Genomic DNA, 56,057 nt, shown 5'->3' with positions numbered 1-56,057 from the left:
TTATTACTAGAGCGTCCTAAAAAGTTGCTAGCTACAATATTAATAGCCAACAATTTTATTAATATCGCTATTGTTCTTTTATTCGCTTACGTAGGAGAATTCTTATTCAACAGTATAACCAATAGTTTTATTCGGTTTTTACTAGAAGTTGTCTCGGCAACATTTTTAATCTTGCTCTTTGGTGAGATTATACCAAAAATCTATGCGAGTAGAAATAGTATTAGGTTTTCGAGCTTTATGGCACATCCATTAAAACTCTTAGATGTTATTTTTACTCCAATTAGTTTACCAATGCGTTTTGTAACATTACAAATTCAAAATAGTTTTGAAAAACAACACTCCAACCTTAGCGTAGATCAATTATCACAGGCGTTAGAGTTAACTGATGACAATGAAACAACACAAGAGGAGCAAAAACTATTACAAGGTATTGTCTCATTTGGAAACACAGATACCAAGCAGGTCATGCGACCAAGAATGGATCTTTTTGCTTTAGACATAAACACACCTTTTGAGGGTATTATTAAGAATATTGTTGAACACGGTTACTCTAGGATTCCTGTTTTTAAAGAAAATATCGATAATGTTAAAGGTGTTCTTTATGTAAAAGATCTTTTACCTCATTTACATAAAACAACTTTTAATTGGACACAACTACTGCGCGCACCCTTTTTTGTCCCAGAAAACAAAAAATTAGATGATTTAATGGTTGAGTTTCAAACAAAAAAAGTGCATTTAGCTGTGGTCGTTGATGAATATGGTGGCACATCTGGTTTAGTTTCTTTAGAGGATATTATTGAAGAAATTGTAGGTGATATTAGCGATGAATATGACGATGATGATTTAATCTACACAAAAATAGACGACCTTAATTATAGCTTTGAAGGAAAAACTCCTTTAAAAGACGTCTATAAAATTATAGGTATTGAAGCCGAAGCTGAAGATTTTGAAGCCAAAAAAGGGGAAGCCGAAACTTTAGCTGGGTTTGTTTTAGAAATATCTGGTGGATTTCCAAGAATTGGTAGTAAAATAAATTTTAAAAATTACGTTTTTACAATTGAAGCTTTAGAGCAAAAACGAATAAAGCAAATAAAACTAACTTTACTCAAACTAAAACAATGAAAAGAGTAGTATTAATATGGAGTATCTTATTATTTGGGTGTGGCGATGATCCATTGCCAAAGCCAAAAGCACACTTAAGATTAGATTACCCTATTGCTAAGTACAAAGAAGCACTAACACCGCTTCCTTTTACTTTTGACAAAAATGAACTTGCAAATCCAATATCTAAAGTAAAATCTCTAAGAAACTCAAAAGGTATTGACATTAATTATTCTGCTTTAAAGGCAACTATATACCTCACTTATAAACCTATAAACAATAATTTAGACAGCCTCATACGCGATGCACAAAACCTAACACAAAAGCATACGATGAAGGCTGATGAAATTTCGCAAAATATATTTGAAAACCCAAAAACTAAAGTCTACGGAATGCTGTACGAAATTGGTGGTGATGCCGCTTCACAATCTCAATTTTATGTTACCGATAGTACCAACCATTTTTTAAGTGGCTCATTATACTTTTATGCCACACCAAATTACGATTCTATATACCCAGCAGCAGAATATTTGAAAAATGATATAAAGCGAATTATGGAATCTGTAAGATGGAAAACTAAATAAAAATCCCTATGTTTTGCATCAATTTTTAATCTGCAATACCATAGAGATTTTTATAAAAAGTAATGATTAAACGACTAATTTATAATGACACGTTTCGTAATTTTTCTAACACCATCCTCTACTGTAACTAAGTAAACACCAGCATCATTACGCCGTAGATCAATAGATTTGCTGATTTGCGTTGATGCTTCAATAATTTCTTCATAAATACGACGCCCTCTAATATCATGTACAGATACTTTAACATCCTGAAGATTAAAATTGGTTAGATTAATATTAAAAACACCATTATTTGGATTAGGGCTGATGGAAAAATCAGTGGTATTGACCTCAAAATTTTCAATACCTAACGTTCCTTCTACACAAAATAGCATTGTAAACTCTAATATTTCTCCTCCATCTTCGGTTCCAAAGTCGTCATCCACACTAAGCGTCCAGTCTCCACCAGACGTTTCTCCATATAATATTGATAAATCTCCCTCTGGCACAAAGCTGCCTGTAAAAGGTGGACTACCGCTAGTAATAAGCTCTGTAGTTTCTTGATCAAAAACAGTATTTGTATAATTATCACCAGATCCTCCATTATCTGAAGATAATTCTACAACAGTACCTGCTGGGCTTATTAAACTTATATCGAGATCAGAATCCCATGCGTGCTGTATATTTATTCTAACATCAATATCTAATATTGGTAAATCTTCTGTGATAGTAATTACAGAGGTATAATTATCTACATTATTATCAGTTTCTAAAATTGAAATTGGTACATCCGTAGCGCTAAAATTATTACAAGAAATATTTAAGGTTGTAAACGTAGCTTCGGTATACAAACCTAGCCCACAATCATTAACACCTCTTACACGCCAATAATATTGCGTAAGTGGACTAAACGATGTGGCTATAAAATTTGTAGCATTAACACTACCTCCGTCAATAATATTATTAAATGCAGCGTCGGTAGCGATATCAATATCGTAGGATGTTGCATTAAATTCTGAATTCCAACTAAAAGTAGCTTCAATTGGATCTACGTCAGTAGCTCCATCAGCAGGTTGTATAAGATTTAAGTTAGGAATAGTAGCATCATAAACATTTAAGGCTACCTCTTCTGAGTTTGAAACAGTGCCAGAAGTTCCCTCAATGCTAAAAGGATAATTGCCCACAGACAATGTTCCTATACCAGAAATTGTTAGCGTTACTGAAGTCTCATCTGCACTTGCCGTAGCAGGAGAAAATATAGCATTAGCGCCAGTTGGTAAACCCGTAGTATTAAATGTTGTTGTCCCAGTAAATCCTAAAAATGTATTATATGTAAATGCAAACACAGCATTATCTGGAGCGCAAACCTCTACAACAGATTCGTCAATATTTAAAACAAATTCTGATTCTTGTATAGAAAAATTACTACTATTAATAGCATAGAAAATATTACCATTACCTTCAACCTTAACTCTAGCTGTTGAAGAATCCCCTCCTACAGCTGGCACAACAATTTCTTGCAACCCATCATTAGGTACATTGGTTGCTAAGGTAAAAGGATAGGTAAACCCTCCATCAATAGAAAGCAAAATATTAACAGTTGGTGTATTAACTTCACCTGTATCAGTACCAGCGACGTCCCATGCAATGGTTTGGTTAGATCCAACATCCCAAGTTTCGTCAGTTGTTTGCGAGGTAACGGAAAAAGGTCCTGCCGCATCATCAACCGTAACGGTCATTGTGTCAAAATCACTTTGTGGTGTCTGACCTACACCATTGGCTTCACTTCTATCTCTAACAATTAACGCAAATTCTAAAGTTCTACCAACATTAGACACCGTCTCCCAAGAGGAATTATCTAGTGTTTCAGTTGGGTTTATTTCTGTTAATTGCCCGCTTATTACGCGCTCAATAATTGGCATAAAACGATCTGGAGATGTGCTTGGTGGTCTAGATCTCCATACGGCACCAGTCGCTTTATTTGGCCCAAAGTTTCCTGAAGTTGTAACACCATTGTCTATTTGTTCCCAATTGTAAGTTAGTATGTCTGCACTATTTGCATCAGTTGCTGAACCTTTTAATACAAACGCAGTACCAGTAGGAATTGTAAAATCTGATCCTGCATCTGCTACAGGAGGACTATTTGAAATTACGGTACCCACCCAACAAGTTTGTGTCTGTAGATTATTTAATATTTGTAGAATACTGTAATAATGGAAATAAGGATCGGAGTGATCTTGCACATCATTTAGACCCGTAATCCCAGCATAGCCCATAATAGTTGTTCCACTTCCTGGTTCTGCATTTACTCCAGTACCTTCACTAGAAAAAGACCATGTATGATTAGCTCCCATTTGGTGACCTATTTCATGAGGCACGTAATCAATATCAAAAAAGTCTGACATGTAAGGGCCTCCGTCATTATCTAAAAATGAATGCTCAGAAAACGCACTTCCTTTATTGCCATCTACACATACGCAACCTATGCAGCCAGCATTACCATTGTTACTTCCAAACGCAAACAAATGTCCTATGTCATAATTGGCTTCGCCAACCTGAGCAGAAAGTTCAGCCTGTAATTGAGAATTAAAACCACCAGAAGTGTAAGGATCTGTTGTAGCATCTGGGAAAATAATTTCGGTACCAGTGACAAGCTTAAATGTTACTGCCATATCTACTTCATAAACCTCATTATTTCTATTTAAAGTAGAAACAACCTGTGCTAAAGCATCTTCTTGTGCATTGCCATTAGCTAGGTTACCATCATCCCAAAAATTAGTATACTCGCCTGTTGTAGAAATTGCAATTCTGAACGTTCTTAAAGTTTGATCGTTAGCATCTCTACTCGTGGATGTTCTTTTAGCTATTGGCATAGCAGTATCCTCTGTTAGACAATCAAAGTCTTTTATAGATTCTAATCTAGCTCGTCTGTCATAAACGACGTAATTTGTATTATCAGTTTTACTTAAAGGAACTGTAAAATCCATTAGATTATCTGCATAAGTCGTCATAGTTTGGAGACCCTGTGGAGTTACACTAAATCTCACTCTATTGCCTGCGTTTCTGGTACTAAAACCAAGGTAAGTCTTAATGTTAGGATATAACGCAGATAGCTCGTCTGATAACACAGGTGTTTCAACTATCATAAATTCTTGTAGTCCATTCTTAAGACTTGGTAAAAAGACTTTAACATTAGACCTATTTATATTTGAAGATCTTAGTGGTGCTCCTACTAATTGAGATTTAAACGCATTAAGGTCTAATTGATAGGTTTTATAAAACTTTTTATTGAGTATCTCGGAGCCCTTATTAAGGCTTAAGTTTTTATTTGTTTCTTGCCAATAATTCTGTTGGGCAAGTGCAGAAAAGCCAATCAAAAAAATGGTTAATGATAAAACATAACGTAGATTTGCTATCATAATAAGTTATTTGTATGGGGATTAGTAAATTACGAATTTATGCTTTTTCTACAACAATTAATTCAGGTATTATTTTTTTAACGTAAAATTACAAACGCAAGTCTTTGATTACTAATTCCGATAAAATCCTAACCATCGGCACTTATGATGGAGTCCATGTAGGGCATCAAAAGATATTAAAACGTGTTGTCTCATTAGCAGAAAAGCATGGCTTAACACCTTCTGTGCTTACTTTATTTCCGCATCCAAGAATGGTATTACAAAAAGACAAAACCATAAAACTTTTAAATACTATTGATGAGCGTGTTGAACTTTTAAAAAAGTCTGGTATAACCGATGTAATCATTAAAAAATTTGATTTAGACTTTGCCAATTTAGACGCTAAAGCGTACGTAAAAAAAATATTAGTTGATGAATTAAACACAAAATTTATCGTTATAGGTTATGATCATCATTTTGGAAAAAACAGATCTGCCAACATTATTGATCTCAAAAATTTTGCTGATAAATACAACTTTAAAATTGAAGAGATTTTAGCTCAAGATATCAAAGATGTTACCGTAAGCTCAACCAAAATTAGACATGCACTTAAAGAAGGTATAATTACTAAAGCTAATACTTTTTTGGGCTATCATTATTACATTACTGGCGAGGTAATTAAAGGTCGTGGTATTGGTAGAACATTAGATTTTCCTACAGCTAATGTTTATATTAAAGAACATTATAAGTTAATTCCTAAAGATGGCGTTTATGTTGTACAAACTAAAATTGAGGACACACTTTATTTTGGAATGATGAATATTGGAACCAACCCTACTGTTGATGGTAAAACAAAATCTTTAGAAGTTCATTTATTTAACTTCAACAAAACAATTTATGGCTCTTTTTTAAAAATAGAATTTTTAAAACGACTAAGAAGCGAGCAAAAATTTGAAAATTTAGAAGCCTTAAAATCTCAACTTAAAAAAGATGCTATTGAAGCCTTAGACTTCATTAACCGAATAAATGACTAAATTTCTCTTTAAACATATAGATAATTCTGGACTCATTGTATTTAGAATAGTATTTGGCTTATTGTGTTTTTTAGAATCTGTTGGTGCTATTTTTACAGGCTGGATTAGACGGACTCTAATAGAGCCAGAATTTACATTTTCCTTTATTGGTTTTGAATGGCTCCAACCCTTACCCGGAAATTGGATGTATGCCTACTATATGATTATGGGAATTTTTGGTCTTCTTGTTATGGTAGGTTATAAATACCGCGCAAGTATGTTTATGTTTGCTACCATGTGGACAGCCACATACCTAATGCAGAAATCTTCTTATAACAACCATTATTACCTTCTATTTATTTTAAGTTATTTAATGGTACTACTACCTGCTAACAGGTATGCCTCGTTAGACGTAAAAATAAATCCGTCGCTAAAACGCATATCTATGCCAGCTTGGTGTAAATGGGTGTTTGTTTTACAATTATTTATACTTTACTCATATGCATCAATTGCAAAACTATATCCAGATTGGCTCAACACTACCGCTATTGAAATTCTTATGAAAAATAGAGCTAATTATCCTATCATTGGAGAACTCCTACAACAAAAACCACTTCATTATATTATTGCTTATGGAGGTATATTGTTTGATGGTCTTATTATCCCTTTATTACTATTAAAGGCTACACGACGTTATGCTTTTTTTATTTCAATATTTTTCCATGTATTTAATTCTATAGTCTTTCAAATTGGCATATTTCCGTATTTATCTTTAGCCTTTAGTTTATTCTTTTTTGAACCTAAGATTATTCGTAATATATTCTTAAAACAAAAGGCATACTATAACTTAAATGAAATCATTATCCCAAATTACAAAAACCTAATAGTTACTGTTTTTGCATTCTATTTTCTAATTCATATTGCACTACCATTGCGGCATCACTTTTTTAAAGACAGCGTACTATGGACAGAAGAAGGACATCGGTTATCTTGGCGCATGATGCTAAGAGCTAAAAATGGAAAAACGACATTTAGAGTAATTGATGAGGCTACAAATCAACTCATCCCTATAAAACTCTCTAACTATCTTACAAAAAAGCAACAACGTAGCGCAAGCACTAAACCCGATGTCATTTGGCAATTTGCACAACATTTAAAAAAAGATTTTGCTAAAAAAGGAATAGCTGTTAAAGTATATGTTAGTTCCTATGTAAGTGTTAATGGTAAACGTTATCAGCAACTCATAGACCCTAAAGTCGACTTAGCAAACGAGGAATGGTATCATTTTAAACACCACGATTGGATATTGCCTTCAAAATAGTTTTTATCTGCTTAAATTCTTATTACTTTTGTGGCTTGTCTTTTCAACGCTAGTAAGCGTTTATTCAAAAATTTATATATGTTACAAGTTGCCTTTATTAGAGACCATAAAGAGGATGTTATAAAACGATTAGCAAAGCGAAATATTAACGCCGAGCAAATGATTAATGATGCTATTATGTTGGATGAGGAGCGAAGAGCGCTCCAAACAAAACTAGATAGTACAAAAGCAGAATCTAACACCTTATCTAAAGAAATTGGAAACTTATTTAAGTCTGGTGAAGCCCAAAAAGCTAATCTTTTAAAAGAAAAAACAATACAACTTAAGGAAACTGTAAAAACATTAGAACAAGAATTAAATGAAAAAGCTGATGCTTTAACTGATGTATTATATAAAATACCTAATGTCCCTCATAACTCTGTACCAGAAGGTAATTCTGACCAAGACAATGAAGAAATATACAAAGAAGGTGCTATTCCTAAACTATTTGATGGCGCATTACCACATTGGGAATTAGCAAAAAAATACGACATCATTGATTTTGAACTGGGTAATAAAATTACTGGTGCTGGTTTCCCTGTATATAAAGGTAAAGGCGCAAAGTTACAACGTGCTTTAATTACTTATTTCTTAGACAAAAATACGGAAGCTGGCTATACCGAATATCAATTACCTCATTTGGTAAATGAAGCTTCTGGCTTTGGCACTGGTCAATTACCAGATAAGGAGGGTCAGATGTATCATGTCACAGCAGACAACTTATACCTTATACCAACCGCAGAAGTGCCTGGTACAAATATATTTAGAAACACGCTTCTTAATGAAAGTGATTTACCAATATCAATCACTGGTTACACACCTTGTTTTAGACGTGAAGCAGGGAGTTATGGTGCGCACGTTAGAGGCTTAAATCGCTTACATCAATTTGATAAAGTAGAAATTATACGTGTAGAACATCCTGATAATTCTTATAAAGCATTTAACGGAATGATTGACCACGTTAAAACTATTCTTAAAGAATTAAAATTACCCTATAGAATTTTAAGACTTTGTGGTAGTGATGTTACATTTGCGTCAGCCTTAACCTATGATTTTGAGGTATTCTCCACAGCCCAAGATCGTTGGTTAGAAATTTCTTCTGTTTCTAATTTTGAAACTTTCCAAGCTAATCGTTTAAAACTTCGCTATAAGAATAATGATGGTAAAAATGAACTTTGCCACACATTAAATGGAAGTTCATTGGCTCTTCCAAGAGTTTTGGCCGGGATTTTAGAAAATTATCAAACCGAAAATAGTATTAAAATCCCAGAAGTATTAGTACCATATACAGGGTTTAATATGATCTCTTAAATCATTCAAATTTAAAGAATTAAGACTTTTTTGTTAAAAAAATCTGTTTTTAATCGATTCTTTGGGTCTTTCTTCGTTTTTTTTCATTATTTTTATCATGTTCGTAGTCCCAAATCTAAGAACTGACCGAGTTTATGAAAAATATAAAACGCATTGTATTGCTCATTGCACTTATTGTTGTGGTCGTCAAAGTTTTATTCTGATTTTAATCAGCAATAGTAAAAACCAAGACAGAATAATTGAATCATATTTTTTAAACAAATAATGGTTAATAGCACATTTATTTTGCTGGTAAAATGCCCAAACAATATGTCTGGGCATTTTTTTATAGACATGATTTAACTAAGCTTATACAATTTCTAGATATTCCTTTTGTTATATTTACATTTTACCTGTTATATGAAAAAACAGTTAGCATTTATATCCTTATTACTTTGTATTTATATTGGGTATTCTCAAAATAGCGAAATACTTGCAGATAGCTATTACAAAAAAGGAGAATTTAAAAAGGCCCTTGTTATCTATGAGAATCTTAATAAAGAAAAACCTTATAGCTATAAATACGTGTACAAGCTCGTAGACATACACCAACAATTAGAGCAGTATAATGAGGCCGAAAATATCCTAACCCAACGTTTGGCAAAGCGCAGAAACCCAACATTATTAGTAGAATTAGGTTACAATTTTCAGCTTAAGGACAGCCTCAATAGAGCTAATAGGCTTTATGAAGAGGCTATTGCTTATGTAGATGAAAAACCAAACTATATCTTTAGCATAGCTAAAAAATTTGAAGACCATTCCTTGTTAGAACAAGCTATAAAGGTTTATGATAAAGGAAAACTTTTAACACCAGATAAAAATTACAACATTCAACTAGCACGTATCTATGGCGATCAAGGAAGCGTTGAGAAAATGTTTAAAAATTACATAGATTACATAGCCTACAGACCTAATTATCTCAATAATATTAAACGCTCAATAAGTGATTTTATTTCAGAAAATAAGTCTAACGAAAACAACACTTACTTAAGACGACTTTTACTAAAGAAAATTCAGCAAGAACCGAGTCCGTATTGGTATGAGTTATTGAGCTGGCTCTACGTGCAAGAGAAAGCCTACAATAAATCTTTTATACAAGAAAAAGCGCTTTACAAACGTAACCCAGAGAGTTTAGAACGTATTTTTGAACTTGCGCTTACAGCACTAAATGATAATGATAACGAGACCTCTAAAACCATTTTTAATTATATTTTAGAAACTACCCAAGATCTTAGTACTGCACTAACTGCCCACCAATATATTTTAGAAATTGACACTAAAAATGCAGACTCTCAAAAGGAGCGCAACCGTATTAACGACGCTTATAACGCTTTGTTTAAACAATACGGAAAATCAGAACTTACCATTCCGCTTCAATTGGCTTACGGAGAATTTTTAGCCTTTCACTTTAAGGACACAGTAAGCGCAACAAAATTTTTAAGAAAAAGTTTAAAGCTTAATATTTCCGAATTTCAAGAAGCTAAAGTAAAATTATTGTTAGCAGATATTTTAGTCTTACAAGAGCGTTTTAATGAAGCGTTAATTTTTTATTCTCAAATTCAATTAAGCTTAAAGAATAGTAGTATTTCTCAAGAAGCACGTTTTAAAGTCGCAAAAACAAGTTACTACAAGGGGGATTTTGACTGGGCAGAATCTCAGCTTAAAATTTTAAAATCTTCAGCATCACAGCTTATAGCTAATGATGCTCTAGACTTAAAGCTTCTCATATCTGACAATAAGTTTGAAGACAGCCTACAAACCGCCTTAAAGCATTATGCAAAGGCAGATTTATTTGCCTTTCAGAACAGAACAGATGAAGCCATTTCATTATTAGATAAAATTCTGAATGAACACCAAGGAGAAAGCATTACCGACCAAGCCTTATTTAGACAAGCAGAACTTTTTGAGAAGAAAAAACAATATGATAAGGCGGAAATAAACTATCTTAAAATTATCTCGGACTGGAAAGAAGATATCCTTGCAGACGATGCACATTACCATTTAGCAGAGCTCTACAATACACATTTGGCAAAACCAGAAGATGCAAAGCAACTCTACGAAAAAATTATTTTTGAGTTTGAAGACAGTATTTACTTTATCGAAGCTAGGAAGAAGTTCCGAATGTTAAGAGGTGATAGTATCAATTAGTTGACTGATTTAGTGACTGAGGCTCTCGAAGTCATCACATTAATATAGAGCGGCTTCGAGAGCCTCAGCCGCCAAAAATAAATTTTAAGTTGAACTCAATAATATACAACGTCACCATAAACATAGATGATTCCGCTCATAAAGAATGGCTTGTTTGGATAAAAGAACACATACCACAAGTGTTAGCTACAGGTAAATTTGTAGACGCTAAACTCACTAAAGTTTTGGTTGAAGAAGATATGGGAGGCACCACCTACTCTGTGCAATATAAAGCACCGTCTAGAGAAGCACTAAATGCCTATTACGCAGAAGATGCAGATCGGTTAAGACAAGATGGGCTAAAGAAATTCGCTGATAAAATGTTAGCATTTAGAACAGAGCTCGAAGTTATTGATGAGTATTCTGTGAATTTCAATTAAGTTTGTCTGTCATTCCGACAGAGCATATCGATGAGGAATCTCATCACTTTACTTAATCATTAATGAGATTTCTCACTACGTTCGAAATGACACAAATGATAAATCATCAACTCGTAATTAAATAATTAATACTTCCTATTTCGTGTCAAACCATAATCAAGTCAAAGCAAAAAAACACTTAGGTCAGCATTTTCTAACGGACGAGACTATTGCTCAAGATATAGCAGATAGTTTATCGTTAGAAGGTTATAAAAATATCTTAGAAATTGGTCCAGGAATGGGTGTATTGACTAAGTACCTAATCAAAAAAGATACAACTACGCACGTTATAGAAATTGATACTGAATCTGTAGAATACCTAAAAAACAACTATCTCAATCTAGCTAACAGGATTTACGAGAAAGACTTCTTAAAATACGATTTAACTCAAATTTTCGGAGATAAGTCATTCGCCATTATTGGAAATTTTCCATATAATATTTCGTCTCAAATCCTTTTTAAAACTTTAGAAATGCGACATCAAGTGCCAGAATTCTCTGGGATGTTTCAAAAAGAAGTGGCGCAACGTATTTGTTCTAAAGAGGGCTCTAAAGTCTACGGCATTCTGTCCGTATTAACACAAGCGTTTTATGAAGCTGAGTATTTATTTACAGTACCACCATCCGTTTTTAATCCGCCACCAAAAGTAGATTCTGGAGTTTTATTACTAAAGCGAAAAGCTAATTACACCTTACCTTGTGATGAAAAACTATTCTTTAAAGTTGTAAAAACGGGCTTTCAACAACGCCGAAAAACCTTACGCAACAGTTTAAAAGTATTCAATCTCTCAGATAATTTAAAAGCAAATACTATCTTTGGGCAGCGACCAGAGCAATTAAATGTTTCACAATTTATTGAGCTGACGTCACTTATTGAAAAGGACGAAAACTAACTTATCGTCATTACGAGGACAAAGCACGTGGTAATCTCTAAAATCTAAATGTTTTAATTAGACAGATTGCTTCACTATGCTCGCAATGACCTAACAAATCAGGTGGAAGAACTTAAAGATAACATACAATTTCAGTTAACTGATGAACTCATCGAAAAGGTTGAGGTTCTTATCGAAGACCAAAGTCACAAGGAACTCAAAACCCTTTTAAACGACTATCACCATGCTGATATTGCCGACATTCTCGATGAACTCGATTTAGAGGATGCCATCTATGTTATTAAGCTACTAGATTCTGAAACGACTTCGGATATTCTCATGGAACTCGATGAGGATAATCGTGAAAAAGTCCTTCAAAATCTATCCATCAAAGAAATTGCAGAAGAAGTAGAAGAGCTCGATACTGATGATGCTGCCGATATTATTTCTGAATTACCAGAAGAACGCCAAGAAGCGGTAATCTCTCAGATTGAAGATGAAGAGCACAAAGCTGAAATTAAAGAATTATTAGCTTATGACGAAGATACTGCTGGTGGTTTAATGGCTAAAGAACTAGTTAAGGTTTATGCTACTTGGACGGTTGCTGGTTGTTTGCGTCGTATTAGAGGACAAGCAAAAGATGTTACACGTGTACATTCCATATACGTTGTAGATAAAGAAGAAAAGTTAATCGGAAGACTTTCTTTAAAGGATTTAATCATTGCTAAAAGCGATCATAAAATCGCAGATATTGCTAAAGAAAATGTAGATTATGTTAATGTAAAAGACGATGCAGAAGATGTAGCAAAGGTTATGGCAAAATATGATTTGGAAGCCATCCCAGTTGTAGATGACAATCAGATCTTATTAGGAAGAATTACAATTGATGATATTGTAGATGTATTAAAAGAAGAAGCGGATAAAGATTATCAATTAGCGGCAGGTATTACACAAGATGTAGAAGCAGATGATAGTATTTTACAACTTACTCGTGCCAGATTACCTTGGTTGTTTTTAGGGCTTATTGGTGGTGTTGGTGCCTTTATTATAATGGAGGGCTTTCAAGAATCATTTAGTCAATATGCAGTTTTATTTTTCTTTACACCACTTATTGCGGCAATGGCTGGTAATGTTGGTGTACAATCTAGTGCTATAATCGTGCAAGGTTTGGCAAATGATGATGTAAAAGGAAGTGTTAACAGTAGGTTGATAAAAGAAATGTTATTAGCAGCACTTAATGGAGTCATCTTAGCTGTTTTTCTTTTACTTTTTATTTGGATATATATTGGTGAATTAGACAAAGCCATAGCTATTTCTGTTTCACTTGTTGCGGTTATAATTATTGCAGGCTTAATAGGTACTTTTGTTCCTTTATTTTTAGACAAAAGAGGTATAGACCCAGCTATAGCTACTGGCCCTTTTATTACGACTAGTAATGATATTTTAGGGATTCTACTTTATTTCTGGATTGCTAAATTAATTCTAGGTATTTAATAGAAATCCTTTTGTCATTCCTGCGAAGGCAGGAATCCATTACAGGCAGAATCCCTTTTGCTCTATCGTAAAAAAACTTCGTAACTTTGATAACAGAGCTGGGCTTCAATTTATATAATATATTGTGATGCTGAGCCTGTCAAAGCATAATAAAACCCTTATGTTTAATTAAAAAGATACCTGCTTTCGCAGGCATAAATATGAAAGCAATAAATATTAAAGACAAACATGCTTTGTTTTCAAAACAATGGCATCCACATCGTATCGCAACCGTAGATGATATGCAAGTGATACTTGCGAAAATTAAAGGTGAATTTGTATGGCATAGCCATGAGCATGAAGATGAATTATTTCAGGTTATTAAGGGTACGCTGTACATGCAATTTAGAGATCGTACAGAGGTGGTAAAAGAAGGTGAAATGATTGTGGTCCCTAAAGGTGTTGAACACAACCCATCAACTAAAAATGGTGAAGAAGTGCATCTTCTTTTGTTCGAAAAACTAAATACAGCTCACACAGGAGATGTACAAGATGAAATGACCCAAACGGAATATCCTTGGATATAAACAAAATGGTATGTCATGCTGAATTTATTTCAGCATCCCATTTTTTAATACTACAAAAAGATTCTGAAACTAGTTCAGAATGACAAAACACAAATGAAAGTTCTTCACTTAGATAAAAACCACGAGTTACTCATTAACCAACTCAATGATTTAAGTTTCACCAATCATGAAGATTATACATCTTCAAAAGATGATATTGAAGCCAAAATTTTAGAATATGACGGCATCATCATTCGTAGTCGCTTTACCATTGATAAACAGTTTTTAGACGCTGCCAAAAACCTAAAATTTATAGGTCGTGTTGGAGCAGGACTAGAAAATATAGATGGTGATTACGCAAAACAAAAGGGAATCCTATTATTTAATGCACCAGAGGGTAATCGCAATGCTGTTGGTGAGCATACTTTAGGCATGCTGCTATCGCTATTCAATAAGCTAAATAAAGCAGACAAAGAAGTTAGGCAAGGCAAATGGTTGCGAGAAGCCAATCGTGGTTTAGAACTCGATGGCAAAACAGTTGGCCTAATCGGTTATGGCAATATGGGTAAAGCATTTGCCAAAAAACTACGCGGTTTCGATGTAGATGTACTTTGTTATGATATAAAACCTAATGTAGCTGATGAAAATGCCACCCAAGTCAGCTTACAAGAATTACAAAATAAAGCTGATGTGTTAAGTTTACATACACCACAAACCGACCTAACGCTTAATATGGTGAATTCTGAATTTATCAATAATTTTAAAAACCCATTTTGGTTAATTAATACCGCACGTGGTAAGAGCGTGGTAACCGAAGATTTAGTAAATGCCTTGGAATCTGGAAAAATTTTAGGTGCCGGACTCGATGTTTTAGAATACGAAAAATCGTCTTTTGAGAATGTTATGGCAAGCGCAGTAGAAACATCTCAACTCAAAAAACTAGTAAAAATGAACAATGTACTTCTTACACCTCACGTGGCAGGATGGACAATTGAAAGCAATATAAAATTAGCACAAACCATTGTAGATAAAATTAAGGCAGAATTTTACTAAATTTAGAATCTAGCTAAATCAATTTTATTATGCAATACAAAGCAGACTCACCAGAAGACTACATTAGTCAATTGCCAGAAGAACGAAAGGCACCAATGACAAAACTACATAACCTCATAAAGGACAACATGCCAAAAGGTTTAGAGTCTGGTATGGGTTATGGCATGCCAGCCTACTTTGTACCTAAATCCATCTATGCACCAGGATATCACTGTAAACCATTTCCGCCTTTACCATTTATGAATTTAGCTTCTCAAAAGAATTTTATTGCATTCTATCATATGGGATTGTACGCAAAAAAAGAGCTATACGATTGGTTTGTATCGGAATATCCAAAGCATGCCAAGTACAAATTAGACATGGGTAAAAGCTGCGTGCGCTTTAAAAAAGCAGACGATATTCCTTATAATCTCATTAAAGAGCTTTTAGGAAAAATGACGATTGAAGAGTGGATAGAAATTTATGAATCTACCATAAAGAAGTAGACATTTATGTCATTTGGAACCTAGTCGAGACATCTAATAAACTGTATATTACAGCAATAAAATAACATTAAGGGTTTCAATTAATGAAATCCAAAAAAAATAAGGAAAATTGAAAAAACGCGTTACCGGAATTGGAGGTTTATTCTTTAAAACCAAAGACCCTAAAGCATCTAAAGATTGGTATAAAAAGCACTTAGGCTTTAATACAGACGATTACGGCTGCACCTTTTGGTGGAAAGATAAGGATGGTAAAGATTGTAGCACACAGTGGAGTCCATTTGCCGAAGACACTAAATACTATCAGCCGTCAAAAAAAGACTTTATGTTTAACTACCGTGTTGAAAACTTAGAAGAATTATTAGTAACTTTAAAGCAAGAAGGTGTCACAATAATAGGAAAAATGGAAGAATACGACTACGGCAAGTTCGGCTGGATCTTAGATAACGATGGCAATAAAATTGAACTTTGGGAACCAATAGACCAAGCATTTAAATAAAACTGTAACTTACCCTTTGTTTCATCTACATATAAACACAATTTAAATTAAACACCATGATACAAGACAATAACAATTTAGAAGACCAAGTTAACGATGCTACAGATCACATTGAAGACACCACTAATGAAGCTACAGACACCATTAATGAGAAAGCAAGTGCTTTAAAAGACAACGCAAGTGAGGCGTTAGACGCTGCAAAAGAAAAAGCAAATGAACTCGCTGGCGAAGCAAAAGAAGTACTAAGTAATGTAAAAGATAAAGCAACTGAATTTATTAATGAAGATGCCAAGGAACTGTATGGCAACGCCAAGGAAAAAGCCACAGAGTTTGCGGATGCAGCCAAAGAAAAGGCTGCGGATTTAACAGAAGATGCTAAAGAAACTTACGAAGAGGCAAAGGTTAAAGCAAAAGAGTTTGCTAATGAAGCAGGTGAAAAAATTTCTGAATTTGCAGATGTAGCCGAGGACAAGATCGACGAACTTACAGAGGAAGTTAAAGAAACCTACACTGAAGCCAAAGAAAAAACTAAAGGTTTTTTTAGTAAGCTATTTGGTAAAAAATAATAACTTGGTTCATTTTCATTAACTTTATAATCTAACCAATATTTAAAAAATTATGTCAGACAATAATAAAAACTTAAGTAACGATCTTGAGGGTATGATTGGAGATGCTAAAGACGGCGCTAAGAAGACTGGTGATAAGATCAGCCAAAAAACAAGTGAATTTGCGGAGGATGCCAAAGAAAAAGCAAACGAATTCGCAGCCGATGCTAAAAAAGTTTTAAGTGATGGTAAAAATGTTGCCATAATTGCTCATATCACTTTAATAGGGTGGATTATTGCTTTAGTTATGAATGGTAGCAACAAAACACAATTAGGTTCATTTTATATTAGGCAAGTTTTAGGCATTATGTTGTTAGCCATAGTACTTAGTTTAATTCCGTTCATTAATTTTTTCGCATGGGTTTTACCTCTAGTTTTGTGGGTAATAAGTTTAGTGGGCTCTTTAAGCGGTGAACAAAAACCTATTTTCCTTTTAGGTAATCAGTTTCAGGAATGGTTTAAAGCTTTATAAATCTCATATTAAATAGTTATAATGTAGACCCAGATTTTGTTCTGGGTTTTTTTATTCTCAATCTAAACCATAATCAGAAGGTAAAGTATCTCCTACACGTTGGTCTCCTAAAGCACCGTAAAAAAATACTCCAATAATTGGTGAGTAATTACCATAAGCATCAATATAAAATTTATCTATTCCTTCTAACAACATATCGGATCTACTTCTTTTATTGTATAGAATAGCTACTTTTTCATTTAAGACAACTTCTTTGGAGTTGCCATCTTCACTGAGGTTTACCTTAAAATAATCCCATTCATTTACTTTTAAGCTTTTGTGAAAAATGGAATATCCTTTAGCTCCCAAGTTTTCATTATATAAAGCTCTCATAAAGTGTTGCACAGATCCATTATACGCTCTTTCTCTATTTTTTATTACCCTTCTTTTATTGTTTTTATTTAAATCGTTAAAAAACGAAGTACCTAAATACGAAACTTTCTGTAAGACAAATGACTGAACATCGAGATTACTAGAGCGAAAACTGGCTTCAAAATCTATAATATCAAAAGAAATATCATACAAAAGTGCTCGGTTTTTAACTTTTAATGGTGCATCTGCGCTTGCGTAAAGCGTATTATTTGCTCTATTAAATCTTAAAACAAGGTCATTTTCATTTAGTATTCTGCATGATCTAGCAAAGTTAGAAGTCCCAAGAAACTGCGTTCTAAATAAATATAATTTTTCTTTTCTGGTTAATCCATCATCAAAATCTAAGACCACCTCATCGAGATTTACTGCCGAGGGTTTAAGCGGTATTATTACATTTTTTTTCTTTCTGCAATTAGTAATGAACTCTTTTTGATATCCTAAATATGAAACTACCAAAGTAGAAGTTACGGCATCTGTATAAGTGATAGAAAATTCACCTTTTTCATTCGTTGTAGTACCTAAGGTGGTATTGTCAAAATACACAGCTACCGTTTCTAAAGGTTGTTTGGTCTTAAAATCAATTACTTTACCAGATAGGGTTTGAGCTAAAAAACTATAAACCTACTTATCATGGTTATCCATAAATTTACGTTCTAATTCAGCTTGGAATTCCTCCATAACTGGTCTAACCGTACTTTCTGGTAAATCTGCAATTTTTATGTACATTAAACCATCAACAGCATTATTGAATAAGGGATCTACATTAAATGCTACAAGCTTAGCATTTTGTTTAATGTACTTTTTAAGTAATACAGGTAATCTCAATGCACCTGGTTCTACTTCGTCAATAATTTTATCGAATTTATTTAGATCTGCTTCAGTTTCGTCAAAAACAAAATCTTTGTCAGCATCCTTTAACTTTACCTTAAATTCCTTCTTAGGGTGCACGTACTGAGCTACGTAAGGATCATAGTAATGCGATTTCATAAACTCAATCATCAAACTTTTAGAAAAGTTTGAAAACTGATTACTAATACTTACACCACCTATTAAATATTTATGCTCTGGGTAACGTAATGTGGTGTGCACAATGCCTTTCCAAAGCAAAAATAACGGCATTGGTTTTTGCTGATACTCTTTAATAATAAATGCACGTCCCATTTCTATAGACTGACTCATCATTTTATAAAGCTCTGGCTCAAAACGAAATAAATCTTGCAGATAAAATCCATCGATACCAAAACGTTCAAATATTTGAGAGCCTAAACCCATACGGTAAGCGCCTGCAATTAAATTCTTTTCGCTATCCCATAAAAACATATGGTGGTAATACGTATCAAAAGTATCTAAGTCTATAGCCTCATTAGTACCTTCACCTACTTCTCTAAAGGTAATTTCTCTTAACCTTCCTAACTCTCTTAAAATATTTGGCATGTCTTTAGCCGATGCCAAATAAACTTCATAGTTTTTACTCGTTAAAAGTCTACAGTCATTTTCTCTAAGCGCTTCTACCTCAGCCATCATAACCTTAGTATCTATTGGCGTAACTATACGCTTTGGTGGTTTGGGAACTTTTAATTGGGATTGTATATTATCTAAAATCTTTGGTTTGTCTTCAAAAGATTTTGATAACATATAAGTTTTACGTCTTAAGAATTCTGAAAAATCTGCAAGTGTACTATGCTCTTTTTGATCTTTAACCGAGATTGGGCGACCTATTCTAACCTTAATTGTTCTTCGTTTTTGGGTTAACAATTCTGAAGGTAATTTGGCCGTCCTTAAGGTATCACTTATCTTAGATAATCTGTAAAATAGTCTACTATTTTTAGCATGAAAATAAATTGGCACTACAGATACTTCTGCTTTTTGTATAAGCTTCATCGCAGCCTCTTCCCAAGGTTTATCAACCACCAGTTTACCATCTTTGTAGGTAGATACCTCTCCTGCAGGAAATACACCAAGAGGATGACCATCTCGTAAATGCATAATGGCATTTTTAAAACCAACAATGCTACTTTTGGCATCCTTTCTATCCTCAAAAGGATTAACAGGCATTATGTAAGGCTTTAGTGGCTCAATACGATGTAGTAGAAAATTAGCAATAATCTTAAAGTCGCTTCTTTGCTCTATCATTAACTTTAAAAGTAAAATACCATCAATGCCACCAAGAGGATGATTAGATATAGTTATGTAAGGCCCTTCTTTAGGGAGACGCTTTAAATCGGCTTCAGGAATTTCGAATTTAATCTGAAAATCATTAAGTAAGGCATTTAAAAAGTCTAAATCAGATAAGTGTTTATTACGTTTGTAAATCTTGTTAATTGTAGAAATTTTTAGAACTTTCATTAGCATCCACCCAAAGAAAGTTCCCAAGAAACCATACTTATCAGCATTTATAGCTTTAGCAACTTCTTTTGCTGTGACTAAGCCAGTATTAGATGATTTCCCCATAAAACAAAAATACATGAAATTTTTAGTTAGCGAATTTTTTAAAAACCAAGCGGAAAAAATTTATGTATAAACGCAGTGGTTACTAGAGTAAATATACGTAGTAATTCCTATTTTGTTACGATCTGCGTTGTTTCTTGTGTTAATTGTTTTAGTAGTACTGTTTTATCTTTTTCAAGTTCTTTTATCGCCTTATCATTATAATGTCTAATCGTATACAGACTCACACCTTGGTGTGATGTTACCTTAAATTTTGCTTTTAAATGTTGCAGTAATTTTTCGAGATTATTATAAATATTATCTACACACACCGAAAAGCTAATAGCCGAATTCTGAATAACATCTACCTTCATTTTATATAAATGTAAAAGACTAAATATTTCACTAATATTTTCTTCAACTATGTATGAAAAATCGAGTGAGGACAACGAAATCAATACCTGATTTTTCTTCACAATAAAACATGGGGCCTCTGGCTCTAAAGCCTTGCCCTTACTTACACGGGTTCCATCACCTTCAGGTTTTAAAAACGATTTTACAAAAAGTGGAATTTCTTTACGCTGTAATGGCTGAAGTGTTTTAGGGTGTATTACAGAGGCACCATAAAACGCTAACTCTATAGCTTCTCTATACGATATTTGATGTAATAGTTGGGTGTTTTCAAAATAACGAGGATCTGCATTTAGTACTCCTGGTACATCTTTCCAAATAGTAACACTATTCGCATTTAAACAATACGCAAAGATTGCTGCTGTGTAGTCACTTCCCTCTCTACCTAAAGTAGTCGTAAAATTATTAGCATCACTACCCAAAAATCCTTGGGTAATATTTAGTTTTGAAATATCAAAGTTTGACGCTATCCGTTGTTGAGTTTGTTCCCAATTGATATTTGCACGTCTGTAATAATTATCTGTTTTTACATATTCTCTTACATCTAGCCAATTATTGGTTAATTCTATCTTATTAAGATAATGGCTAATTATTGTTGTAGATATTAATTCTCCAAATCCTATTATTTGGTCATATACAAAATTGTAATCTGGTGATTTGTTACTTTTAAAAAACAAGGACATTTCATCAAATAAACCCTTTACTGCATTAAAGACCTCATGTCTTTCATTATCAAATAAATCTAAAAGGATTTGGTTATGATAGTCAATGACTTGGTGTATAGAATTTTGTAGTTCATCTTTATTTTCAAAATAATTTTTAATTACTAGTTCCATAGCGTTAGTAGTTTTGCCCATTGCAGAAACAACTACTAATGTATTATTATAGCCTGTTGTTTTTAAGACACTAGCTAAATTTATTACTCCTTTGGCATCTTTTACAGAGGCTCCACCAAATTTAAAAACACGCATTATAATTTATTTATATAATTTTCTATTCCCTTTTCATTTAATTGAACAACGTCCCAATCTCGCATTACATTAGCACCTTTACTTTCATAGAATTTTATAGCTGGCTCGTTCCAATCCAAAACCTCCCAACTTATGCGTTTAACGCCAAGGTTTTTACCATAGCAAACTACTTTGTCTAATAGTTTTGTTCCTAGTCCTAAACCTCTGCATGCTTCACTAACAATAAGATCTTCTAAATGAAGTACGGTTCCCTTCCATGTTGAATATCTTGGATAAACTAAAGCAATACCTTCTACTTTATTTTTAACTTCAGCAACAAAACAGGTAAATTTAGGTTGTTTTCCAAAACCATCAGATTCTAAAAGCTCTAAAGTTACTTCTACGGCATCTGGTTCTTTCTCGTAAATTGCCAGTTCATTTATTAGTTCTAAAACTCGTGGCATGTCTTCTATAGCAGCAAGTCTGGGTGCTTTCATTAGTATTTTAAATAGAGGCAAAAATACATTCTTTTTATATATAATTATTGCTTTTAACTGTCTAAAATCACAACTTAACTAAGTGTATTACATTTTAACCTACGAAAACGTTATAGTTTTCTAAAAATGATGATATTTGTAGTCTATTAATCAATTTTCGTACTTCATGGCTAACTCCAAACTTAATCAAACTTTAGGTGAATTTATTATTGAAAACCAAGCATCTTTTAAATATACTTCTGGTGAACTTTCGAGGTTAATAAACTCTATTCGTTTGGCTGCTAAAGTTGTTAATCATGAGGTTAACAAAGCTGGTTTAGTAGATATTATTGGTGCGGCTGGTGATACCAATATCCAAGGGGAAGATCAACAAAAATTAGATGTCTATGCCAATGATAAGTTTATACAAACTATGACTAAACGTAACATTGTTTGTGGTATTGCTAGTGAGGAAGAAGACGATTTTATTGCTATAAATAGCCAAGATGAGAATAATCAAAATAAATATGTTGTTTTAATTGATCCGCTAGATGGTTCTTCTAACATTGACGTAAATGTCTCTGTTGGTACTATATTTTCGGTATTTAGGCGCGTAACTCCCGTTGGTACACCTGTTACCATAAAAGATTTTTTACAAAAGGGTAGTGAACAAGTAGCTGCAGGTTATGTGGTATATGGAACTTCTACAATGTTAGTGTACACTACTGGTGATGGAGTTAATGGGTTTACGCTCAACCCAGCCATTGGGACCTTTTATTTATCGCATCCTAATATGCAATTCCCTGAGAATGGTAACATTTACTCTGTAAACGAAGGTAACTATATTCATTTTCCAAAGGGCATAAAAAACTATATTAAGTATTGCCAAATGGAAGAGGGTAATAGACCATATACCTCAAGATATATTGGATCCTTAGTGTCTGATTTTCATAGAAATATGATAAAAGGTGGTATTTACATGTATCCCAAAAGTTCTAAAAACGCCAAAGGTAAATTACGATTGTTATATGAGTGTAATCCTATGGCTTTTTTAGCTGAGCAAGCTAATGGTAAAGCCAGTGATGGTATTACACGTATTATGGATATTGAACCAACAGAACTGCATGAACGTGTACCTTTTATTTGTGGCAGTAAAAATATGGTAGAAAAGGCTGAGGATTTTATTAGAAATGCCTAGCTGCCTTTATCCTTTAAAGACTTTTATTATAAATATTTATAAATAAAAGGAAGTTATTTATATATACCACCTCTTTTGACTTAATTTAAAAATAAATCTTTCGGTATCTCTAACATTTAAATTATCATCTGCTAGCCCAGAGTAAGGAGCAGCTTGATTAGGCGCTGTAAAAATTGTGTTTAGAAAATCCGTTCAAAAAATCTTCCGCATCCTCAAAACGAGCATCAAACACTCTTACTAGACTTGAAATATCACCTGTTCTTGGTGTATCAACATCTCATAACTTAATACCTTTGTCTTCTATTGCAAAAACCAATCAATACTTTGTGCAAACATATTTACAAAACTTAAATAGTTATCTTTTGTCGCTTTAAAGTTAGAGATTATAACTCTGAGCTGTAGTGGTTAAAGGAGCAGTTCCTATCTATTGAATACTCCAAAAGTTCATTGTATTTTTTAATGTAACTCTAAATGTATATGTTTCCATTTCTTCTTCTGGTAAAACAACCACACCGTCATCACGATCACTACAAGAAGTAAACATTAGAATTGCTAATAACGTAATTGATAAAAAATTAATTTTCATTTTTTTATATTTTTTTGTTAATGATGACTTTTTGGACGTACACAAATCTTAAACATAACAGCTACTTAAATGATTTAAATCAATATATACATAGTTAAAATCTATATTTTAATTTTAACATATAGATAATTTCAATATTCATAACATATATCGGAATAAAAAAAGTCCAACATTTCTGTTGGACTCTCTTTTACTATTAGTAACTGTGCGCTTACTGATTCATGTTTTTCATTTCTTCTATAAACTCCTCTACATCTAAATTATCATGTGCTAAAGCCAATGCTTTGTCTGCAATGTATTTTACATTTTTAGCATTAAATCCTAAACCAACACAAAGTCGTTCTAACAGCACATGCTGATTAGGTCCCTCTATATGATCTGCCCAAACCATACGTGCCAAATCGTATAAACGCTCTAAACGTCTATCGTAGGACATTGGAGGGTTAATTGGGTGCGATTTATAATCTTTTAATATTTGTTTGTACTCTAGCTCTGTAATATCTAATCTTGTTGCTAAACGGTCTAAAAAAGCTTTTTCGTCTTCATTAATAACACAATCACTCATTGCAACTCTTACGATGGCAGCAAAATGATCTTGATTACGCTTTTTAAATCCACTTTCGAATAAATCTGAAATTGACATGATTATTAGTTTTAATTTCTTTATTAATTACTAAGGCGACAAATATAATTCTATTCAAAGAATTAATCGTTACTGAACGCTCCAAATATTTTATATTTGCACCTCAATTAAAAGGAACTTGAGTAAATCACAAATTACCCAAACCTATGCACAGACTTTGCAACTGCAAAACCTGAGGGAAGTTATAGGCCAAAACCAAACCTCTAGATCTGATAAAGGTCTCAATAACACGCATCTTAAGGGTCTTATAGGGTCTTCCTTGTCCATTATTATTTCAGAAGTATTTAAATCCGCAGAAAAACCGTTTTTACTCATTTTTGAGGATAAAGAAGAGGCTGCGTATTACCTCAATGATTTAGAGCAACTTTTAGATAGTAAAGACGTACTGTTTTACCCAGGAAGTTATAGAAGACCTTACCAAATTGAACAAACAAATAACGCTAATGTTTTACTAAGAGCAGAGGTACTAAACCGCATTAATTCGCAAAAAAAACCGTCTATTGTTGTTACCTATCCTGATGCTCTTTTTGAAAAAGTAGTAACAAAACGAGAACTCGAAAAAAATACGTTGAAGATTTCCGTTGGAAACGAACTAAGTATAGATTTTGTAAATGAAGTTTTGTTTGAATATAAATTTAAACGTGTCGATTTTGTTACAGAGCCAGGTGAGTTCTCAGTGCGAGGTGGTATTATTGACGTATTTTCCTTTTCGCATGACCAGCCGTATCGCATAGAGTTTTTTGGTGACGAGGTCGATAGTATAAGAACCTTTGATGTAGAAACACAACTATCGACAGAACGTATTAAAAAGGTAAGTATTACACCAAATATTGCTAATAAAACCATTGCAGAAAAACGAGAAAGTTTCCTTAAATACATCTCTAATAAAACCGTTATTTTTTCTAAAAACGCATCGCTCATATTTTCTAAAATAGATGACTTTTATAGTAAAGCAGAAGAGGCATTTGAAAATTTATCAACGGAATTAAAACATGATACACCACAAGATTTATTTTGCAATTCTAATGTATTAAAACGTCAGTTTTTAGAGTATAATTTGGTTGAATTTGGGACATCTTCGTATTTCTCTGTCACATCGAGCGCAGTCGAGATGCAAAAGGTCGACAAAGATAAAATTGCCCTCGACTGCGCTCGGGATGACAGTAGTACTATTAAGTTCAATACAAAACCTCAGCCAGCATTCAACAAACAATTCAATTTGTTGATTGAGGATTTAAATGAAAACCATGCCAATGGCATAGCCAACTACATTGCCTGTGTAAGCGAGCAACAGGCAAAACGTTTTCATGATATTTTTGAAGATGTTGACACCCAAGTTCATTATAAAACTATTGTACTTTCGCTATATCAAGGCTTTATAGATTCTGAACACAAAATAGCGGTTTATACCGACCATCAAATTTTTGATCGCTATCATAAATTCCATTTAAAAAATGGCTATGCCAAAAAGCAAGCCATTACACTAAAGGAACTTACTAATTTAGAAATTGGAGATTATGTAACCCATATAGACCATGGTGTTGGTAAGTTTGGCGGACTTCAAAAAATAGATGTAGAAGGCAAAAAACAAGAAGCTATAAAATTGGTATATGGTGAACGCGATGTATTATACTTAAGCATTCACTCACTACATAAAATTACAAAATTTAATGGTAAAGATGGTAAGCCACCAAAAGTCTATAAACTAGGTAGTAAGGCTTGGAAAAATCTTAAGCAAAAAACCAAATCTCGTGTTAAAGAAATAGCATTTAACCTCATAAAACTCTATGCAAAGCGAAAACTAAAAAAAGGATTTCAGTATGCCCCAGATAGTCACATGCAGCACGAGCTTGAAGCTTCATTTATTTACGAAGACACACCAGACCAAATCTCTTCTACAGCTGATATAAAGGCAGATATGGAAAGTGAACGACCAATGGATCGTTTAATCTGTGGCGACGTAGGTTTTGGTAAAACTGAAGTTGCTATTAGAGCCGCATTTAAGGCCGTAGATAATGGTAAACAAGTTGCCATTTTAGTACCAACCACAATATTAGCTTACCAACATTACCGTACGTTTACCAAGCGATTAAAAGATTTCCCCGTTACCATAGATTATCTCAATCGTTTTAGGACCGCCAAAGAAAAGCGATTAACACTAGAGCATCTCGAAAATGGACGCGTAGATATTATTATTGGCACACATCAGTTGGCCAGTAAAAATGTTAAGTTTAAAGACTTAGGATTACTCATTGTAGATGAAGAACAAAAATTTGGCGTTGCAGTAAAAGAAAAACTAAAAACGATAAAGGAAAATGTCGATGTTTTAACATTAACGGCAACTCCAATTCCTAGAACGCTTCAATTTAGCTTAATGGCTGCAAGGGATTTGTCCGTAATTACAACTGCACCACCTAATCGCTATCCCATAGAGAGCCATGTCATTCGTTTTAATGAAGAAACCATACGCGATGCTGTGAGTTACGAAATACAGCGTGGTGGCCAAGTGTTTTTTATTCATAACCGTATAGAAAATATTAAAGAAGTGGCAGGGATGATTCAGCGCTTGGTACCAGACGCTAAAATTGCCATTGGCCACGGCCAACTCGATGGTAAAAAGCTAGAACAACTTATGCTAGCCTTTATGAATGGTGAATTTGATGTTTTAGTAAGCACAACTATTGTTGAAAGTGGTTTAGACGTACCAAATGCCAATACCATTTTTATAAATAATGCCAATAATTTTGGACTAAGTGACTTACACCAAATGCGCGGACGTGTGGGTCGTAGTAACAAAAAAGCCTTCTGTTATTTTATAACACCAGAGTATTCTGCTATGACTACAGATGCCAGAAAGCGAATACAAGCCCTAGAACAGTTCACAGAATTAGGTAGTGGATTTAACATTGCCATGAAGGATCTCGAAATCCGTGGCGCTGGAGATTTACTCGGTGGCGAGCAAAGTGGCTTTATAAGTGATATTGGTTTTGACACCTACCAAAAAATATTAAATGAAGCCATTGATGAATTAAAAGAATCAGAATTTTCTGATCTATATGAAGACGACGGTAAACCAAAACAATATGTTAAAGATATAACCATAGACACAGATTTTGAACTCTTGTTTCCAGATGATTACGTAAATAATATTACTGAACGTCTCAACCTTTACACTAAATTAAACGCCATTAAAACAGAAGAAGAACTACAAAAATTTGAATCTGAAATTATTGATCGTTTTGGAGAGCTACCTATCCAAGTATCTGATTTATTAGATAGCGTGCGTTTAAAATGGATTGCGACTAAAATGGGCATTGAAAAAGTAATTATGAAACAAGGTAAGCTTATTGGGTATTTTATTCAAGACCAACAAAGTAAGTTTTACCAAAGCAATGCCTTTTCTAAAGTATTACAATTTGTACAACGCAATGCTGGTAAATGTAAAATGAAAGAAAAACAAACCCGTAACGGTTTGCGGCTTTTAATTACCTTCCAAACTATTAAATCTACTAAACAAGCCCTTGCCGCACTTTCTCAATTAAATGAAGAATAATAATCATTTAAGCCATTTATTGTGGTTAACCATTGCCACCATATTTATTAGTACCTCTGGTACTTTAGGCAAATTTATAGACATGCCTACACCGGCTATTATTTGGTTTCGTTCTGCATTAGCTGCTGTGTTTTTATTTCTCTTTTGTAGGTATAAAAACATCAGTCTTAAAATACAGAATAAAAAAGACCGAAAGACCTTTTTTATAGGAGCGGTTTTAATGGGAGCCCATTGGGTAACGTATTTCTATGCTTTAAAATTTTCGAGTGTTGCAATTGGCATGCTATCCATATTTACATTTCCGATAATGATTGCCCTTTTAGAGCCTTTATTCTCAAAAAGCAAATTAGACCCAGTGCATATTGTATTGGGTGTAATAGTACTTATTGGTATTTATATTTTAGCGCCAGAGTTCGATTTACAAAGTAGCCAATTACATGGCGTTTTATTTGGGCTATTTTCTGCCCTATGTTATGCGCTTAGAATTTTAATTTTAAAACAAGAAGTTACCAAGTATAATGGTACCATGCTTATGTTTTACCAAGTTGCTATAGTTAGTATACTTTTAGTGCCTGTTCTGTTTTTTATGGATATTTCTAACATTGTAACACAATACCCTTACTTATTGTTATTGGCATTATTAACTACAGCTATTGGACACACCTTATTTATTAATAGCCTTAAATATTTTAAAGCTAGTACCGCTAGTATTATTGGAAGTACACAACCTGTTTTTGGAATTATTATTGCCTATTTTTTCTTGAATGAAATACCAACAATACATACATTTGTTGGAGGTATTTTAATTTTGGCTACTGTTGTCATAGAAAGTATTAGATCTAAAAACAAATAATGGCTCGGTTATTGCTTGCATTTAGCCTTTAAAAGCGCTAAAACTATATTAAAAAACAACCTTCAGAACACTTAAAGGTGTGTGTAAAATAAATATTATATAAAACTATGAAACATGTATTTTCACTTCTCTTACTCTTACCTTTACTTTGTATTTCTCAAAGTGTAAAAGGGACTTTTTCACCAGCGGAAGACTTTTCTTATGCTTTTTTATACCAAGCCACACCAGAAGGTGCTAAATATGTAAACAGAGGGCAGTTAAATAGTGAAGGCCATTTTGAGATTTCTTTAGATTCTACAATTACTCCTGGTATCTATAAAATAGTTTATGCTGTACCACCAGAAGAAAATAACTTTGATTTTATCTATGATGGTAAAGAGTCTATAGCGTTTAACTTTAGTTATGATAAAGGGGTAGAATTTACCGAGTCTGAAGAAAATAAACTTTGGTCCTCTTATTTAAAAAGCATGGACATGGTTAACCAAACTATTAGCAACTTTTACACAAAAGATAAGGATGATAAGGATGGGTTTAACTCAATTTTTAAGGTTGCAAAAGACACGCAATTAGCTTATGAAGAGTCTGCTAATGGTAAATTTGTTTCTAGCTTTATATCGGCAAACAGACCCTACTTACCAGAAAATTACGAAGACCTAAGCACCTACTCTAACAACCTAAAAACAAACTATTTAAAACAAATAGACTTTAGCAATTACTTATTACAATGCTCTTCGTTTTTGGTAGACCGAATTACAGATTACGTGTTTAATATGGCAGAAAACACAGATGATAATGCTTATAAGAGCCTAATAGATGATGTTGCTAATGCCATAAGCGATGATAATTTAAGAATTAAAACTAGTCTCTTAGAAGTCTTATGGCAACGGTTTGTAGCTCTAAAAAACCATGATGTTGCTAATTATATTACCGATAGCGAGCTTTACGATTTAGCGACTAAAAGTGGTAACAAAGCATTGGCTGAAACAATTTCCTCTTATAAAAACACCTCTATTGGTGCAAAAGCTCCAAATTTTGAGATTGTAGCTTCTGGTGAAACAACTAGTCTTTATGATTTGGATGCATCTGAGCACTATTTGCTTATATTTTGGAGTAGTGGCTGTGGCCATTGCCTTAATGAACTACCAAAAGTAAAAGAACTCGTTTCAAATAAAACAAACCTAAAGGTTATTGCCTTTGGTTTAGAAGATGATACAGCACAATGGGAAGAAGAAATAAAAAACTACCCAGAATTTATAAATACCATTGGATTAGGCAAATGGGAACATCCTATTGTAAAAACTTATGGAGTTGCCGCTACACCAATGTATTTTATATTGAGTAGCTCTAAGATTATTATGGCAAAACCTTATGATTATGAAGATTTAGAGGTGGTTTTGAAGGATTTGTAAAACAGAAAAACGCCCAGTCAATTAAATCGACTGAGCGTTTTGAAACTAAATAACCAACCAAAATTTAGCTTCTTGTTCTTTTATTTTCTCTTGGGTTATCTACCTTAAGTGACTTTTGCTTACGTTTTTTAGGCGTATTTTCAAGGTTTTTCACTTTTCCTTTTGTATCAGAATTTCTCTTGTATTCAATATATCCTCGTCCTACTAATTCATAGGCTGTACCAGACACCGTATGAAATAATTCTATCCTACCATCATTAATAACGCTTAATTCAAAAAATTCATTGTCGAAGAAATCATAATCTAAGGTTAAAGTTTTGAGGTACATGTTTCCGGCTACATTTCCTACTCCATACACTCCTGTGTAATCCCAGAATATATTATTCGTATTGTTAACATTAACATCTTGAGAACTTCTAAATGTTGAGTCATTTCCTCCAGATAAAAACTGTAAATAGTTTTCATTATCAAACTCATTTAGGGCACCAAACTCACTGGTATATACCTTTTCCCAAGCATCATACTCCTGTAAGAAATAATGGATATTATCATAGAATATAAAGTCGTAATCAAAGTTTGACTGCTGATAACCCTCTAAGAAATAGGAGGTGTCATTAAATGGGTTATACAATTCTATAGTATTGTTATCGATTTGATAGACATCAAAACTATCAAACCCATCAATAACATGGTTTACATCTAAAACCATATCGTAAGCATTATAAGTTCCTATTTGTACTCCAAAACCATTGCCTTGAGAACCAAAACCTACAAGGTTGTTATTAGCATACAGGCGGCCATTATTAAACGTTAAGGTAAATGCAATTTGTAAAAACGGAGTTTCTCCTAAACCTTGTGTACTATTAATATCTACATACCACAAATCATAGGATTGTAATAACTGATTTAGCGAAATGGCTGGACCGTTATCATTAATATTAATCTCTTCCGTGTAACACGACGTTAAAAGCGTGGCACTTAAAGCAAATCCGAAAAGTAATTTCAATGTCTTCATAATTCAAACGTTTTTAGGGTTACTAATACCATGTTTTCAAATCTTGTGCCAAAAGTTCTATTTCGATTACAACAAACTGTCACATCGAGCATTAATTAAGAGCGAAGTGTACTTTGATTTAAAGCACATTACGAAGTAGTCGAGATGTAATTTCAGTGTGGATAATAAATCTAGCTACGCTGAACCTAAAGGTTTCTCGACTACGCTCGAAATGACAGAGAACTCTTAATATTCAGATATAGATTTATTACTTTTGAAAGACAATAATCATAATGCATTGTATGAGTGACACTAAAAAATATGCTGTATTTGGAGCAGGTAGTTGGGCAACTGCCATTGTAAAAATGCTTTGCGAAAATCTTGATGAAGTTGGTTGGTATATGCGAAGTGTTTATACTAAAGAACACCTAATAAAAGAGCAGCATAACCCGAGTTACTTAAGTTCGGTTGAATTCCACATAGAGCAATTAAAGCTAAGTAATGATATAAATGAAATAGCTAACTGGGCAGACGTGCTCATTTTTGCAATCCCTTCTGCATTTATGCATGCTGAGTTAGAAAAACTCAATGTGGACATTAGTCAAAAAGTGGTAGTTTCTGCCGTAAAAGGCATTATCCCAGAATCTGGCCTGTTGGTTGGTGAGTATTTACATGATGTGTATAATATTCCTTTTGAAAATATTGCGGTTATCGCTGGGCCTTGCCATGCTGAGGAAGTAGCTTTAGAGCGTTTGTCTTACCTCACCATTTCTTGTGCAGATCAAGAAAAAGCACAAAACATTGCTGATAACTTATCTAGTAATTATATTAAAACTAAAATCAGTGACGACATTATCGGTGTTGAGTATGCCGTAATGCTAAAAAATATTTATGCCATTGCCGCAGGTATAGCACATGGCTTGGGTTATGGAGATAACTTTCAAAGTGTTTTAATGAGTAATGCCATCCGCGAAATGAAGCGTTTTATTAAAAAGATGCACAAAATGAAACGCAATATTAACAACTCGGCTTATTTAGGGGATTTACTCGTAACAGGTTATTCCGTATTCTCTAGAAATAGAATGTTTGGCAATATGATAGGTAAAGGCTATACCGTAAAATCTGCGCAACTAGAAATGAACATGATTGCCGAAGGCTATTATGCCACTAAAAGTTCGTATTTACTAAACGAAAAAAACCTGAAAAAAACGAAGCTACCTATTATTAATGCGGTTTACGACATACTTTATGATAATAAAAATCCGAAAAAAGTTTTTGAGAAATTGACTGACAAGTTGGATTAATTACTATTCCTCTTCATCCAAATTGGCCATAAGATCATTTAGTTTTTGCTGAGTTTTCTTAATACACTTATTCAAGAATATATTCCATCCAAAAATGGAAATAAGCGATATTAAATTAATTAGAATATAGAAGTATAGTACCCAATTGATCCATTCATAATCCCATAAAAAATATATGATAACAATAGCTATTAGTGTTCTTATCAAATATAGAATTAATTTTCTGTTTCGATAGGCTTCGGACAAGCTAGGGTCATCAGATAATTTTTGAAGTTCGTTTTTTAAATCTTGCATCCCAATTTACTTTACCAACACACCCTTTAACTGCATCAAAGGCAAATTCTGTAAAGCCTTTACATTAATAGTATTTTTTCTAAATACATACGTTTTATCATACATTTGATTGCCTTCAAAAAAAGTAATTTTAAAGGAATTATTTAGTTCTAATACTTTTTCTTGTAAATATTCAATCTTTGCATAACTGCGTGCAGGTAGTTTTGCAATGGTATGACGCATAGGTGGTGTCATCTTAGTTTCAGATTTACCTTGAGACACAATAAGAACGGTATCTAAATCTGCATCGCTGTTATTAATGATGTAGGCATTCCAATCGCGTGTTTTATATTCTAAATGCGCTTCTTGCACAATAGCGATGTGTACATCTTTAACCTCTGGGATTTTAATGTCTTTTTTCATGATGTTTATGTCATTTCGAGCTTGCCGAGAAATCTCAAATTCTATTATTCAAAAAATCCCAATAAGGGTTTTGGGAATTAATTAAAGCATCTTTTTTTGATCTGCTCCAGTGTTTTAATTGCTTTTCTCTTTTTATTGCCACTTCTATATCTAAAAAATGTTCATAGTACACTAGAAATTTACACTTGTATTTGTGTGAAAAATGCTTGGAATTGGCCTGAGGATTGTTATGATAGTGTAATCTCTCATTAAGATTATTGGTGACTCCAATATACAATACTGTTTTAATTTTATTAGTAATTATATAGACATAGTAGTTATGGTCCGCAATAATTTTAGGCATATACTATATAGTGCTTAAGTTAAATGAGATTTCTCGGCAAGCTCGAAATGACAAAGTTACTTACAAAGCACTCTTAAACTGCTCTAAGAATCGCACATCATTCTCGCTTAATAAACGAATATCACTAATTTGGTTGAGCAACATGGCAATACGGTCAATACCCATACCGAAGGCAAAACCAGAGTATTCCTTAGAATCTATACCACAGTTTTCTAGAACGTTAGGATCTACCATTCCGCAGCCCATAATTTCTAGCCATCCTGTTCCTTTTGTTATTTTATAATCCGTTTCGGTCTCTAGTCCCCAATATACATCTACCTCGGCACTAGGCTCTGTAAATGGAAAATAGGATGGACGTAATCTAATTTTTGACTTACCAAACATTTCAGTTGTAAAGTACTGAAGGGTCTGCTTTAAGTCTGCAAAGCTTACATCTTTATCTATATACAAACCTTCTACTTGGTGAAAGAAGCAGTGCGAGCGCGCAGAAATGGCTTCATTTCTATAAACCCTACCTGGTGAAATGGTGCGTATTGGTGGTTTGTTATTCTCCATATACCTTACTTGTACAGAGCTTGTATGTGTACGCAATAAGATATCTGGATTGGTTTGTATAAAAAACGTATCCTGCATGTCTCTTGCCGGATGGTATTCTGGTAAGTTTAATGCTGTAAAATTATGCCAGTCATCTTCAATTTCTGGACCTTCACTTACATTAAAACCAATACGAGAAAAGATATCTATAATCTGGTTTTTTACAATAGAAATAGGATGGCGCGCTCCTAATGCAATAGGCTCTCCAGGGCGTGATAAATCTCCAAATACTCCGTTGTCTTCATCTTCGCTTTCTAGGGCTTCCTTTAGAGCATTAACCTTATCTTCTGCTGTCTTTTTAAGCTGGTTAATAGTTTGCCCAAATTCTTTCTTTTGTTCATTGGCAACGTTCTTAAATTCAGCAAAATACTGCTTCAGTAAACCTTTAGAACCTAAATATTTAATTCTAAATGCTTCAACCTCTTCTTTAGATTGTGTTGTAAACGCTTCTGCTTCTCCTATAAGTTCTTTTAGCTTATCTATCATGATATCATTTATTCAAATCGCAAATTTAATTTTTTTTAAGACTGAGACTAAGTTAAGAATAAAAAAACACACCTAAAGTCCCCTCAAGGGGACAATCTCACTTTATATAATCAGTTTCAACAAAATAATTGACAATAGCTTCTTTCATTAATACACTTTGCTCACCTGCCTTTAAAAATGGCAATTGTTCTTTAACTTTATAATGAGGCCAACCATCTTCATCTACATAATCAAATTCGTAAAATCCATAAGGCTCTAAAAGTTTACATATTGCTATATGCATTAAATCTAACTTATGGTCTTTTTTATAGTCACGATGAATTTGCCCTAACTCTTGCACTCCAATCAAATAAATAATAGAATCTAAATCTAGAGTGTCGCCATCAGCAAATTGGTTAGAGAGTTTATCCACCACAGCATCCCATCGTTCTTTTAATTGCTCATCTCTGGCCATATTTGTTACCAACCTTTCAACTTCCGCTAAAGATAAACTTCAACAGAGATTTTATTTAATTTATTTATTTTCAGAATTTCAACGTTCAAATTTACTAAACTAAACGGTCTTCATTTACGTTATAACTTCTAAATGACAGAAATTCTGTTATTTTTGTCTTAAACCGCTACTAACTATGAGTCTTATTGATATTATTTTAGCCGCCCTGTTACTTTTTGGATTTATTAGAGGAATTTTTAAAGGCCTCTTTGTAGAAATAGCGTCGCTTGTTGCTCTAGTCCTTGGAGTTTATGGAGCTATACACTTTAGCTATTTTGCAGCTGAGCTATTAGAATCTAGAGTTGATTGGAATGAAAAAACTATAAATATAGTGGCTTTTGCCATAACGTTTGTCATCATTGTTTTAGCCATTAGTTTGGCCGGAAAAGCACTAACTAAATTAGCTGATTTTGCAGCACTTGGTATAATTAATAAACTTGCTGGTGGTGCTTTTGGCGCCCTTAAAATCGGACTTATTCTTAGTGTTTTACTCATTGTATTTAATAAACTGAATAACACACTCCCTTTTATGGAAAAAGAAGACTTGGAAGAGAGTGTTTTGTACGAACCTGTAAAATCACTGGCGCCTTTAGTGTTTCCGAATCTTATAAAAAGTGAGGCAGAGCAAGAAGAAAATTCTGAAAATGAGTCATAAAAAAAAAGCCGCTAAACGCGGCTTTTCAATTTTTAAAAGGTTAGTTATAACATCTCTACCTTACCAGTGTGCAAATTATAGACTCCACCAACTATAGTAATCTCACCATTGTCTTCCATTTCCTTTAAAATAGGACTTTTAATGCGGATACGGTCTATGGTTAGTTTTACATTATTCTCAACTGTTTTTGCCACAAAAGCTTTGTTAGACGAATTGGCTTCACCTTCAACTTGTTGTGCTGATTGATGTACTGCTGGTAAAATGTTACTCAGTAAATGTGTAATATTCCCTAACTCTACTCCATCGCATGCAGCTTTTACAGCACCACAAGCTTCATGCCCTAAGACTAATATTAGTTTACTCCCAGCTACTTTGCATGAATATTCTAAACTGCCTAAAATATCAGCATTTTCAAAATTACCTGCTACTCTCGCTACAAAAATATCTCCTATGGCTTGGTCTAAGACCGTTTCAACAGGTACTCTAGAATCTATGCACGATAAGACAACAGCCTTTGGATACTGACCACCTGTTGTTTGGTTAACCAAGGCTTCATTATCTGCGCCCTCTAGTGTACCGTTTACAAAACGATTATTTCCTTCTAATAAGTCTGCTAACACACTTTGTGGCGTCATAAGACTTTGCATATCCTTTGTTATTGCTATATTTTTCATTTGTATATTTTTTAGATTAATTAGTCATTTAACTTTCTGAGCTTAAAAAACTCAATAAAACTTTCAGGATTTTCTACTATACCGCGTTCTGAGTAGAGTTTAATATCAATATTTCGCTCGCGCGCTTTAAATGCGAAATCTTCGAGTATTTCAATAATATCACTATCTAAAAATCTTGTTTTCCTTACATCTAATTCTAAATACGAATTTTCTGGAAGTCTATCTAATTCCTTTAAAATCGCTGCTTTATTAAAGAAAGTTACCTCTTCAGCAAGCGTCATTTTTATTTTACCATCATCCACATCTTCTCCTTCGATGTGTAAAAAATGAGAGTTTTTATAACTATGCCATAATGTAACCATAATACCTATTGCTAATCCAATACCAATTCCCCAAAGTAAATCTTTAAATACAATGATTAATACGGTAACTATAAATGGCAAAAACTGTTTCCAACCAGCATTCCACATGGCTTTAAAAGTGGATGGCTTTGCGAGTTTATAACCCACAATAAAAAGTATTGCAGCTAATACCGACAGCGGAATCATATTGAGTACGTTAGGAATAATAATTACCGAAATCAACAAAAAGAATCCATGTATAATAGCACTGGCTTTAGTCTTGTTTCCAGATTGAATATTTGCCGAACTACGAACAATAACCTGAGTAATTGGAATGCCTCCTATTAAACCCGAAAGTATATTACCAGATCCTTGTGCTAATAACTCACGATTGGTTGGTGTTACTCGTTTTTGAGGATCTAATTTATCTGTTGCCTCTACACATAATAGTGTTTCTAAACTTGCAACTAAAGCAATTGTAAATGCTGTAATCCAAATTTCTGCTGAACCAATAACACTAAAATCTGGCAGTGTAAATTGCCCTAAGAAACTGTCTAAACTATCTGGCTCAGGCACTTTTACTAAATGACTGGAAGCAACATCTAACGTTGAACCTTTTGCTAAAAGATAAAATATAACACCTGCCACCACAGCTACCAAAGGCCCTTGCACAAGATTAAATATATTATGCTTTTTAGTTAAAACTTGCGCCCAAAGAATTAAGATTCCCATAGCTATAAATGCTATAATTGTTGACCCTAAACCAAGGTTTTGAGGGATGCCTATAATATCTGCAATAATATTATTATCACCTCCAAAAAGTACAAAATTACCTTCTGAATCTTTATCGATTCCGAAGAAATGAGGTATTTGTTTTAAAATAATAATTATACCTATACCTGTAAGCATACCTTTAATAACAGAGGACGGAAAATAATACCCAATAATACCAAGTTTTAAAATACCGAATAGAATTTGTATGACACCTGCAAGTACCACGGCTACTAAAAAGGCTTCATAACCTAAGGAGGCAATGGCTGCAAGTACTATGGCTGCAAGCCCAGCTGCAGGCCCACTTACACCAACTTCTGAGCCAGATATAAAGCCAACTACAATACCACCAATAATACCTGCTATTAAACCTGCAAATGGTGGCGCATCACTAGCAACGGCTATACCTAAACAAAGTGGTAATGCAACAAAAAATACAACGATACTTGCCGGTAAGTCGTTTTTTAAATATTTGAACATAAAATGAATGATTTAGTAAATACAATATTTTTCCTAAGATAAAATATTGAAATATTAGTTTGAAATTAAATAATAATTTTGATTAAAAATGGGTGTCTAAATCCTTAACCTTTTCGGGTGGTGGAGAAAATAAATTTAGACTTGGATTGGGATAACTATCACAAGTACATTCCGAAAGATTTTTTTTAGAAGCAGCTATAACGGTTATAGCAATTGTTACTAGATTAGAGTCAATAACAATTTCTAGATTTTCACTTTCTTCTTCTTCACTAATACCAAAAAAAGCTGTTATATCTATAGACTCATCAATAGAAGCAATGATAGCAGGAGCAGACAAAAACCCTATTAACAAGGTTCCTAAAAATATCGCTATACTATATCTAAACTTTTGCATCATAACAAAAGTAAATATAGTATATAAGAAAAACTTATACGTTAAATTGCCCTAAAATTTCTTAAGTAATTTAATATCTTCATTAGGGAGCCACCCTATGGAGTTGTCCGATAACTGAATTTTATACCAATCTTTATAAGCTTCTAAGACTTGTACCTTTGTTCCTTCATGTAGTCTAAAGACTTCTTCTGAAGTTCTATTGGCTTCTGATCTTACTCTACTCTCTTGAGCAAATACAATACCAGGATTATCTTTTGTATCTAAATGCTGTTTTTGAAATGCCATAGTAAACGCAAAACAGGCTAATAATAAACCTACAATACTGAGAACAAATGCAATTCGTTTTTTTGAAGTTGTATATGAGAAACGGTACGTTAAAAATAAAAGTACAAAAACAAATACTGCGCCGATGGCTAATTTAGCCCAAGTATCTGTATTAAAAGTATTTACAAGATTATTAATAATTTTTGAAAATCCTACCTGAGGCACTTTATCTATAGCGTCAATAGTCATATTTTCTGCGTAGCCCGTAAGGTTGTTCTTTATATCTTCATCAGTAGGATTTAATAAAAGTGCTTTTTCATAATAATAGATACTTGGAGCAATATTATTAAGTTTGTAGTTGGCATTACCTAAATTATAATAGAGTTCTGCTGAGTGTTCTCCTGTTTGTAAAATAGACTCATACCTATCTATCGCCTCGGCGTATTTACCATTATTATAAAGGGTATTAGCTTCTGAAAAAATTTGATCATTTTGAGACCAACCAAAACGACCTAAAAAACAGATTAAAATCACCAAAAATACTCTCATACTATCTTATGTGTTTGTCTATTAATGAAATTGTTTTTGCTGCTTTGTCGTAATCATTCTTCATAGTGACTTGCGTTATTGGTGTATATCTTGCCAATTCACAATGTTCTAAAATTGAAATAAAATGAGCTACCACGCTATTATCTACCTTTCTTTCTATAAGAAGATTTTCTATTTTTTCCTTATTAAAATCCGTAGTTTCTATTTTTAATTTTGCTTTAAGATAATTATGTAGAGCGCGCTCTAAAGACTCATAAAATGTTTCTTTATTACCGAGATTTTTCTTAGCTTCTCCTAAGTATTTTTTTGCTAATCGATCTGCTTTTCTAATACGATTACCTAAAACATCTGCATTGCGTTTATCATTTTGTCTTCTTATTAATATGGCCAATGGTATCATTATAAAAGGTAACAATAATAAAAGCCAAAAAGATGTAGATCTAAAAAAAGGCTGACGCTTAACGTTAGACCAATTAGAATTTGTTTTTATAAAGGCAAAGGTATTTGCACTAGGTCTTACGGTTTGCTTAGTACTTGCTGTTGCAGTGTTGTTGTCTTTGGACGCTGAAGCGGTTGGCCCTTCTAATACGTCTATAACAACCTCATCAGTACTTATACGTTTGTAGGTTTCTGTGGCCAAATCAAAATAAGAAAATGATATTGAAGGTATTGGGTATTTGCCTCTATACTGAGGTACTATAGTATAGGTATCTGAAATACGTCCTCGCATTCCGCTTAAATTAGTGCGTACATTTTCTTTATGTTCTGGTTCATAGACTTCTAAAGAACTCGGAGTGTTGAGTTTTGGTAGTTCAAATAATTTTAAATTCCCCTTACCTGAAACTTCAATTTTAGCTTGAAGCGATTCGGTAGCATTTAATTGAGTTTTACTTGTGGTGAGCTTAAAATTAAAATCTCCAACGGCTCCTTTAAAATCAGCGGGTTTACCTTGCTCTGGCAATGGTTTTACATTTATAGTTCTACTACCAGCTGTTACTGTTTTTGGGACTTTAGTCATTATTTGACGTCCAAAAATATCAGCTCTTCCTGTAGGTACTTCTACAGAAATATCTAATACTAAAGGTTCTATCTTAAGTTTTCCTGTTTTTTGCGGATATAATACGGTTTTTCTTAAGACCACATAACGATACTCTTCTCCTTTATATAAGCCTTTTTGAATGTTTAATCCTTTTATTTCTACATTCTGACTCCAAAAGTTATTATATCTAGGATTATCTTTTTCGCGCCAATTACTAACGCCTGTCTCTGGTGAAACATACAGTTTATAAACAACTGTAAAACCTTCGTTTAAATAGGGATTTGTTTTGGAAACTTCTGCTACTAAATGAATGTTCTCAGAGGCTATATCTGCGGCTCCTGGTGGTGCGTTTGGCTTATCTACCGCGGCTGTAACATTAATTGTTAATGGAAATGTTTTATAAATTTCACCTTCTATCTCTATTGTAGCTTGTTTTATGGTGAATTTGCCTCGCTTTTTTGGTGCTAAAAAATAGCTATATGTTTTTTTGTAAGTACGTTTACCATTTATCCAAGTATTACTTACAGAGGTATTTGGCCCACCGACTACTTCAAAATCATTAAAATTAGGAGGTACAAAGTTGTCTCCATCTTGGTTCATTTCAAAATCAATACGTAAGCGCTCGTTGACGCCTAATTTCTTTTTACTCACCTTAGCTTCAAACTTAACCTGGGCAGCAGCAATACTTGTAGCAAGTATTAAAAATAATATCGATATTTTATGTGTTTTATATTTCATTGGTCGTTAAATGCGTACCTCTAACGGTTTTAAAATCTTGTAATCAACTGATTACTGATATTGCTTAAAGAACCTACCAGTCTTTCTCAGTCCTTACCTTGGCTCCTTTTTGCTTTTCTGCATTGATTTTTTGCTGTACTTTCTGTTCTTGGTTTTGCATGGCCTCTAAGATATTTTTAATCTGCTGCGGAGACATTTGACCTGGCTTTGGTTTTGGCTTTTGATTTTTATCTTTTTTGTCTTTATCTCCTTTTCCGTCTTTTTTATCGTCTTTTGGTTTTCCGTTTTCATCTTCTTCCTTATCTCCTTCTTTTTTATCTTTATCGCCTTCGTCTTTCTTGTCCTTTTCGTCTTTATTTTCGTCGTTTTTCTTTTCTTCTTTCTCCTTATCTTTTTCTTCGTCCTTGTTTTCGTCTTTCTTATCATCTTCTCCTCCTCCATCGTCTTGCTTGTCTGCACAATCTTTAGCAAGTGCTAAATTGTAGCGTGTTTCATCATCTGTTGGATTACTTCGTAAAGCATTTTTAAACGCTTCGACCGCTTCTTTACAACGCTCAGTCTGCATTAAAATATTACCTATGTTATGGTAGGCTCTATGTTTTTCATCCTTTGATACTGCATTTTTTGCTGCTTCTTGGCTTCTAAATAAAGCTTCATCAAAGCTGCCTTTTGTATAATAGGAATGTGCCAAATTATAAGCACCAACGGCTTTGTTTGGAGCTTTAGAAATTGCCTTTCTATACTCCATTTCTGCTTCTACATAATTATCTTCAGCTAGTAACTCGTTGGCATTGTAAACCAAATTAGTTGCCTTCCTTTCTGTTTTTAATTTTGCTTTATCCTCTTGCTGGGCAAAGCCAATAAAACTTAAAAATGCAATTATTAATACTGTTAAAAACCTCATCTTACTTATATATTACTTTAAATTCTGTTTGAAGATAAATAGATTCCCATTTATCATTCTTATAACTACCAACGGTAAATTTATAAGTGTTATCATTTATATACTCCCAACAATCTGTCACCATTGTATCACCATAATGATAGTGATAATATATATCCTTGTCTTTAAAACTTACCTTACCCTGGGTTACGTCTCCAAAGACATCAAATTCCCAAAACTGAATATTGTTCTGTTTTGCATTAAACTGTCTTACTCCATGGCTTCTGTTTCCGTATGCTGTCTGTTCTTTATTTATAAACCCTTTAGAATTTACTATAACTAGCGTTTTATTAAGGTCGTAATTAAAGCTCACTTCTTGTTTAAATTTGGTGCCATTAGACCAAACGCCATCTGCTTTCCAAGTTTTATTTACCAAATTATCAAAACCATATAATCTATATTGCTGACCCAAAACCGTTATTGGCCATACCAGCATTATAAATAAATATGTTTTCAATTTTATCATTACCTAAATGTAGTAAACGCCTTAAATTATCTGCGTTAAAGAAAATTTAAATCTTAAAAATTTTCATTAAATAAATTAAGCTTTTTTAACCAAGCTGTTTTGCGTTCTAAAAAGAAAATATCTATAAATAATAGTAAAATTCCGAGTCCTAAAAACCACTGAAATTGATCTTTAAAATCTGCAATTTGCTTAGACTCAAACTCTTTTTTATCCATTTTATCTAAAACATCTTTTATGGTATCTACAACTTCTGAGGTGTTACTTCCATTGACATATACACCATTAGTCTCTTCTGCAATTTCTTTTAGAGTTGTCTCGTCTAATCGTGTTATTACCGTTTCGCCTTTATTGTCTTTTTTATAATTAAGGACTACGCCGTTTCTTTTAATTGGTATTGGTCCTCCCTTAGTATCTCCAACTCCAATGGTAAGTATTCTTATACCTTCTTCTAGGGCTTCTTCCGCAATATCAACAGCTTCACCACTGTGGTCCTCGCCATCAGAAATTATAATTAGTATTCTATTGGTTTGCTCTTCATCATCATAATACGTTTTGGCTAACTGAATAGCCTCATGTATTGCTGTTCCTTGTGAGGATAGCATGTCCGTATTCATGTTTTGTAAAAACATTTTTGCTGATGCATAGTCTGTTGTTATTGGTAATTGCGGAAAGGCTTTACCTGCATAGGCAATAATACCGACTCTATCACTAGCCAAACTATTTATTATTTCTCTAACTAACTGTTTAGATTTATCTAAACGGTTTGGTGCTATATCTTCTGCTAGCATACTTTTAGACACATCTACTGCAAAAACAACATCTACTCCTTGGCTACGAACTGTCTCTAATTTTGTGCCAATTTTAGGATTTACTAAGGCTAAAGATAAACAGGCAAATGCACTACATAATACTAATACTTTTAAAATACTTTTAAAAAAAGATTGATTTGGACTTAATCGCTTTAAAAGATTTATGTCCGCAAATTTCTTTTGCGCAGATCGTCTCCAAATTTGTAATAGTACAAACAAAAGTATAATTACTGGAATGACCAATAATGTCCAAAACCATATTTTTTCGTCTAGTCTAAACATTGATTAATAACGTATTACTTGCGTACGATTTTAATAGTGAAACTATACAACTTGTGTCTCCATTACTTGTTGAACTGGCTTGTATAATTATACCTTTTTTCATCTACACAAAACTTCTAAAAATTGTATTTCTTAATAGTATTTCAATAAAAAGTAGTAGACCTGCCAATAGAACTAATGGCCTATACTTTTCGTCATAATTGTAATACTTCTTTTCTTCTATTTCCGTTTTTTCTAGCTTATTAATTTCATCATAGATTTCTGCTAACTTCTTATTGTTAGTGGCTCTAAAGTACTTTCCTCCGCTAACTTCGGCAATTTCTTTTAACAAGTTTTCATCTATTTCTACTTGCTGACGACCGTATCTAAAACTTCCGTTAGGATTTATAGAGACTGGTGATAAAGCCATGCCGTTTGTACCTAAGCCAATGGTGTAAACCTTTATATTATACTCTACTGCTAGTTCGCTGGCTGTTTTAGGGTCAATAAATCCTGAATTATTAACTCCGTCTGTTAGCAGAATAATAACTTTACTCTTGGCTCTACTGTCTTTAAGACGATTAACTGATGTTGCTAATCCCATACCTATCGCTGTACCACCTTCTATTATGGTATTGTACTTAATATCTCTTAGAGAGCGTTGCACAATAGACTTATCGCTTGTAATTGGTGTCTTGGTATAGGCCTCACCCGCATATTCCACTAATCCTATTCTATCATTTGGACGTTCATCAATAAAATCTGCAGCAACTTCTTTTAAAGCTTCTAAACGGTTTGGTCTTAAATCTTTGGCAAGCATACTTGCTGATACATCAATTGCCATAACAATATCTATACCTCTAGTTGTCTTTGTTTTTGTTGAAACGTCCACGGTTCTTGGTCTTGCTAATGCCGTTATTAATAGACCTAAGGCTATTAAACGCAGTGCAAATAGTACGTGTTTAAATTTAGACCAAAATGAAGTCGCTCCCTTAAATCCTTTGATACTAGAAATTTTGAGCTCTGCGGTTTGTCTGTTGTGTTTAAAAATATACCATGCTATTGCTATCGGTAAAAGCAATAGAAACCAAAATAATTCTTTATTTAAAAATTCTATATTTTCAAACATTAGTTTTGTTCTTCTTCTGGTTGGTTTGGATTTAGCTCAATAGAATTAATAATACGCTCAACAATATCATCGGCATAGTTATCGTCTGCTCTCCAAGTTAAAATGATTTGCTGCCTCACATTCTCTGCTCTAAAGAGTAGGTTAACATAATTTGCTAGCTCTGTTTGATCACTTTCTAAAGCAATATTCATTGTACCATAGGTCTTTAATCCTTGGGCTGCATTTGGCGTAATAAACTGATCTCTTTTTACGGTTATATTTTGAGCACCTTCAGACTCAAGCTTCTTTAAATAGCTTTCTGAAGCTTTTAATAAATCTTTTGATTTCTCTTCGTCTGACATTTCTTTTGGCCGCTCACCTGGCGTTGTCGTCGTATTAAAAGCTGTTGTACTCACTTGTATGTCAATAGCGGAGTCGGATGACAGATATCTAAAAACTGAAGTTTTGATCCTATCCTTGTATTCTTCAGGCACTTGGACTTCTGTACGCTTTAAAACTTTTGGTGTTTCTATCCATATTGGAGGAAATCCGTATGCGCTCTCTACCCAATCACCTTCTAACAATTCTTTACTTTCATGACCAATTATAGTGTCTTTAACGTATCCAAAACCATATTTAATTCCGAAACCTGCAAATGTGGCAATGAGTAAGAATAAGGAAATAGCGACGGTTAAAATGACTTTTCTTCGCTTCTTTTTGCGTTCTTGCTCTTCCTTATATTGTTGGTCTAAGAGTTTTTCCTCTTCTGTTGGTTCTGGCAAACTCGCTTTTACAGCATCAACTTCCTTTGCTATAGTCGCCTTATCCATTTCAGCTAATGCCATATCTGGCGAAGATTTAGCAAATTTTACCAAATCGGCACGTTTCAATATAGATTCTAAATTTTGAATCGTCTCCTTAGTTAAAGGCAGTTGATTCCCTTCTTTTAGAAGTTGCAATCTAGAAATTAATTGGTCCGTTGTACTTTCTAAGGCCCGATCATAAACTTGTTCGTCGAGGTATTTTCTAATGATAAATGTTAATTCAGAATAATATTCCTTAACCTCTGCTCGCATTAAATATTGACTCTCATCTAGTTTTTTTAATGCTAATTTGGCTCTATCGTAAGGAGGTAATAAGGCAATCTCTTCCTCTTCTGTAAGTGGTTTTGATCTCCAAATAAACCACCAAAGCACAAAGGCTACTAATGCAATGGCTACGAGAATTCCTAGTAACCATTTCCACCAATTACCTGCGCTTTTATCAACATTAATAATGGGTTTAATATCATACAATTTTTGCTTAGTAGTATCTACCTCTACTGCATTAACGTCTACCTGGAGTGAGTCTGTAAAGAATGTTTTTTCTCCAATAATAATCTTTTGTCTAGGAATGGTGTAAGCTCCAGTATCGAATTGTGTAAGCTTGTATATTCTAGATAAGAAAAACTTTGCGTCTTTCTTAATTGTATCTATTTCTAAACCTTCGACAGCTTCTAAAGGCATAAAGGTTTGACCTTCTGGAAAAACAACTAACGCTGATGAATCTGCTTCAACTTTAATCTTATAATTAATCTGCTCACCAATTCTAATTTTAGTGGTATCAACCTCTGTTTTTACTTGACTAAATGAGTAGAAAGACAAAAAACAAGTCATAAACAACAAGATGTGCTGTTGCTTAAATTCAGTTCTTAATATATTTAACGTTTTACTTTTCACTTCTAACTTCTAACTTCTAACTTTCTAACTTTCTAACTTTCTAACTTAAACTATCCTCGTCGCTTAAAATAACCTAAGAGCTTTTTTACATAACTTTCATCTACTCTGCAATCTACAGTACCTGCACCAGATTTAGCAAAGCTATCCTTAAAATACCCTACTTTTTCAGTATAAAATTTACCATAGTTAGTCCTTACTTTTTTAGAAGCAGTATTCACTAACATCATTTGTCCTGTTTCTTCATCTTGCATTTGCACCATACCAATATTAGGCATTAATTCTTCGTGTTTATCGTAGATTCTAATACCTGTTATATCATGTTTACCTGCTGCTATTTTAAGGTTTTGTTTATAATCGTCTGCAATAAAATCTGAGAGCACAAAAACAATGGCCTTTTTCTTCATTACATTAGATAAAAACTTAAATGCCTGAGCTATATCTGTTTTTTTACTTTTAGGTTGAAACTCTAACAACTCTCGTATTATTCTTAACACGTGTGAGCGTCCTTTTTTTGGAGGAATATATAATTCTATCTCGTCCGAAAACAAGATTAACCCTATTTTGTCATTGTTTTGAGTTGCGGAAAATGCTAGGGTTGCAGCAACTTCTGTTACTATTTCATCTTTAAATTGGTTATGTGTCCCAAAGAGCTTACTACCCGAAACATCTGCCATAAGCATCATGGTAAGTTCTCGTTCTTCCTCAAAAACTTTTATATAAGGCTCATTATAGCGTGCGGTAACATTCCAATCTATATTTCTTACATCATCACCGTATTGGTATTGACGCACTTCAGAAAAAGTCATACCACGCCCTTTAAAGGTAGAATGGTATTCTCCTCCAAATATATGATCAGACAAACGACGTGTCTTAATCTCTATTTTTCGTACTTTTTTTAGAAGTTCTTTGGTATCCATTTTTCAATTTACGATTGAAGATTGTTGATTTGTGATTTCTGAAATCGTTATTCTAAAATCTTAAATTCTAAGGCACCTCTATGTCATTAACAATCTTATTAATAATATCTTCAGAAGTAATATTTTCTGCTTCTGCTTCGTAGGTTATTCCTATTCTGTGCCTTAATACATCGTGTACCACAGCTCTTACGTCTTCTGGTATAACATAACCTCTTCGCTTTATAAATGCATAACATTTCGCTGCAGTCGCCAAATTAATACTACCACGAGGAGAGGCACCAAAAGAGATCAAAGCTTTTAAATCTGCCAATCTATATTTTTCTGGATAACGTGTTGCAAAGATGATATCTAAGATGTATTTCTCTATTTTTTCGTCCATGTAGACTTGGCGCACAGCTTCTTGAGCACTTAATATTTGCTGTATTGAAACCACCGGGTTTACTTTTTCGTACGTTCCTTTTAGGTTTGCTCTTACAATACGTTGTTCTTCTTCTATTTTTGGGTAATCAATAACTGTTTTTAGCATAAAACGGTCTACCTGCGCTTCTGGCAAGGGGTATGTACCTTCTTGCTCTACAGGGTTTTGGGTTGCCATTACCAAAAATGGTTTATCTAAAACAAAGGTTTCATCGCCAATGGTAACTTGTTTTTCTTGCATGGCTTCTAAAAGTGCCGATTGCACCTTTGCTGGTGCTCTATTAATTTCATCTGCCAATACAAAATTTGCAAAAATTGGTCCTTTTTTTATTGAGAAATCGTTCTCTTTAATATTGTAGATTAACGTACCAACAACATCGGCAGGTAGTAAATCTGGTGTAAATTGTATTCTACTAAAACTTGCATCTATAGCTTTTGAGAGTGTATTAATTGCTAAGGTTTTTGCCAATCCTGGAACACCTTCTAATAAGATATGCCCTTGACCTAACAATCCAATAAGTAAGCGTTCTACCATGTGTTTTTGCCCAACTATAACCTTATTCATTTCTAAGGTTAAGAGGTCTACAAAGGCACTTTCTCTTTCTATCTTTTCATTAATTGATTTAATATCTATTGTACTTGTTTCTTCCATGTTTTTAAGGGTTTTTGAACCACACTAATTACAGTAATTTTTTCAACGATGCAAAATGTTAAATTTATTCGTCATTTGCTGTTAACAATTGGTTAAAAAACAAAGAGGCCAAACCCAATGGTTTAGCCCCTTTTTACTTATTATTTATGGATTAGTAAATTAATATTCAGTTTGTCTTATGGTTGTATATAATTGTGGAGATAAAACCATCATATTTTCGTCTTCATTAAAATGTATAGAATCATCAATATTTATATCAATAACTATGTCGTAATGGCGATTAGATTTTAATTGAGTTTCTATACGATTAGAAGGGTAAGCATTACCTAAATCTTCAACATCTAAACTGTGTAATATATTATTTATGCTTATGAAATTTCCGTCTCCTAACATTAACCTTAATTCATAAACATAATCAGCTTTTACAGCTAAATTTTCAATTAATAACAGAGGATTATTTTGGCTGAAATTGTCCATATTATAAACACCAAAATTAACAGTACTTAAACTTACCCAATGTTCTACGTCTAATGCTGTACTTACTTTAAATTGAATAGCCTTAATATCTAAATACACGTGTTGTGTTTGACCCAAGGTGCGCTTTAATTTAATAGTAATATTAGCAAGACCGTCTGACTTGCTTAAGTCTTCTTTAGAGCAACCTGTTAAGAATATAGAAATAACAATGACAACAAGCACTGATTTTATAGGTTGAAAGTGTTTCATAATTTGGGATATAGAATAATTACACAACAAGAATACCCCACTCTTAGGTTTTTAAGTACTTTTATACACCAATTACATAAAAACCTATATAAACTGAAATAAAAGTGAATTATTCTAGATTAATTGCAGGCACCATGACCTGGGGACAATGGGGCAAAAAGCTCTCAAAACAAGATATGGTTGACCTAATACATCATTGCTTGGCCAATAATATTACAACCTTTGACCATGCTGATATTTACGGAGCTTATACTACTGAGTCAGACTTTGGTAAAGCTTTTACTGAATCTGGTATAAAACGTGAAGACATACAGCTGATTTCTAAATGTGGTATTCAGCATATGTGCGATAACAGAGAGAATAAAGTAAAACATTACAATTACAGTAAAAACTATATCATCTGGTCTGCTGAAGAATCCTTGAAGCATTTACAAACAGAATATTTAGATTTATTATTACTACATAGACCAAGTCCTCTAATGGCTGCCGAAGAAATTGCAGAAGCCATTAGCACACTTAAAAAGCAAGGCAAAATAAGGGATTTTGGAGTGTCTAATTTCACTCCCTCTCAAATGGAAATGATTGGTTTACGGACAGATATTGACGCAAATCAAATTGAGTTTTCTTTAACCCAACACTCAGCAATGCATGATGGTACCTTAGATTACATAAAAACCAGTGGAATTAAACCAATGTCTTGGTCTCCATTAGGCTCTGTATTTAAAGAAGATAATGAACAAACTAGACGTATACACAAACAACTGGGTCAACTTATAGATAAATATAATGCAACCGAAGATCAATTATTATTGGCTTGGATTATGAAACATCCTTCTGGTGTTCACCCTGTCGTAGGTACAACAAATAAATTAAGATTAACAAAATCTATAGAGGCCACAAAGATTAACCTAGATCTCGAAGATTGGTTTTTAATTTTAGAGTCTAGTCAAGGTCATGAGGTACCATAGAAGCCCGTCCTAAATTCTTCCCAGAAGGAAGGACTTTTAAATTAGTATTAAAATATGAATAAAAAAAAAGTTGCACTTATTACAGGAGCTACAAGCGGAATTGGTAAAGCCACTGCGGAAGAATTTGCAAAGCATGGTATTAATTTAGTATTATGTGGGCGAAGACAAGCACGCTTAGATAGTATAAAACAAGTACTATCTAAACAAACCGATGTACATGTTCTAAATTTTGATGTTAGAGATCGCGAAAAAACACTAAATGCTATTGCCTCTCTCCCGGAGACTTTTAAAACTATTGATATTCTTATAAATAATGCAGGTAATGCCCATGGTTTAGACCCTATACAAACAGGTAATTTAGACGACTGGGATGCCATGATGGACATTAATGTTAAAGGATTACTTTATGTGAGTAAAGCTATTATCCCAGGAATGACCAAGCGTCAATCTGGCCATATCATTAATATAGGTTCATCTGCTGGTAAAGAGGTTTACCCAAAAGGCAATGTCTATTGCGCTAGTAAGCATGCTGTAGTTGCAATTACTGAAGGTATGCGAATAGATCTTAATCCATTCGGAATTAAAGTAACAGCTATTAATCCTGGTTTGGTAGAAACCGAATTTTCTCAGGTTCGTTTTAAAGGTGATAGCGCGGCAGATACTGTCTATAAAGGCTATAAAGCGCTACAAGCCGAAGATATTGCAGACGTTATTTATTTTGCAGTATCCAGACCTGCTCATGTTAATATTGCTGATGTTTTAATGTTTTGTACAGCACAGGCCAGTTCAACCATTGTAAAGAAATCTACATGATTAATAAAAGGCTTTTAATTAAAAACTTGCTAGCTCACAACGATGAGAATAGTTTTTATGATAAAAAGCGTAAAGTTGACATCAGCTCTAAAGAAGGTAAAGCAAAATTTTTAAAACACATCTGTGCGCTTTCTAACAGTAATCCAAAAAATAATTCTTACATCGTTATTGGTGTAGATGATGAAGACAATAAGATTATAGGAGTCGATTTTTTTGACGATAGCAAAATTCAGAACCTCATTAATGCCTACCTTACTAATCCTCCCATAGTACAATACGAAAATATACCTTTTCCGCATTTACCAGATGATAGTGTTGTTGGCTTAGTTACCATTAGACCTAATGAAGCAATTACAGCATTACGAAAAAATATTTGGAAATATTATGGAGGCTCTGTATTCTTTAGAGATGGTAGCATAAGCATGCCCAAAGTATTTGATATAGAAATAAAAGACGTTAACTCTAAAATTGTTTCTGCGATTGAAAACCATGCTCAAAATAACATTCAACTCACCTTAGATGGTGTTTTTGATTTTATGAACAAGCGCCAAGATTACAATCCGCAATACATGGTGTTTAAAGAATACTTTGTACTGTGTTGGTCCGGACAAAAAAAGAAGGTTAAAGATGAAAACTTTTATTCTCGTGTAGACATTGAGTTAATTAATGAACAAGTACGTTTATTTTATTCGGCATTAGACGAAGTTGCCATTTTCTATAATGATGATTCTTTTAAAATTATTGAATATGTTAGACTTGGCCTACAGCAATCCTTTAAATATTATAAGCTCGAAGAAAAAACGATTCATTTTGATAACAATGCACACTATACCATTAATGCAAACTTAATTTTTGAACCTCCTCGCTTTGATAAAAAAATGCTACATCACGTTTACAACACCAATAATAGCATTTTAGAAAAGCTAGAAAAAGGCACTCCAATAGCTAACCATGAATTAACCGATCTCGAAAATTTAGCAACCAATTATTTATTATGTTATCTCAATGATTTTGAAGATGCACTACCTAAGTTAGAACATGCTAAACCTTATATTAAAAAATATAGCACCAAGCTTTATAAGTCTTATAAAGAGACCATTAGAATTCTAAGAAAAGTAAAATACAACTAATTTTGGATATGGGTAAGCGTGTTTATCCATGTTTTTTACACCTCATCGGCAGTTAATTTGAGATGCTACCGATTATACAATTTTTTATACCATTCATCAAAAAAATTTATATGCAATTGAAATAACTTGCATCTTTACAATGCTATTAATCAATTACATAACCTTGTTTCATTCAGTTTTTTGGCTGATTATGAAACAAGGTTTTTTTAAGTTATATAAAGGCTAGCTTTTAGGGTTAGAATTAATTACACCTCTCGTTAAAAACCCATACCGTTATTTAGCAACGCAGCATATTACAGATCTAAAAATCAATATCATATATAAATTATCATAAACATTGCATACGCTTAAAGATTTATTATAAACTCATAATAGCACGTCTTATAACCATAAAAGTAAAGCCCCTCAATGCAATGAGTGGCTTTACTTAAAGTTATTGAAAATTTATGATTATTTGCCGCCGTCTAGCTGGTCTTGCCAGGTTTTTAAATCTGCCCAACGTCCTTCGGCTGCCATTTTAGCTTGGTCTGACCATGTTTTTGGTTTATGGATTCTAAAACGTTCTCCTCCGCTATCTAATACACTTTGACATTTGTCTATACTGCATTCTGATAAAGCTTTCCAAGTTTTAACATCATGATTATGAAATAACTCTTGGATTTTAGGCCCTATACCTTCAACAATTGTAAGGTCGTTTTCCTTTATTTTCTTACCAAAAGCTGCTTTTGCACCTGCCGCATCAAAGGCAACTGCAGAAGATGCTGCAGCAAAAGATGAAACTACATTTGCTTTTGCAGACTTTAAATCTGTCTCTAGAGACATTTTAGAATTTCTACAAGCTTCTAAATCAGCTTCTAATTTTGCAATTCTGTCACTATCATCAGTTCCGCCACCAAAAAGACGTCCAAGTAAATAGCCTAATAGTGCGCAAATTAGACCTATAAGTAATGGGATTAATATACACCAATTCATAATTTTATTGTTTTAAGTTTGTTAGTTTATTGTTATTACGGTACGTCTGTTTTTAGTACGTCCTTCTTCTGTATTATTATCTGCCATAGGCTCTGTTTGTCCCTTAGAAATGGCTTCAATATTGCTTTCTAAAATACCGTTACCAGAAAGGTACTTTTTAGCAAAATCAGCACGGCCCTGACCTAGAGTCATGTTCTGATTAGCATTACCTGTATTATCGGTATGACCGACTACCTGTACTTTAACTCCAAATTTATCTACACAACGTGATATGGTAGCAATTTTCTGACGTTGCTCATTTGTTAAGTTAATCTGTGCTGCACCGGTTTTAAAATATAATATTATCGGATTTTTTCTTATAGAATCACAAGCTGCTTGGAGTGTATCGTCTACAGCTCCATCTTCTAACGTAACAATACCAAACTTTAAAGGTCCGTAAAATGTTTGCGCATCATCAGGATTGATTTCATCATTTAATTCTCCATGGATATCAACCTGTTTTGCAGGGATTCCTTGCCCTACAAGATAATTCTTAACAGAATTTGCACGAGCCAAACCTAAATTTGGAAAGGCAGAATTATTGGTTTCATCACTTCGGTAATACCCAGTAATATCAATATCCTTTAAAGGATTTGCTATAAGATAATCTTTCAATTTAGCAACTTCAGAAGTTACACCTGTTGAAATAGGCTCTAAAATTGAAAAGTTTGATGTTTTAAAATTAAAGTTGTCATTAATTTTAATGTCGAAATCGCCATTAGCATCAGAAATTGCAAATGCATTTCTGGTCACAGACTCTACTTCGGGTTCTGCTACAATTTTGGTATCTTCTGTTTCTACGCTTTTGTTAGGGTTGCAATAACAACCATCGCACAAATAGCAGTACAATAACGTACCAATAATAATAGTAAGTAAAATACCTAAAAGGTAAGATGTTTTTTTACTCATTAGTTAGTGTTTTAAGTTAGAGAGTATCAATATATTAAAAATATAACATTTTAATACTATTATTTTGAAACACAGCCATAAAAAAAGTCACATCCTAGAATGTGACTCCTCAACATCTAAAATTAAATTACTTAATTACAAGTCAAACTTAATTCCTTGAGCTAAAGGTAGTTCTGTAGTGTAATTTATAGTGTTTGTTTGACGACGCATATAGATCTTCCAAGCATCTGAACCAGACTCTCGTCCTCCACCAGTTTCTTTTTCTCCTCCAAAAGCTCCACCTATCTCAGCACCAGACGTTCCTATATTTACATTAGCTATACCACAATCTGAACCAGCATGCGATAAGAAACGTTCAGCTTCGCGCAGATTATTGGTCATAATAGCAGATGATAAGCCTTGTGATACATCGTTTTGTATATCTATGGCATTGGTAACATCACCTGAATATTTTAATAAATACAATACAGGAGCAAATGTTTCGTGCTGTACAATTTTCATGGAGTTATTGGCTTCTGCTATTGCTGGCTTTACATAACAACCCGACTCATACCCTTCACCAGTTAAAACTCCACCTTCTATAACAATATTTCCACCTTCTTTTACAACCTGAGATAATGCTTTATTATACATAGCTACAGCATCTGTATCTATTAATGGCCCAACGTGATAGTTTTCATCTAAAGGGTTTCCAATACGTAATTGCTTATACGCATCCACCACAGCATCCTTTACTTTGTTATAAATAGACTCGTGGATTATTAAACGACGTGTCGACGTACAGCGTTGACCTGCAGTACCTACAGCACCAAAAACAGCACCAATTACTGTCATTTTTATATCAGCATCTGGTGTTACTATAATCGCATTGTTACCTCCTAATTCTAATAAAGACTTTCCTAAACGACCAGCCACTTCTTGCGCCACTATTTTACCCATTCTTGTAGAACCTGTTGCTGATACTAAAGGCACACGTGTATCTTTGGTCATAAGTTCACCAACTTTGTAATCACCATTGATTAAACAAGAAATCCCTTCTGGTAAGTTGTTTTCTGCAAAAACTTCTGCCGCTATATTTTGGCAAGCCACACCACAAATAGGTGTTTTTTCTGAAGGTTTCCAAATACAAGTATCTCCACAAATCCAAGCTAAAGCAGTATTCCAAGACCAAACTGCAACAGGGAAATTAAATGCAGAAATAATTCCAACAACACCTAATGGGTGGTACTGCTCATACATTCTATGTCCTGGTCGCTCAGAATGCATCGTTAAACCATGCAGCTGACGCGATAGCCCAACTGCAAAATCACAGATATCTATCATCTCCTGCACCTCTCCTAAACCTTCTTGGTACGATTTACCCATTTCATAGGATACGAGCTTTCCTAAAGCTTCTTTCTTTTCTCTTAATTTTTCACCAAATTGTCGTACAATTTCACCACGTAGTGGAGCTGGCATTGTTCTCCAAGTTTTAAAAGCAGAAGTAGCAGCAGAAATAGCTTGTTGATAATCTTCTTCGGTAGAAGCTTTTACTTTAGCGATTAACTGGCCATCTACTGGCGAGTAAGATTCAATAATGTCACCGTTAGAAAAATTTTCAGAACCTGTAGAAGTTCCTTCGTTTATAGCTTTAATTCCTAATTGCTCTAAAGCGTCTTTTATTCCAAAATCTTTAGCAACTCCTTGCATGTATCTTTGTTTTTTGTGAAGTAATAAATAATTACCCAAAATTACTAATAAATTGTTAGTTTAACTTGAAGTGTTTACTCTAAAAATGTAACTTTAAAGCACTTAAAAAAACCAACCCACCATGAAAACATTAGTCCCTTTATTCCTCATTCTATTTTTATGTTTTAGCTGTAAAAAAGAAAGCGAATTAAAAATTGAAAAAGAGGATATGAAAGCTAAGGCTGAACAACCAGAATTTGCCATCATTATTCATGGCGGAGCTGGCACCATTCTAAAAAAGAATATGACACCAGAAAAAGAAGCTGCTTACGAAGCAAAATTAGAGGAGGCGATTAGAGTAGGTTATGAAATTCTAAAAAATGGTGGAAGCAGTCTC

Annotated in this window: 51 protein-coding genes and 1 pseudogene; 25 read left to right on the top strand and 27 right to left on the bottom strand. The window is 33.5% G+C overall.

From position 1 onward, the window contains the following. The coding region (gldE, locus tag Q0800_RS00705) for a gliding motility-associated protein GldE (RefSeq protein ID WP_299126752.1) at positions 1-1,122 on the top strand (1,122 nt) is incomplete at its 5' end. Next, positions 1,119-1,685: a gliding motility lipoprotein GldD gene (gene gldD, locus Q0800_RS00700; RefSeq protein WP_299126751.1), complete on the top strand. Its 567-nt coding sequence runs from the start codon at positions 1,119-1,121 to the stop codon at positions 1,683-1,685. The genes gldE and gldD, both read left to right, overlap by 4 nt. A gap of 74 nt (positions 1,686-1,759) precedes the next feature. Here the strand turns inward: gldD and Q0800_RS00695 are convergent, their stop codons facing one another. Beyond that, a complete protein-coding gene (locus Q0800_RS00695; RefSeq protein WP_299126750.1) occupies positions 1,760-5,083 on the bottom strand; it encodes a reprolysin-like metallopeptidase in 3,324 nt (1,107 codons plus the stop codon). Between the two features lie 104 nt (positions 5,084-5,187). Between Q0800_RS00695 and Q0800_RS00690 the strand changes: the two genes are divergently transcribed. From Q0800_RS00690 to Q0800_RS00630, 13 genes are all read left to right on the top strand, one after another. Then, positions 5,188-6,096, top strand: a complete 909-nt coding sequence (locus Q0800_RS00690; RefSeq protein ID WP_299126748.1) for a bifunctional riboflavin kinase/FAD synthetase — start codon at positions 5,188-5,190, stop codon at positions 6,094-6,096. Then, positions 6,089-7,396: an HTTM domain-containing protein gene (locus tag Q0800_RS00685; protein WP_299126746.1), complete on the top strand. Its 1,308-nt coding sequence runs from the start codon at positions 6,089-6,091 to the stop codon at positions 7,394-7,396. Before Q0800_RS00690 ends, Q0800_RS00685 begins: the two co-directional genes overlap by 8 nt. 78 nt (positions 7,397-7,474) lie before the next feature. Then, complete coding sequence (gene serS / locus Q0800_RS00680) at positions 7,475-8,746, top strand: serine--tRNA ligase (protein ID WP_299126745.1); 1,272 nt, start codon at positions 7,475-7,477, stop codon at positions 8,744-8,746. A gap of 399 nt (positions 8,747-9,145) precedes the next feature. Beyond that, positions 9,146-10,933 (top strand): tetratricopeptide repeat protein, encoded by a 1,788-nt coding sequence (locus Q0800_RS00675; RefSeq protein ID WP_299126743.1) that lies wholly within the window; start codon positions 9,146-9,148, stop codon positions 10,931-10,933. An 89-nt stretch (positions 10,934-11,022) separates the two neighbouring features. Continuing rightward, positions 11,023-11,352 carry a DUF4286 family protein gene (locus tag Q0800_RS00670; protein ID WP_299126742.1) on the top strand — a complete coding sequence of 110 codons (330 nt, stop codon included), beginning with the start codon at positions 11,023-11,025 and terminating at the stop codon, positions 11,350-11,352. Positions 11,353-11,494: 142 nt separating this feature from the next. Continuing rightward, positions 11,495-12,283 carry a 16S rRNA (adenine(1518)-N(6)/adenine(1519)-N(6))-dimethyltransferase RsmA gene (rsmA, locus tag Q0800_RS00665; protein WP_299126741.1) on the top strand — a complete coding sequence of 263 codons (789 nt, stop codon included), beginning with the start codon at positions 11,495-11,497 and terminating at the stop codon, positions 12,281-12,283. 102 nt (positions 12,284-12,385) lie between these two features. Further along, positions 12,386-13,756, top strand: a complete 1,371-nt coding sequence (gene mgtE, locus Q0800_RS00660) for a magnesium transporter (protein ID WP_299126740.1) — start codon at positions 12,386-12,388, stop codon at positions 13,754-13,756. Between the two features lie 200 nt (positions 13,757-13,956). Next, on the top strand, positions 13,957-14,322 hold the full coding sequence (locus Q0800_RS00655; protein WP_299126739.1) for a cupin domain-containing protein: 366 nt from the start codon (positions 13,957-13,959) through the stop codon (positions 14,320-14,322). Between the two features lie 93 nt (positions 14,323-14,415). Beyond that, on the top strand, positions 14,416-15,354 hold the full coding sequence (locus Q0800_RS00650) for a 2-hydroxyacid dehydrogenase (protein ID WP_299126737.1): 939 nt from the start codon (positions 14,416-14,418) through the stop codon (positions 15,352-15,354). A gap of 29 nt (positions 15,355-15,383) precedes the next feature. Beyond that, complete coding sequence (locus tag Q0800_RS00645) at positions 15,384-15,839, top strand: DUF1801 domain-containing protein (RefSeq protein WP_299126736.1); 456 nt, start codon at positions 15,384-15,386, stop codon at positions 15,837-15,839. Between the two features lie 109 nt (positions 15,840-15,948). Further along, on the top strand, positions 15,949-16,335 hold the full coding sequence (locus Q0800_RS00640; protein WP_299126735.1) for a VOC family protein: 387 nt from the start codon (positions 15,949-15,951) through the stop codon (positions 16,333-16,335). A 56-nt stretch (positions 16,336-16,391) separates the two neighbouring features. Continuing rightward, the gene (locus Q0800_RS00635; RefSeq protein ID WP_299126734.1) at positions 16,392-16,901 is read left to right on the top strand and encodes a hypothetical protein; all 510 of its coding nucleotides are present in this window, start codon (positions 16,392-16,394) and stop codon (positions 16,899-16,901) included. Between the two features lie 52 nt (positions 16,902-16,953). Next, complete coding sequence (locus Q0800_RS00630; RefSeq protein ID WP_299126732.1) at positions 16,954-17,412, top strand: YtxH domain-containing protein; 459 nt, start codon at positions 16,954-16,956, stop codon at positions 17,410-17,412. Positions 17,413-17,469: 57 nt separating this feature from the next. Here Q0800_RS00630 and Q0800_RS00625 read toward each other — a convergent pair. The 4 genes and pseudogenes from Q0800_RS00625 to Q0800_RS00610 all read right to left on the bottom strand — a co-directional run. Continuing rightward, positions 17,470-18,411: pseudogene (locus tag Q0800_RS00625) on the bottom strand (carboxypeptidase-like regulatory domain-containing protein); the annotation flags it as partial. A gap of 33 nt (positions 18,412-18,444) precedes the next feature. After that, on the bottom strand, positions 18,445-20,274 hold the full coding sequence (locus Q0800_RS00620) for a lysophospholipid acyltransferase family protein (protein ID WP_299126753.1): 1,830 nt from the start codon (positions 20,272-20,274) through the stop codon (positions 18,445-18,447). Positions 20,275-20,381: 107 nt separating this feature from the next. Beyond that, positions 20,382-21,632, bottom strand: a complete 1,251-nt coding sequence (locus Q0800_RS00615) for an aspartate kinase (RefSeq protein WP_299126730.1) — start codon at positions 21,630-21,632, stop codon at positions 20,382-20,384. After that, complete coding sequence (locus tag Q0800_RS00610) at positions 21,632-22,108, bottom strand: GNAT family N-acetyltransferase (protein ID WP_299126728.1); 477 nt, start codon at positions 22,106-22,108, stop codon at positions 21,632-21,634. Before Q0800_RS00610 ends, Q0800_RS00615 begins: the two co-directional genes overlap by 1 nt. A 166-nt stretch (positions 22,109-22,274) precedes the next feature. Here Q0800_RS00610 and fbp point away from each other — a divergent pair, with 166 nt between their 5' ends. Further along, entirely contained in the window at positions 22,275-23,285 is a 1,011-nt protein-coding gene (gene fbp, locus Q0800_RS00605; protein WP_299126726.1) for a class 1 fructose-bisphosphatase, read from the top strand. A 797-nt stretch (positions 23,286-24,082) separates the two neighbouring features. On the opposite strand, the gene Q0800_RS00600 is transcribed toward fbp, so the two are convergent. Beyond that, on the bottom strand, positions 24,083-24,514 hold the full coding sequence (locus tag Q0800_RS00600) for a TerB family tellurite resistance protein (RefSeq protein ID WP_299126724.1): 432 nt from the start codon (positions 24,512-24,514) through the stop codon (positions 24,083-24,085). A 118-nt stretch (positions 24,515-24,632) separates the two neighbouring features. On the opposite strand from Q0800_RS00600, the gene mfd reads away from it, so the two are divergent. The 3 genes from mfd (at position 24,633) to Q0800_RS00585 (ending at position 30,329) form a co-directional block, all read left to right on the top strand. Next, positions 24,633-28,067, top strand: a complete 3,435-nt coding sequence (gene mfd, locus Q0800_RS00595; RefSeq protein WP_299126723.1) for a transcription-repair coupling factor — start codon at positions 24,633-24,635, stop codon at positions 28,065-28,067. After that, positions 28,057-28,920, top strand: coding sequence for a DMT family transporter (locus Q0800_RS00590; protein ID WP_299126721.1), 864 nt, complete (start codon positions 28,057-28,059; stop codon positions 28,918-28,920). Before mfd ends, Q0800_RS00590 begins: the two co-directional genes overlap by 11 nt. Positions 28,921-29,027: 107 nt before the next feature. Then, on the top strand, positions 29,028-30,329 hold the full coding sequence (locus Q0800_RS00585) for a thioredoxin-like domain-containing protein (protein WP_299126719.1): 1,302 nt from the start codon (positions 29,028-29,030) through the stop codon (positions 30,327-30,329). 64 nt (positions 30,330-30,393) lie between these two features. Here the strand turns inward: Q0800_RS00585 and Q0800_RS00580 are convergent, their stop codons facing one another. Beyond that, positions 30,394-31,344, bottom strand: a complete 951-nt coding sequence (locus Q0800_RS00580; RefSeq protein ID WP_299126717.1) for a nicotinic acid mononucleotide adenyltransferase — start codon at positions 31,342-31,344, stop codon at positions 30,394-30,396. 281 nt (positions 31,345-31,625) lie between these two features. Between Q0800_RS00580 and Q0800_RS00575 the strand changes: the two genes are divergently transcribed. After that, positions 31,626-32,627, top strand: coding sequence for an NAD(P)H-dependent glycerol-3-phosphate dehydrogenase (locus Q0800_RS00575; protein WP_299126715.1), 1,002 nt, complete (start codon positions 31,626-31,628; stop codon positions 32,625-32,627). 300 nt (positions 32,628-32,927) lie between these two features. Here the strand turns inward: Q0800_RS00575 and Q0800_RS00570 are convergent, their stop codons facing one another. From Q0800_RS00570 to Q0800_RS00555, 4 genes are all read right to left on the bottom strand, one after another. Continuing rightward, on the bottom strand, positions 32,928-33,323 hold the full coding sequence (locus Q0800_RS00570; RefSeq protein WP_299126714.1) for a hypothetical protein: 396 nt from the start codon (positions 33,321-33,323) through the stop codon (positions 32,928-32,930). A gap of 34 nt (positions 33,324-33,357) precedes the next feature. Further along, positions 33,358-33,666 carry a GIY-YIG nuclease family protein gene (locus Q0800_RS00565; protein ID WP_299126713.1) on the bottom strand — a complete coding sequence of 103 codons (309 nt, stop codon included), beginning with the start codon at positions 33,664-33,666 and terminating at the stop codon, positions 33,358-33,360. Between the two features lie 60 nt (positions 33,667-33,726). Then, positions 33,727-34,746 carry a phenylalanine--tRNA ligase subunit alpha gene (pheS, locus tag Q0800_RS00560; protein ID WP_299126712.1) on the bottom strand — a complete coding sequence of 340 codons (1,020 nt, stop codon included), beginning with the start codon at positions 34,744-34,746 and terminating at the stop codon, positions 33,727-33,729. Between the two features lie 97 nt (positions 34,747-34,843). Continuing rightward, positions 34,844-35,200, bottom strand: a complete 357-nt coding sequence (locus tag Q0800_RS00555; RefSeq protein WP_299126710.1) for a hypothetical protein — start codon at positions 35,198-35,200, stop codon at positions 34,844-34,846. 175 nt (positions 35,201-35,375) lie between these two features. Here Q0800_RS00555 and Q0800_RS00550 point away from each other — a divergent pair, with 175 nt between their 5' ends. Continuing rightward, a complete protein-coding gene (locus Q0800_RS00550; protein ID WP_299126708.1) occupies positions 35,376-35,894 on the top strand; it encodes a CvpA family protein in 519 nt (172 codons plus the stop codon). Between the two features lie 44 nt (positions 35,895-35,938). Here the strand turns inward: Q0800_RS00550 and Q0800_RS00545 are convergent, their stop codons facing one another. The 13 genes from Q0800_RS00545 to Q0800_RS00485 all read right to left on the bottom strand — a co-directional run bounded on the left by Q0800_RS00545 (position 35,939) and on the right by Q0800_RS00485 (position 49,161). Further along, positions 35,939-36,568 carry a carbonic anhydrase family protein gene (locus tag Q0800_RS00545; RefSeq protein ID WP_299126706.1) on the bottom strand — a complete coding sequence of 210 codons (630 nt, stop codon included), beginning with the start codon at positions 36,566-36,568 and terminating at the stop codon, positions 35,939-35,941. A 20-nt stretch (positions 36,569-36,588) separates the two neighbouring features. Further along, positions 36,589-38,160: a SulP family inorganic anion transporter gene (locus Q0800_RS00540; RefSeq protein WP_299126704.1), complete on the bottom strand. Its 1,572-nt coding sequence runs from the start codon at positions 38,158-38,160 to the stop codon at positions 36,589-36,591. Between the two features lie 82 nt (positions 38,161-38,242). Then, positions 38,243-38,557: a hypothetical protein gene (locus Q0800_RS00535; RefSeq protein WP_299126702.1), complete on the bottom strand. Its 315-nt coding sequence runs from the start codon at positions 38,555-38,557 to the stop codon at positions 38,243-38,245. Positions 38,558-38,605: 48 nt separating this feature from the next. Further along, on the bottom strand, positions 38,606-39,367 hold the full coding sequence (locus Q0800_RS00530) for a tetratricopeptide repeat protein (protein WP_299126700.1): 762 nt from the start codon (positions 39,365-39,367) through the stop codon (positions 38,606-38,608). A 1-nt stretch (position 39,368) separates the two neighbouring features. Then, a complete protein-coding gene (locus tag Q0800_RS00525; protein WP_299126698.1) occupies positions 39,369-41,144 on the bottom strand; it encodes a BatD family protein in 1,776 nt (591 codons plus the stop codon). Positions 41,145-41,217: 73 nt separating this feature from the next. Continuing rightward, on the bottom strand, positions 41,218-42,048 hold the full coding sequence (locus Q0800_RS00520) for an aerotolerance regulator BatC (protein ID WP_299126696.1): 831 nt from the start codon (positions 42,046-42,048) through the stop codon (positions 41,218-41,220). Position 42,049: 1 nt separating this feature from the next. Beyond that, positions 42,050-42,553: a hypothetical protein gene (locus Q0800_RS00515; RefSeq protein WP_299126694.1), complete on the bottom strand. Its 504-nt coding sequence runs from the start codon at positions 42,551-42,553 to the stop codon at positions 42,050-42,052. A gap of 53 nt (positions 42,554-42,606) precedes the next feature. Then, complete coding sequence (locus Q0800_RS00510) at positions 42,607-43,644, bottom strand: VWA domain-containing protein (RefSeq protein WP_299126693.1); 1,038 nt, start codon at positions 43,642-43,644, stop codon at positions 42,607-42,609. A 103-nt stretch (positions 43,645-43,747) separates the two neighbouring features. Further along, positions 43,748-44,752, bottom strand: coding sequence for a VWA domain-containing protein (locus Q0800_RS00505; RefSeq protein ID WP_299126692.1), 1,005 nt, complete (start codon positions 44,750-44,752; stop codon positions 43,748-43,750). Beyond that, complete coding sequence (locus tag Q0800_RS00500; RefSeq protein WP_299126690.1) at positions 44,752-46,449, bottom strand: hypothetical protein; 1,698 nt, start codon at positions 46,447-46,449, stop codon at positions 44,752-44,754. The genes Q0800_RS00505 and Q0800_RS00500 overlap by 1 nt, the downstream gene beginning before the upstream one ends. Before the next feature lie 50 nt (positions 46,450-46,499). After that, positions 46,500-47,366: a DUF58 domain-containing protein gene (locus Q0800_RS00495; RefSeq protein WP_299126689.1), complete on the bottom strand. Its 867-nt coding sequence runs from the start codon at positions 47,364-47,366 to the stop codon at positions 46,500-46,502. Between the two features lie 67 nt (positions 47,367-47,433). Beyond that, on the bottom strand, positions 47,434-48,435 hold the full coding sequence (locus Q0800_RS00490; RefSeq protein WP_299126687.1) for a MoxR family ATPase: 1,002 nt from the start codon (positions 48,433-48,435) through the stop codon (positions 47,434-47,436). Between the two features lie 159 nt (positions 48,436-48,594). Further along, positions 48,595-49,161 carry a DUF4382 domain-containing protein gene (locus tag Q0800_RS00485; protein ID WP_299126685.1) on the bottom strand — a complete coding sequence of 189 codons (567 nt, stop codon included), beginning with the start codon at positions 49,159-49,161 and terminating at the stop codon, positions 48,595-48,597. Positions 49,162-49,265: 104 nt separating this feature from the next. Between Q0800_RS00485 and Q0800_RS00480 the strand changes: the two genes are divergently transcribed. From Q0800_RS00480 to Q0800_RS00470, 3 genes are read left to right on the top strand one after another with little or no spacing between them, the layout of a single operon-like run. Beyond that, positions 49,266-50,129, top strand: a complete 864-nt coding sequence (locus Q0800_RS00480) for an aldo/keto reductase (protein ID WP_299126683.1) — start codon at positions 49,266-49,268, stop codon at positions 50,127-50,129. Positions 50,130-50,183: 54 nt separating this feature from the next. Further along, on the top strand, positions 50,184-50,942 hold the full coding sequence (locus Q0800_RS00475) for an SDR family NAD(P)-dependent oxidoreductase (RefSeq protein WP_299126682.1): 759 nt from the start codon (positions 50,184-50,186) through the stop codon (positions 50,940-50,942). After that, entirely contained in the window at positions 50,939-52,072 is a 1,134-nt protein-coding gene (locus Q0800_RS00470) for an ATP-binding protein (RefSeq protein WP_299126681.1), read from the top strand. Before Q0800_RS00475 ends, Q0800_RS00470 begins: the two co-directional genes overlap by 4 nt. Positions 52,073-52,522: 450 nt before the next feature. Here Q0800_RS00470 and Q0800_RS00465 read toward each other — a convergent pair whose 3' ends face one another. The 3 genes from Q0800_RS00465 to Q0800_RS00455 all read right to left on the bottom strand — a co-directional run bounded on the left by Q0800_RS00465 (position 52,523) and on the right by Q0800_RS00455 (position 55,681). Then, positions 52,523-53,044: a hypothetical protein gene (locus Q0800_RS00465; RefSeq protein ID WP_299126680.1), complete on the bottom strand. Its 522-nt coding sequence runs from the start codon at positions 53,042-53,044 to the stop codon at positions 52,523-52,525. 21 nt (positions 53,045-53,065) lie between these two features. Continuing rightward, positions 53,066-53,992 carry an OmpA family protein gene (locus tag Q0800_RS00460; RefSeq protein WP_299126679.1) on the bottom strand — a complete coding sequence of 309 codons (927 nt, stop codon included), beginning with the start codon at positions 53,990-53,992 and terminating at the stop codon, positions 53,066-53,068. A gap of 135 nt (positions 53,993-54,127) precedes the next feature. Continuing rightward, positions 54,128-55,681, bottom strand: a complete 1,554-nt coding sequence (locus Q0800_RS00455; protein ID WP_299126677.1) for an aldehyde dehydrogenase family protein — start codon at positions 55,679-55,681, stop codon at positions 54,128-54,130. A 121-nt stretch (positions 55,682-55,802) separates the two neighbouring features. Here Q0800_RS00455 and Q0800_RS00450 point away from each other — a divergent pair. After that, on the top strand, positions 55,803-56,057 hold a 255-nt coding region (locus Q0800_RS00450), incomplete at its 3' end, for an isoaspartyl peptidase/L-asparaginase (RefSeq protein WP_299126674.1).

The sequence above is a fragment of the uncultured Winogradskyella sp. genome (genome assembly GCF_937958655.1).
GTDB lineage: Bacteria > Bacteroidota > Bacteroidia > Flavobacteriales > Flavobacteriaceae > Winogradskyella.
This window is presented reverse-complemented; position numbering and strand designations above follow the sequence as displayed.

Excerpts from the sequence above, each read along its gene's own strand:
- gldD (WP_299126751.1), top strand. The coding sequence starts at position 1,119 with ATGAAAAGAGTAGTATTAATATGGAGTATCTTATTATTTGGGTGTGGC.
- Q0800_RS00695 (WP_299126750.1), bottom strand. The coding sequence starts at position 5,083 with ATGATAGCAAATCTACGTTATGTTTTATCATTAACCATTTTTTTGATT.
- Q0800_RS00685 (WP_299126746.1), top strand. The coding sequence starts at position 6,089 with ATGACTAAATTTCTCTTTAAACATATAGATAATTCTGGACTCATTGTA.
- serS (WP_299126745.1), top strand. The coding sequence starts at position 7,475 with ATGTTACAAGTTGCCTTTATTAGAGACCATAAAGAGGATGTTATAAAA.
- Q0800_RS00675 (WP_299126743.1), top strand. The coding sequence starts at position 9,146 with ATGAAAAAACAGTTAGCATTTATATCCTTATTACTTTGTATTTATATT.
- Q0800_RS00655 (WP_299126739.1), top strand. The coding sequence starts at position 13,957 with ATGAAAGCAATAAATATTAAAGACAAACATGCTTTGTTTTCAAAACAA.
- Q0800_RS00650 (WP_299126737.1), top strand. The coding sequence starts at position 14,416 with ATGAAAGTTCTTCACTTAGATAAAAACCACGAGTTACTCATTAACCAA.
- Q0800_RS00645 (WP_299126736.1), top strand. The coding sequence starts at position 15,384 with ATGCAATACAAAGCAGACTCACCAGAAGACTACATTAGTCAATTGCCA.
- Q0800_RS00635 (WP_299126734.1), top strand. The coding sequence starts at position 16,392 with ATGATACAAGACAATAACAATTTAGAAGACCAAGTTAACGATGCTACA.
- Q0800_RS00630 (WP_299126732.1), top strand. The coding sequence starts at position 16,954 with ATGTCAGACAATAATAAAAACTTAAGTAACGATCTTGAGGGTATGATT.
- Q0800_RS00620 (WP_299126753.1), bottom strand. The coding sequence starts at position 20,274 with ATGGGGAAATCATCTAATACTGGCTTAGTCACAGCAAAAGAAGTTGCT.
- Q0800_RS00615 (WP_299126730.1), bottom strand. The coding sequence starts at position 21,632 with ATGCGTGTTTTTAAATTTGGTGGAGCCTCTGTAAAAGATGCCAAAGGA.
- Q0800_RS00610 (WP_299126728.1), bottom strand. The coding sequence starts at position 22,108 with ATGAAAGCACCCAGACTTGCTGCTATAGAAGACATGCCACGAGTTTTA.
- fbp (WP_299126726.1), top strand. The coding sequence starts at position 22,275 with ATGGCTAACTCCAAACTTAATCAAACTTTAGGTGAATTTATTATTGAA.
- Q0800_RS00600 (WP_299126724.1), bottom strand. The coding sequence starts at position 24,514 with ATGTCAATTTCAGATTTATTCGAAAGTGGATTTAAAAAGCGTAATCAA.
- Q0800_RS00590 (WP_299126721.1), top strand. The coding sequence starts at position 28,057 with ATGAAGAATAATAATCATTTAAGCCATTTATTGTGGTTAACCATTGCC.
- Q0800_RS00585 (WP_299126719.1), top strand. The coding sequence starts at position 29,028 with ATGAAACATGTATTTTCACTTCTCTTACTCTTACCTTTACTTTGTATT.
- Q0800_RS00580 (WP_299126717.1), bottom strand. The coding sequence starts at position 31,344 with ATGAAGACATTGAAATTACTTTTCGGATTTGCTTTAAGTGCCACGCTT.
- Q0800_RS00575 (WP_299126715.1), top strand. The coding sequence starts at position 31,626 with ATGAGTGACACTAAAAAATATGCTGTATTTGGAGCAGGTAGTTGGGCA.
- Q0800_RS00570 (WP_299126714.1), bottom strand. The coding sequence starts at position 33,323 with ATGAAAAAAGACATTAAAATCCCAGAGGTTAAAGATGTACACATCGCT.
- Q0800_RS00565 (WP_299126713.1), bottom strand. The coding sequence starts at position 33,666 with ATGCCTAAAATTATTGCGGACCATAACTACTATGTCTATATAATTACT.
- pheS (WP_299126712.1), bottom strand. The coding sequence starts at position 34,746 with ATGATAGATAAGCTAAAAGAACTTATAGGAGAAGCAGAAGCGTTTACA.
- Q0800_RS00555 (WP_299126710.1), bottom strand. The coding sequence starts at position 35,200 with ATGGCCAGAGATGAGCAATTAAAAGAACGATGGGATGCTGTGGTGGAT.
- Q0800_RS00550 (WP_299126708.1), top strand. The coding sequence starts at position 35,376 with ATGAGTCTTATTGATATTATTTTAGCCGCCCTGTTACTTTTTGGATTT.
- Q0800_RS00545 (WP_299126706.1), bottom strand. The coding sequence starts at position 36,568 with ATGAAAAATATAGCAATAACAAAGGATATGCAAAGTCTTATGACGCCA.
- Q0800_RS00540 (WP_299126704.1), bottom strand. The coding sequence starts at position 38,160 with ATGTTCAAATATTTAAAAAACGACTTACCGGCAAGTATCGTTGTATTT.
- Q0800_RS00535 (WP_299126702.1), bottom strand. The coding sequence starts at position 38,557 with ATGATGCAAAAGTTTAGATATAGTATAGCGATATTTTTAGGAACCTTG.
- Q0800_RS00530 (WP_299126700.1), bottom strand. The coding sequence starts at position 39,367 with ATGAGAGTATTTTTGGTGATTTTAATCTGTTTTTTAGGTCGTTTTGGT.
- Q0800_RS00525 (WP_299126698.1), bottom strand. The coding sequence starts at position 41,144 with ATGAAATATAAAACACATAAAATATCGATATTATTTTTAATACTTGCT.
- Q0800_RS00520 (WP_299126696.1), bottom strand. The coding sequence starts at position 42,048 with ATGAGGTTTTTAACAGTATTAATAATTGCATTTTTAAGTTTTATTGGC.
- Q0800_RS00515 (WP_299126694.1), bottom strand. The coding sequence starts at position 42,553 with ATGATAAAATTGAAAACATATTTATTTATAATGCTGGTATGGCCAATA.
- Q0800_RS00510 (WP_299126693.1), bottom strand. The coding sequence starts at position 43,644 with ATGTTTAGACTAGACGAAAAAATATGGTTTTGGACATTATTGGTCATT.
- Q0800_RS00505 (WP_299126692.1), bottom strand. The coding sequence starts at position 44,752 with ATGTTTGAAAATATAGAATTTTTAAATAAAGAATTATTTTGGTTTCTA.
- Q0800_RS00495 (WP_299126689.1), bottom strand. The coding sequence starts at position 47,366 with ATGGATACCAAAGAACTTCTAAAAAAAGTACGAAAAATAGAGATTAAG.
- Q0800_RS00490 (WP_299126687.1), bottom strand. The coding sequence starts at position 48,435 with ATGGAAGAAACAAGTACAATAGATATTAAATCAATTAATGAAAAGATA.
- Q0800_RS00485 (WP_299126685.1), bottom strand. The coding sequence starts at position 49,161 with ATGAAACACTTTCAACCTATAAAATCAGTGCTTGTTGTCATTGTTATT.
- Q0800_RS00475 (WP_299126682.1), top strand. The coding sequence starts at position 50,184 with ATGAATAAAAAAAAAGTTGCACTTATTACAGGAGCTACAAGCGGAATT.
- Q0800_RS00470 (WP_299126681.1), top strand. The coding sequence starts at position 50,939 with ATGATTAATAAAAGGCTTTTAATTAAAAACTTGCTAGCTCACAACGAT.
- Q0800_RS00465 (WP_299126680.1), bottom strand. The coding sequence starts at position 53,044 with ATGAATTGGTGTATATTAATCCCATTACTTATAGGTCTAATTTGCGCA.
- Q0800_RS00460 (WP_299126679.1), bottom strand. The coding sequence starts at position 53,992 with ATGAGTAAAAAAACATCTTACCTTTTAGGTATTTTACTTACTATTATT.
- Q0800_RS00455 (WP_299126677.1), bottom strand. The coding sequence starts at position 55,681 with ATGCAAGGAGTTGCTAAAGATTTTGGAATAAAAGACGCTTTAGAGCAA.